Source organism: Blautia sp. HA9023, from assembly GCF_056504095.1.
This window is the reverse complement of sequence record NZ_JBWLUR010000001.1, coordinates 233,186-290,856: the sequence shown is the minus strand read 5'-3', so window position 1 is coordinate 290,856 and position 57,671 is coordinate 233,186. Positions and strand designations below refer to the sequence as shown.

General features: G+C 44.5%; 58 protein-coding genes and 3 pseudogenes (2 of these 61 running past the window's edge). 4 read left to right on the top strand and 57 right to left on the bottom strand.

The genetic code is table 11. The features are described 5' to 3' along the window. The 23 genes and pseudogenes from AC04Q6_RS01340 to AC04Q6_RS01230 form a co-directional block, all read right to left on the bottom strand. On the bottom strand, nt 1–33 hold the 5' end (the start) of the coding sequence (locus AC04Q6_RS01340) for a biotin/lipoyl-containing protein (RefSeq protein ID WP_118071451.1). The gene continues 345 nt to the left of window position 1, outside the view; only the first 33 of its 378 coding nucleotides appear in the window; its start codon is at nt 31–33; its stop codon lies off the left edge, out of view. Nucleotides 34–56: 23 nt separating this feature from the next. After that, complete coding sequence (locus AC04Q6_RS01335; RefSeq protein WP_021977783.1) at nt 57–821, bottom strand: OadG family transporter subunit; 765 nt, start codon at nt 819–821, stop codon at nt 57–59. Nucleotides 822–834: 13 nt separating this feature from the next. Beyond that, complete coding sequence (locus AC04Q6_RS01330; protein ID WP_118071452.1) at nt 835–2,271, bottom strand: acyl-CoA carboxylase subunit beta; 1,437 nt, start codon at nt 2,269–2,271, stop codon at nt 835–837. 141 nt (nt 2,272–2,412) lie between these two features. Further along, nucleotides 2,413–3,636, bottom strand: a complete 1,224-nt coding sequence (locus AC04Q6_RS01325) for a D-alanyl-D-alanine carboxypeptidase family protein (RefSeq protein WP_021977781.1) — start codon at nt 3,634–3,636, stop codon at nt 2,413–2,415. 110 nt (nt 3,637–3,746) lie between these two features. Next, complete coding sequence (locus AC04Q6_RS01320; protein WP_476389482.1) at nt 3,747–4,544, bottom strand: zinc dependent phospholipase C family protein; 798 nt, start codon at nt 4,542–4,544, stop codon at nt 3,747–3,749. 87 nt (nt 4,545–4,631) lie between these two features. Next, nucleotides 4,632–5,201, bottom strand: a complete 570-nt coding sequence (scpB, locus tag AC04Q6_RS01315) for an SMC-Scp complex subunit ScpB (protein ID WP_021977779.1) — start codon at nt 5,199–5,201, stop codon at nt 4,632–4,634. Nucleotides 5,202–5,224: 23 nt separating this feature from the next. Then, a pseudogene (locus tag AC04Q6_RS01310) lies at nt 5,225–6,011 on the bottom strand (segregation and condensation protein A). A gap of 18 nt (nt 6,012–6,029) precedes the next feature. Next, nucleotides 6,030–6,350 carry a hypothetical protein gene (locus tag AC04Q6_RS01305; protein WP_476389481.1) on the bottom strand — a complete coding sequence of 107 codons (321 nt, stop codon included), beginning with the start codon at nt 6,348–6,350 and terminating at the stop codon, nt 6,030–6,032. Between the two features lie 43 nt (nt 6,351–6,393). Further along, complete coding sequence (locus AC04Q6_RS01300) at nt 6,394–6,828, bottom strand: metallophosphoesterase (protein ID WP_476389480.1); 435 nt, start codon at nt 6,826–6,828, stop codon at nt 6,394–6,396. Between the two features lies 1 nt (nt 6,829). Then, nucleotides 6,830–7,864, bottom strand: coding sequence for a molybdopterin-binding protein (locus tag AC04Q6_RS01295; RefSeq protein WP_021977776.1), 1,035 nt, complete (start codon nt 7,862–7,864; stop codon nt 6,830–6,832). A gap of 100 nt (nt 7,865–7,964) precedes the next feature. Beyond that, nucleotides 7,965–8,165: pseudogene (locus AC04Q6_RS01290) on the bottom strand (D-alanyl-D-alanine carboxypeptidase family protein); the annotation flags it as partial. Between the two features lie 205 nt (nt 8,166–8,370). Beyond that, nucleotides 8,371–8,646, bottom strand: a complete 276-nt coding sequence (locus tag AC04Q6_RS01285; protein WP_476389479.1) for a hypothetical protein — start codon at nt 8,644–8,646, stop codon at nt 8,371–8,373. Further along, complete coding sequence (locus tag AC04Q6_RS01280) at nt 8,643–8,951, bottom strand: hypothetical protein (RefSeq protein ID WP_476389478.1); 309 nt, start codon at nt 8,949–8,951, stop codon at nt 8,643–8,645. The genes AC04Q6_RS01285 and AC04Q6_RS01280 overlap by 4 nt, the downstream gene beginning before the upstream one ends. Nucleotides 8,952–9,384: 433 nt before the next feature. Next, nucleotides 9,385–10,095 (bottom strand): hypothetical protein, encoded by a 711-nt coding sequence (locus tag AC04Q6_RS01275; protein WP_476389477.1) that lies wholly within the window; start codon nt 10,093–10,095, stop codon nt 9,385–9,387. After that, entirely contained in the window at nt 10,019–11,068 is a 1,050-nt protein-coding gene (locus AC04Q6_RS01270) for a SpaA isopeptide-forming pilin-related protein (protein ID WP_476389476.1), read from the bottom strand. The genes AC04Q6_RS01275 and AC04Q6_RS01270 overlap by 77 nt, the downstream gene beginning before the upstream one ends. Next, nucleotides 11,028–11,621 (bottom strand): hypothetical protein, encoded by a 594-nt coding sequence (locus tag AC04Q6_RS01265; RefSeq protein WP_476389475.1) that lies wholly within the window; start codon nt 11,619–11,621, stop codon nt 11,028–11,030. Before AC04Q6_RS01265 ends, AC04Q6_RS01270 begins: the two co-directional genes overlap by 41 nt. Beyond that, complete coding sequence (locus AC04Q6_RS01260; RefSeq protein WP_476389474.1) at nt 11,596–12,570, bottom strand: thioester domain-containing protein; 975 nt, start codon at nt 12,568–12,570, stop codon at nt 11,596–11,598. Before AC04Q6_RS01260 ends, AC04Q6_RS01265 begins: the two co-directional genes overlap by 26 nt. Next, nucleotides 12,567–13,799: a hypothetical protein gene (locus AC04Q6_RS01255; RefSeq protein ID WP_294419172.1), complete on the bottom strand. Its 1,233-nt coding sequence runs from the start codon at nt 13,797–13,799 to the stop codon at nt 12,567–12,569. Before AC04Q6_RS01255 ends, AC04Q6_RS01260 begins: the two co-directional genes overlap by 4 nt. Further along, nucleotides 13,783–14,379 (bottom strand): hypothetical protein, encoded by a 597-nt coding sequence (locus AC04Q6_RS01250; RefSeq protein ID WP_118062953.1) that lies wholly within the window; start codon nt 14,377–14,379, stop codon nt 13,783–13,785. Before AC04Q6_RS01250 ends, AC04Q6_RS01255 begins: the two co-directional genes overlap by 17 nt. After that, entirely contained in the window at nt 14,376–15,023 is a 648-nt protein-coding gene (locus AC04Q6_RS01245) for a TasA family protein (RefSeq protein ID WP_021977771.1), read from the bottom strand. Before AC04Q6_RS01245 ends, AC04Q6_RS01250 begins: the two co-directional genes overlap by 4 nt. Nucleotides 15,024–15,027: 4 nt before the next feature. Then, on the bottom strand, nt 15,028–15,510 hold the full coding sequence (locus tag AC04Q6_RS01240; protein ID WP_118062955.1) for a signal peptidase I: 483 nt from the start codon (nt 15,508–15,510) through the stop codon (nt 15,028–15,030). 369 nt (nt 15,511–15,879) lie between these two features. Next, nucleotides 15,880–16,773, bottom strand: coding sequence for a M14 family zinc carboxypeptidase (locus AC04Q6_RS01235; protein ID WP_021977768.1), 894 nt, complete (start codon nt 16,771–16,773; stop codon nt 15,880–15,882). 74 nt (nt 16,774–16,847) lie between these two features. Then, entirely contained in the window at nt 16,848–17,381 is a 534-nt protein-coding gene (locus tag AC04Q6_RS01230) for a hypothetical protein (protein WP_021977767.1), read from the bottom strand. Nucleotides 17,382–17,528: 147 nt separating this feature from the next. Between AC04Q6_RS01230 and AC04Q6_RS01225 the strand changes: the two genes are divergently transcribed. Both AC04Q6_RS01225 and AC04Q6_RS01220 read left to right on the top strand, forming a co-directional pair. Further along, nucleotides 17,529–18,371 (top strand): ABC transporter ATP-binding protein, encoded by an 843-nt coding sequence (locus tag AC04Q6_RS01225; RefSeq protein WP_021977766.1) that lies wholly within the window; start codon nt 17,529–17,531, stop codon nt 18,369–18,371. Nucleotides 18,372–18,419: 48 nt separating this feature from the next. Next, a complete protein-coding gene (locus AC04Q6_RS01220; protein WP_021977765.1) occupies nt 18,420–19,151 on the top strand; it encodes an ABC transporter permease in 732 nt (243 codons plus the stop codon). A gap of 183 nt (nt 19,152–19,334) precedes the next feature. Here AC04Q6_RS01220 and AC04Q6_RS01215 read toward each other — a convergent pair whose 3' ends face one another. The 20 genes from AC04Q6_RS01215 to AC04Q6_RS01120 all read right to left on the bottom strand — a co-directional run bounded on the left by AC04Q6_RS01215 (nt 19,335) and on the right by AC04Q6_RS01120 (nt 39,190). Continuing rightward, nucleotides 19,335–22,088, bottom strand: a complete 2,754-nt coding sequence (locus AC04Q6_RS01215) for a hypothetical protein (protein ID WP_476389473.1) — start codon at nt 22,086–22,088, stop codon at nt 19,335–19,337. A 117-nt stretch (nt 22,089–22,205) separates the two neighbouring features. Next, nucleotides 22,206–23,456, bottom strand: a complete 1,251-nt coding sequence (locus tag AC04Q6_RS01210) for a glutamate-5-semialdehyde dehydrogenase (RefSeq protein ID WP_476389472.1) — start codon at nt 23,454–23,456, stop codon at nt 22,206–22,208. 49 nt (nt 23,457–23,505) lie between these two features. Next, the gene (locus AC04Q6_RS01205; RefSeq protein WP_021977762.1) at nt 23,506–24,066 is read right to left on the bottom strand and encodes a 5-formyltetrahydrofolate cyclo-ligase; all 561 of its coding nucleotides are present in this window, start codon (nt 24,064–24,066) and stop codon (nt 23,506–23,508) included. Beyond that, nucleotides 24,044–24,265: a DUF896 domain-containing protein gene (locus AC04Q6_RS01200; protein ID WP_118064326.1), complete on the bottom strand. Its 222-nt coding sequence runs from the start codon at nt 24,263–24,265 to the stop codon at nt 24,044–24,046. Before AC04Q6_RS01200 ends, AC04Q6_RS01205 begins: the two co-directional genes overlap by 23 nt. A 17-nt stretch (nt 24,266–24,282) precedes the next feature. Continuing rightward, complete coding sequence (gene proB / locus AC04Q6_RS01195; RefSeq protein ID WP_021977760.1) at nt 24,283–25,146, bottom strand: glutamate 5-kinase; 864 nt, start codon at nt 25,144–25,146, stop codon at nt 24,283–24,285. 122 nt (nt 25,147–25,268) lie between these two features. Then, nucleotides 25,269–26,321: a DUF3048 domain-containing protein gene (locus tag AC04Q6_RS01190; protein ID WP_118064257.1), complete on the bottom strand. Its 1,053-nt coding sequence runs from the start codon at nt 26,319–26,321 to the stop codon at nt 25,269–25,271. A 76-nt stretch (nt 26,322–26,397) separates the two neighbouring features. Then, on the bottom strand, nt 26,398–26,892 hold the full coding sequence (gene ybeY, locus AC04Q6_RS01185; protein ID WP_021977758.1) for an rRNA maturation RNase YbeY: 495 nt from the start codon (nt 26,890–26,892) through the stop codon (nt 26,398–26,400). Continuing rightward, the gene (locus AC04Q6_RS01180) at nt 26,889–27,914 is read right to left on the bottom strand and encodes a PhoH family protein (protein WP_021977757.1); all 1,026 of its coding nucleotides are present in this window, start codon (nt 27,912–27,914) and stop codon (nt 26,889–26,891) included. The genes ybeY and AC04Q6_RS01180 overlap by 4 nt, the downstream gene beginning before the upstream one ends. Beyond that, entirely contained in the window at nt 27,907–29,112 is a 1,206-nt protein-coding gene (locus AC04Q6_RS01175) for a sporulation protein YqfD (RefSeq protein ID WP_476389471.1), read from the bottom strand. Before AC04Q6_RS01175 ends, AC04Q6_RS01180 begins: the two co-directional genes overlap by 8 nt. Beyond that, nucleotides 29,109–29,375 (bottom strand): YabP/YqfC family sporulation protein, encoded by a 267-nt coding sequence (locus tag AC04Q6_RS01170; protein ID WP_021977755.1) that lies wholly within the window; start codon nt 29,373–29,375, stop codon nt 29,109–29,111. Before AC04Q6_RS01170 ends, AC04Q6_RS01175 begins: the two co-directional genes overlap by 4 nt. Before the next feature lie 56 nt (nt 29,376–29,431). Further along, a complete protein-coding gene (locus AC04Q6_RS01165) occupies nt 29,432–29,974 on the bottom strand; it encodes a DUF2284 domain-containing protein (RefSeq protein WP_021977754.1) in 543 nt (180 codons plus the stop codon). A 2-nt stretch (nt 29,975–29,976) separates the two neighbouring features. After that, a complete protein-coding gene (locus AC04Q6_RS01160) occupies nt 29,977–30,939 on the bottom strand; it encodes a tRNA dihydrouridine synthase (RefSeq protein WP_215706966.1) in 963 nt (320 codons plus the stop codon). After that, on the bottom strand, nt 30,939–31,730 hold the full coding sequence (locus AC04Q6_RS01155; RefSeq protein WP_215706967.1) for an NYN domain-containing protein: 792 nt from the start codon (nt 31,728–31,730) through the stop codon (nt 30,939–30,941). Before AC04Q6_RS01155 ends, AC04Q6_RS01160 begins: the two co-directional genes overlap by 1 nt. Before the next feature lie 104 nt (nt 31,731–31,834). Continuing rightward, on the bottom strand, nt 31,835–33,124 hold the full coding sequence (locus tag AC04Q6_RS01150; RefSeq protein WP_476389470.1) for an L-serine ammonia-lyase, iron-sulfur-dependent, subunit alpha: 1,290 nt from the start codon (nt 33,122–33,124) through the stop codon (nt 31,835–31,837). Between the two features lie 20 nt (nt 33,125–33,144). Continuing rightward, the gene (locus AC04Q6_RS01145; protein WP_476389469.1) at nt 33,145–34,110 is read right to left on the bottom strand and encodes an oligopeptide/dipeptide ABC transporter ATP-binding protein; all 966 of its coding nucleotides are present in this window, start codon (nt 34,108–34,110) and stop codon (nt 33,145–33,147) included. After that, nucleotides 34,107–35,066 carry an ABC transporter ATP-binding protein gene (locus tag AC04Q6_RS01140; RefSeq protein ID WP_118071464.1) on the bottom strand — a complete coding sequence of 320 codons (960 nt, stop codon included), beginning with the start codon at nt 35,064–35,066 and terminating at the stop codon, nt 34,107–34,109. Before AC04Q6_RS01140 ends, AC04Q6_RS01145 begins: the two co-directional genes overlap by 4 nt. A 15-nt stretch (nt 35,067–35,081) precedes the next feature. After that, nucleotides 35,082–35,915, bottom strand: coding sequence for an ABC transporter permease (locus AC04Q6_RS01135; protein WP_294419126.1), 834 nt, complete (start codon nt 35,913–35,915; stop codon nt 35,082–35,084). Between the two features lie 13 nt (nt 35,916–35,928). Next, nucleotides 35,929–36,879, bottom strand: a complete 951-nt coding sequence (locus AC04Q6_RS01130; protein WP_021977747.1) for an ABC transporter permease — start codon at nt 36,877–36,879, stop codon at nt 35,929–35,931. Nucleotides 36,880–36,978: 99 nt separating this feature from the next. Continuing rightward, nucleotides 36,979–38,553, bottom strand: coding sequence for an ABC transporter substrate-binding protein (locus tag AC04Q6_RS01125; protein ID WP_118071467.1), 1,575 nt, complete (start codon nt 38,551–38,553; stop codon nt 36,979–36,981). A gap of 178 nt (nt 38,554–38,731) precedes the next feature. Next, nucleotides 38,732–39,190, bottom strand: coding sequence for an MATE family efflux transporter (locus AC04Q6_RS01120; protein WP_021977746.1), 459 nt, complete (start codon nt 39,188–39,190; stop codon nt 38,732–38,734). Here AC04Q6_RS01120 and AC04Q6_RS01115 point away from each other — a divergent pair. Beyond that, nucleotides 39,189–39,590 (top strand): hypothetical protein, encoded by a 402-nt coding sequence (locus AC04Q6_RS01115; RefSeq protein ID WP_330636864.1) that lies wholly within the window; start codon nt 39,189–39,191, stop codon nt 39,588–39,590. The genes AC04Q6_RS01120 and AC04Q6_RS01115 overlap by 2 nt on opposite strands. A 119-nt stretch (nt 39,591–39,709) precedes the next feature. Here AC04Q6_RS01115 and groES read toward each other — a convergent pair whose 3' ends face one another. The 14 genes from groES to AC04Q6_RS01045 form a co-directional block, all read right to left on the bottom strand. Then, nucleotides 39,710–39,997, bottom strand: a complete 288-nt coding sequence (groES, locus tag AC04Q6_RS01110) for a co-chaperone GroES (RefSeq protein ID WP_021977745.1) — start codon at nt 39,995–39,997, stop codon at nt 39,710–39,712. Between the two features lie 134 nt (nt 39,998–40,131). Next, on the bottom strand, nt 40,132–43,134 hold the full coding sequence (locus tag AC04Q6_RS01105) for a YhgE/Pip domain-containing protein (protein ID WP_118071468.1): 3,003 nt from the start codon (nt 43,132–43,134) through the stop codon (nt 40,132–40,134). Nucleotides 43,135–43,299: 165 nt separating this feature from the next. Beyond that, on the bottom strand, nt 43,300–43,779 hold the full coding sequence (gene rlmH / locus AC04Q6_RS01100; RefSeq protein WP_021977742.1) for a 23S rRNA (pseudouridine(1915)-N(3))-methyltransferase RlmH: 480 nt from the start codon (nt 43,777–43,779) through the stop codon (nt 43,300–43,302). Next, nucleotides 43,776–46,526 carry an FtsK/SpoIIIE family DNA translocase gene (locus tag AC04Q6_RS01095; RefSeq protein WP_118071469.1) on the bottom strand — a complete coding sequence of 917 codons (2,751 nt, stop codon included), beginning with the start codon at nt 46,524–46,526 and terminating at the stop codon, nt 43,776–43,778. Before AC04Q6_RS01095 ends, rlmH begins: the two co-directional genes overlap by 4 nt. Nucleotides 46,527–46,553: 27 nt before the next feature. Beyond that, a complete protein-coding gene (locus AC04Q6_RS01090; protein ID WP_118071470.1) occupies nt 46,554–47,429 on the bottom strand; it encodes an undecaprenyl-diphosphate phosphatase in 876 nt (291 codons plus the stop codon). 187 nt (nt 47,430–47,616) lie between these two features. After that, nucleotides 47,617–49,011: an NADPH-dependent glutamate synthase gene (gltA, locus tag AC04Q6_RS01085; protein WP_021977739.1), complete on the bottom strand. Its 1,395-nt coding sequence runs from the start codon at nt 49,009–49,011 to the stop codon at nt 47,617–47,619. Then, nucleotides 49,011–49,898, bottom strand: coding sequence for a sulfide/dihydroorotate dehydrogenase-like FAD/NAD-binding protein (locus AC04Q6_RS01080; protein WP_021977738.1), 888 nt, complete (start codon nt 49,896–49,898; stop codon nt 49,011–49,013). The genes gltA and AC04Q6_RS01080 overlap by 1 nt, the downstream gene beginning before the upstream one ends. A 165-nt stretch (nt 49,899–50,063) precedes the next feature. Then, the gene (locus AC04Q6_RS01075) at nt 50,064–50,777 is read right to left on the bottom strand and encodes a ClpP family protease (protein ID WP_021977737.1); all 714 of its coding nucleotides are present in this window, start codon (nt 50,775–50,777) and stop codon (nt 50,064–50,066) included. Between the two features lie 67 nt (nt 50,778–50,844). Then, nucleotides 50,845–51,588, bottom strand: coding sequence for a YebC/PmpR family DNA-binding transcriptional regulator (locus tag AC04Q6_RS01070; protein ID WP_476389468.1), 744 nt, complete (start codon nt 51,586–51,588; stop codon nt 50,845–50,847). A 156-nt stretch (nt 51,589–51,744) separates the two neighbouring features. Then, complete coding sequence (locus AC04Q6_RS01065; RefSeq protein ID WP_021977735.1) at nt 51,745–52,092, bottom strand: type II toxin-antitoxin system PemK/MazF family toxin; 348 nt, start codon at nt 52,090–52,092, stop codon at nt 51,745–51,747. 156 nt (nt 52,093–52,248) lie between these two features. Further along, nucleotides 52,249–53,418, bottom strand: a complete 1,170-nt coding sequence (gene alr, locus AC04Q6_RS01060) for an alanine racemase (protein WP_118064287.1) — start codon at nt 53,416–53,418, stop codon at nt 52,249–52,251. After that, nucleotides 53,415–54,569, bottom strand: coding sequence for an NAD(P)H-hydrate dehydratase (locus AC04Q6_RS01055; RefSeq protein ID WP_476389467.1), 1,155 nt, complete (start codon nt 54,567–54,569; stop codon nt 53,415–53,417). Before AC04Q6_RS01055 ends, alr begins: the two co-directional genes overlap by 4 nt. Beyond that, nucleotides 54,523–54,933 (bottom strand): NAD(P)H-hydrate epimerase, encoded by a 411-nt coding sequence (locus AC04Q6_RS01050; RefSeq protein ID WP_476389466.1) that lies wholly within the window; start codon nt 54,931–54,933, stop codon nt 54,523–54,525. The genes AC04Q6_RS01055 and AC04Q6_RS01050 overlap by 47 nt, the downstream gene beginning before the upstream one ends. A gap of 61 nt (nt 54,934–54,994) precedes the next feature. Continuing rightward, nucleotides 54,995–55,642 carry a redox-sensing transcriptional repressor Rex gene (locus tag AC04Q6_RS01045; RefSeq protein ID WP_021977732.1) on the bottom strand — a complete coding sequence of 216 codons (648 nt, stop codon included), beginning with the start codon at nt 55,640–55,642 and terminating at the stop codon, nt 54,995–54,997. A 214-nt stretch (nt 55,643–55,856) separates the two neighbouring features. Here AC04Q6_RS01045 and AC04Q6_RS01040 point away from each other — a divergent pair. Next, nucleotides 55,857–57,671 (top strand): annotated as a pseudogene (locus AC04Q6_RS01040) (ABC-F family ATP-binding cassette domain-containing protein) (it continues 103 nt past the right edge of the window).

The following is a 57,671-nucleotide window of genomic DNA, read 5'->3' as shown; positions in this document are numbered from 1 at the left end:
TGTTCCGTTAACAGTAATTGTATAACTCTTCATTTTAAAATCCTCCTAAATAATGATTATCTTTTTCTGCGGTTGATCTTACGGATGGAGCGGACTACAAATCCGTCTGTGCTTGTCTTTCCTTCAGAAGCAGCAATCGCTGCTGCAATCACGGCAACAAGCTCACCATCATCTGTAACATCCTCTACGACTGGCTCAGCAACTGGTGCTGCAGCGGCTGGTGCCGGTGCTGCGGCTGCCGGTGCCGGTGCGCTCTCTTTTTTCTTTCCTTCCACAAGGCCAGGAATATATTTGAAAAGAGAGATCACAAAGATCAGGAATGCCAGGATCACAAATACGGTACCAAGACCCATCAGTGTGTTCAGGGCTGCCTTCTCCATATTCTGTGCCAGTGTATAATTCACATCAACAGTAAGAGAAGTCGGTGTTCCTGATTTATCAAATACATAAGTGAAATTCGCTTTGTTTTTCTCGAAGGATACCGGAACAACAACGGTGTACTGGTCATCGGAATACTCTACTGTGATATCTTTTTCATCGATATCACCTTTTTTCTCACCAAGTTCTTCTCTGGAACCGTCCCAGGCGCTTGCTGCGCTCTGTGTGAAAGCATCCTCTGATTCCAGATAGCCCTGGATATCATCCTCGGACATTGCGATGATCGCATCTGTCAGGCCTTTTGTTGTTGTAACAAGCTGACTCTTTACAGAATCATCAACCTCATCAGCAGCCCATGCAGTAGCTGTGCATCCGATCAGAAGTGCGGCTACGCAAAGGAATGCCATGCAGACAGAAGAGATCTTTTTATAAAACTGTCTCATACGCTCACCTCACTTAGACTGTTCCATGCTTTTTGGATGGACGGTCTTCCCTTTTTGTGAACAGCATCTCAAAAGCGCCGATTACATATTTTCTTGTATCTTCTGCTTTGATCACAGTATCCACATACCCTCTTGCTGCTGCAGATGCGATACCGTTCTGGAGCTCCTTATACTCTGCTGCTTTCTCGTTCAGTGTAGTAGCGTCAGCTCCCTCATACATGATCTTGGCTGCAAGGGAAGCATCCATCATACCGATCTCTGCGCTATCCCATGCATAAACCATATCTGCTCCGACAGATTTGCTGTTCATGGCAACGTATGCAGTTCCATATGCTTTACCGATCACAACATTTACCTTCGGTACCGTTGCAGATGCAAAAGCATGTACCATCTCACCTACGGATTTAGCCATCATCTTCTCGTTGCAGAGAGTGGCTTTAAATCCGGTTACGTTGGTAAGAGTAAGTACCGGAACCTCGAAAGCGTCACAGAATTTTACGAACTCTGCTACTTTTCTTGCGCCTCTGGAAGAAAGAGTTCCATCAGAAACCTCTGTCTTATTACCATCAGCGTCATAAGACTCACTTCTGTTTGCAACTGCACCAACAGTAGCTCCGTTCAGGCGGAGAAAACCTGTTACGATATCCTGTCCGTAAGCTGCCTTTGTCTCAAAGAATTCACCATTATCAGCGATTCTTGAAAGAGCGATTGCTGTGTCGCCTGTGCAGCCCGCGATATCATCACATACTCTGTTCAGGTCGTCTGTGCATTCTTTAAAACTGTCATTGTCTTCATTATTCTCAGGAAGCATGCTGACCAGTGTGCGGATCTGTCCAAGAATCTCATCCTCTGTTCCGATACCATCAACAAGTCCTGTCTCCTCACTCTGGAACTGGGCGGAAGCTGAATCGCATTTTTCCACTCTGTTTCCTTCCAGCGCATTTGGAGTGTTTACAAACAGTCTGCCCTTCTTCTCCTCTACAAATGTAAAGTCTGTAAGAGCCGGTACAACTGCCATTCCACCGCCGCATGTTCCGAAAACAGCAGTGATCTGTGGAATAACACCGGATGCCAGTGTCTGTTTCAGATAGATCTCACCAAATGCCTCAAGTGCATCGGTAGCCTCCTGAAGACGAAGTCCCGCACAGTCTACAAGACCGATAACAGGTGCTCCAACTTTCAGAGCAAGATCATAAATTTTGGCGATCTTTTTGGCATGCATCTCACCAACTGTTCCGTTCAGTACAGATGCATCCTGGCTGTATACATATACCAGGCTGCCGTCAATCACACCATATCCGGTGATCACACCGTCTGAAGGTGCCTTTTTTTCAGTCATGTTGAAATCTGTAGTTCTGGCTGTGACAGCCTGTCCGATCTCAACAAAACTGTTGGCGTCAAGCAGGGAATTGATCCTTGCAGCCGCTACGCTTTGTGTCGCATTACTCATTATACTATGCCCTCCATTTTTTTATTAATATAACCAAAAATTCAGCCGAGTATAATTGTACCTTTTTTTAAGCGAAAATTCAATACTTTTCGTCATGAATGTTAAAAAATTAACCCCTGACAGATGTCAGGGGTCGACCGATCAGTGAAAATAATCCTGAAAAATCTTATTTACATACCATTTATAGGTGATTCTGCCGATTTTTTCATTCGATGTCACAGAACAGGAGACTATTTCTTTTCCATTCAGCATTGCATGAAGTGTACCGATCTTCTGATTTTCACGTACAGGTGCTGCTATTTTATCCGGAAGTTCTGTTTCCCATATAATTGTTTCTGTTTTTTTCAGAAGATATCTTTTCGTCTGCTCTTTCTCCGGCAGAGACGCATGTACTTTTAATCTCCTCTGCAATTGTTCCGGATATGCTGAATCTTTATCTTTCTCCGGGTATGGACTGTTTTCCTCCGGCACAGCATCTGTCACTGTGATTTCCGGAAGGTCCGGAAGATCCGGGAGAAGCACATAACTGTAATTTTCCCTGCCATAAGACAGCAGTTTTTTCGTATCGGACCATTTGTAATTTTTGTTTCCGGGCCAGCCACATCCAAGCAGTGCCACAATAAACAGTTTTTCATCCTGTCGTACAGCACAGACATAACAGTATCCGGCATTGCCGGTGAAACCGGTTTTTCCGGAAATCACACCAGTCTCCATATCCAGAAATGCATTGGTATTATGAACCGAATAATGTTCCTTTCCGGAAATATCTGAGAATGTATAATCCCTGGTCTGTGTGATATGGACAAATGTCGCATTTTTTATGGCATATGCCATGATCAGTGCCAGATCTCTGGCAGTTGTATGATGAACTCCTCCTTCATCTTCTGCATCCAGCCCATTTGGCGTTACAAAATGTGTGTCTGTACATCCCAGTGATTTTGCTTTTTCATTCATCAGGAGCGCAAACTTTTCCACAGAGCCGCCAATATGTTCTGCAATGGCTACTGCCGTATCATTATGGCTTTTCAGCATCAGCGAATATAACAGATCTTCCAAATAAAACTGCTGGCCTTCCCGCATTCCCAGGTGTGTCTGTGGCTGTGATGCGGCATTTCTGGAAACCTGTACATAATCGTCTCCGGAAGCCATTTCCAGCGCCAGAATGCAGGTCATGACTTTTGTAGTACTGGCATTGGGCCGTCCTTTATAAGCTTCTTTTCCATACAGCACCCGTCCGGTTTCTCCGTCCATAAGAACCGCTGAGAGTGCATAAAGCTGCTCCTCTTTTGCCCACACAGGAAAAATCTGCAGAATAATAAGGACCGCTGTCATCAGCACGACAGCGGCCATACGCCTGTTTTTCATACGATCACCCCACACACATTTCTATAATTGTTTGCAGTAACCATTATATTTTTAATTTTATGCAGAAGTGTCTCCGTGATATAACTTTCTCTTTTTATCTGTCAAACTTGTTATCCATTAAAAGTCAGATTCCATCGTTCGGAAAGATGTCCCGGACGAACTGCCAGCGCAGAGAGTTCTTCAAGCATATCCGGTGCTTTTTCCAGAGCTTCTTCCATAAGGCTGTCCAGTTTCAGAAGTTCTTTTCTGCAATCAACCTCCAGTTCCGGGCTCATAAAAAACTCTGTGATAAAAGCAGCTCGTTTCTTTCCTGCCGGAGAAAGAGCATGTTCTGAAAGTCTTTTCTTTCTTCCTCCATCATCGCATACCAGAATACAGGTAAAAATCTTCATCATCTTCAGTGACAGGTAAATATTCCAGGTACGAATAGCCGGCAGTACCTGATGAATCGTCCAAGCACTGAAAAAATTTGCGCGGATACCGTGGGACGGATAAAAATGCAGAGGATTCTTTCCAGTCTCATACATCAGCATACGGTCAAATTCTTTTTCCAGAAGTGTATGGGAAATCTTGCCCTCTTTTGCTACCTGGTTTACATAGGGGTGACAGGTAGAATCCAGAATATAGTGGCATCCAAATCCCAGCATATATGCCATCAGTGCCGGATTTTTTTCTTTCCTGACCCTGGCCATACCTTTTTCAAAAAATTCCCTTGCTTTTTCTCCATGCATCTTTACTCCATACTGTGTCACCGGATTTTTTGATATAAAATAATAAAAGAGAATATCCGGGCCATGCTGTCCGATCCGATACAGATTTCCATTGCTGCGGATCAGATGCTGCAATTTTTCAGGAAGTTTTCGGCAAACCCTTTTTCCAAAAAGATCATGTGTGTAAGTTGTGGGCATTTTCTGTTCCTCCTCTTTTGCTTATAAAGTAGACATAATCCTCCCCCTGTACAGCAGATTCTGGTATCTGTTAATGTCTTCTGCTTTCTATACATCCAGTTTCAACTGAATTTCTTCCTCAGCCTCCGCCTTAAAATCTTCCAGCTGAACAGGATCCATTTCCGGAAGTTCATCAAGGCCCTGAACACCAAAGCAGCGCAAAAATTCCTCCGTTGTTCCAAGAAGGATCGGACGTCCCGGTGCATCCAGACGGCCAAGTTCTCTCACCAGATCATAATCCATCAATTTATTAATGGCATGATCACATTTCACACCACGGATTTTTTCAATTTCTGCTTTTGTGACAGGCTGTTTGTAGGCAATGATCGAAAGTGTCTCAAGCATAACATCTGTCAACGTTGGTTTTTTCGGCTGTGCAGCAATCCTTATAAGGGAATCGTAATATTCTTTTTTTGTGCAAAGCTGAAAGGAATTCTCTAATTCAATAATCTGAATTCCCCGTTCTTCCTCCTGATAATGAATCATCATATTGCGGATGATATTCTCTGTTGTTGTAACATCCTGCTGGATTGCTTTGGCAATACGGCTTAATTCTACTGCTTCGCCCATTGCAAAAAGAATCGCTTCAATTTCCCCTTCAATTCGTTTGATTTCCACTTATCGTCCTCATTCCTGCTGTGTTATTCTTCCGCAAACTCTGTCAGATTCTTCCATGTTTCCGGATCCGTGATAACTTCTATGTGAATATCATCAAAAAGATCTGCCTGTTCTGCATGAACATTGTCCCATTTTCATCAGCTCCAAAATCGAAAGAAACGTAACGATCAGCTGTACTCTGGAATGCTGATCTTCCATCAGCTGCCGAAAACTGAATTTACGATGTTCTTTTGCATAGTCCCGCATCTCCAGGAGTTTGTCTGACAATGAAATTTCTTCTTTTTCGATCCGGCCAAATTTGCTTCGGATAGGATCAATTTTATTTTCCTGCCTGCGGATCAAGCTCTGATAAATCGCACTCATCTTTTCCAGTGTCAGCCCCCGCAGGAGTTCCTGTGGATCAGATGGTGGTGCATATTGCAGCACTTCCTCCGGAAGATCCTGTTTCCGGTAATAAACTCCTGCCGCGTCCCCGAGTCTGTCCCTTAATTCATAGGACATATATTTGTACATCTTATATTCCAGAAGTTTCTGCACCAGTTCTGCTCTCGGATCTTCCTCTTCACCTTCTTCGTTGATTTCTTTAGGAAGGAGCATTTTGCATTTGATATCCAGAAGAGTAGCTGCCATGACCAGAAACTCGCTCATAACGCCAAGATCTTCCTTCTCCATGGAATGCAGATATTCCATATACTGGTCTGTGATCTCCACAATAGGAATATCATAGATATCAATCTTGTTTTTGTCAATCAGATGCAGCAGCAGATCCAACGGACCCTCAAACACATTTAATTTAACAGATATTGCCATAACATTTCCTCATTTCATTTATTCGGAAGGTTTTACATCAATCACCAGCAATTCTCTTGGGTTGCGTATCCTCAGAGGAAGCGTATGCTCTCCAAGTCCTGCACTGACAAACATGTGCTGGTTTCCCTTATGAAAATCTCCGCAGCAGAAAGGCGGCAATACCAGATACTGAGGAGAAGAAAGCCCATGATGCTCACTGAATCGTACAACACCTCCATGATAATGTCCGGACAAGATCATATCTGCACCCCATTCATAATATGTTTTTCCGTATTTGGGGTTATGTGCCAGGAGAACCTGCATTCCATTTCTTCCCGGTTTTCCTATCAGTTTTTCCATGACTTCTTTTTTTAGTTTGGGAGATCTTGGCTTATGATAATATTCAATAGGCAGTTCCAGCCCCCAGAAACAGATGCTGTTTCCTTTCAGGATCGCATGTGTCATGTTCATTTCTCAGAATATGCACCCCCGCCTTTTTCAGCGTTTTTTCATATATCCTGTATTGTTTTCCGTTTTCTTCTGAAAGAGACATTTTATATTCATGATTTCCCAGGGCATAATATACCGGAAAATACTGTGCAAGCTCTTTCAGCAATTTGCATGCAGTCACCAGCGTATCCGGACAGGTACGTACCGCCATATCTCCGGCTGACAGTACAGCATCCGGTTTTTCCCTGCGTATCGCTTCAATAAGTCCGGCATTATCTCTTCCGTAAGAAAATCCATGAAGATCTGCAAGTAAAACAAATCGTATCCCTTCCAGATTCCGGATTTTATTCGTATAAATCTGGTATTTTTTTATTCTGAATTTTTTCATTTTATTTTCCAAAACCACAATTCGGGAATGTACAGACCGGACAGTTCAGACAGAGTCCACCTTCTCCAAGTGCGTTAATTTCTTCCGCTTTTATTTTATCATCTGCCATTATTCTCGGAAGGATCAGGTCAAATACTGTCCTTTTTGCATACATGACACATCCCGGAAGGCCGAGTACCGGAATCTGTCTTCCATTCCGTTTCAGATATGCCACCAGAAGCATTGCTCCCGGAAGTACCGGTGCGCCATAAGTTATGATCTCCGCTCCCGTATCACGGATTCCTCCGGGGGTTCGGTCATCAGGATCCACACTCATTCCTCCGGTACAGATGATCAGATCCGCCCCCTCATCTGCAAAAGAAAGAACTTCTTCTGTGATCAGTGCTTTGTCATCACCCGGCATTACCTGCCCGATGATTTCAGTTGGAAATTCAGAAAGTTTTTCTTTCAGCACAGGAGTAAATGTATCCCGGATCAGGCCTTTTCTGATCTCACTTCCGGTTGTGACAATACCGACTTTTTTTTGATGATAGGGCAGGATATCAAAAACAGGATACTCTCCTGCAGCTTCTTTGGCAGCGTCCATTTTCTCTTTTTCGATCACAAGAGGAATAATTCTGGTCCCTGCGATCTTATTTCCTCTTTTTACCGGAAAGTCCCCATGTCTGGATGCGATCATCATCTCTCCAAGAGAATTGACTGCCACAAGTGCTTCTCGTCGGATCTTCAGAACACCATCTATTTCTGATACCACTTCTATCTTACCTTCTTTGATATCTGTTCCATGCATTTTCAAGGAATCGCCCGCACAGATTCTGTAAAGAATTTCTGCCGCCTCATTTTCATGAAGGATTCCTTCTTTTTTTTCCCAGACAAAAAGGTGTTCTTTTCCTACTGAGAGCAAAAGCGGTATATCGTCTTCTTTTACCACATGCCCCTTTTTGAAAAGAACGCCTTTTTTTTCATCTTTTATAATCTGTGTGATATCATGGCACAGAATGTGTCCTACTGCATCTTCTGTTCTGATCTCTTTCATGCAAAATCCCTTCTCTGTTCTGTTATTTCTCCAATCCGCTTTATTATACATCCTGTCAGGCATTTTTGTCAAAAACATGTTTGCATTTACAAAATGCTGCCTATAAAAGATATTCCCATGCCGCACGTTTCAGCCAGTCGTGATAATCCGCTTTTTGTACTGTCTCTCCATACAGGATATCAATACTTCCTATTTTCTTTCCATTCTGATAGTATTCCTGTTTTCCGGCTTTTTCTCCTTTTTTCACCGGAGCAGTCTGTTCTTCTGGAAGAACCACTTTCTTTTTCACATGATCCGGTTTTGTTCCATCTGTACTGAGATATCGGAATTTTCCTTTATAGACAAGACTGGCTTCCTGCTTTACTCCTCTTTCGCATCTTCAGAGGTTTCAATTTTTCCGGTACATCATCTGTATATAATATACATTTTGAAAAGCCATAATTTACAAGGTGCAGCCGCATCACGAAATCTTGTTTTGGGGTCCGGCGCTGCCATCACAGAAGCGATCAGCGTAATCCCGTTCTCTTTGTGCCACTGCCACTCAGACAATATTTGGCAATACTGGTACTTCCTGTTTTCAGTCCCATACATCCTTCATAACTCCGAAGCAGTTTATTTGTATTCGTCAGAGTAAATTTGGAGGAACCTTTTCTGGTTACATGGGTAATATCTTCCATCCATACCGACGAATATGTAAGAACTTCCGGATACCGACTGATCAGTTCCCGGCTCATAAGTGCAATATCATAAGGAGTGGTATAATGATCTTTTGATTCTGTCAACCCACAACAATCCACAGAAAATGTGTGTTCTTCATGCCAAGTTTCTCTGCCCTCTGATTCATCTGTTCCACGAAGGCCTGCTCAGTCCCTGCAAGATGTTCTGCCATTGCCACGCTGGCATCATTTCCGGATGCGATCACAATACATTTGATCATGGTTTCTGCTTTTTGGTAGTCTGCTCCCCTTCTTCCAGATATACCTGGGAACCGCCCATGGATCTCGCATAAGCGCTTGCTCCGCGATCGTATCATCCAAATGCAGCTCGCGCCATCCCGAATGGCATCAGAGATCAGGATCAGCGTCATAATTTTTGAAAATGTTCTCTCGCAGGGCTTCTCTTCGATATCCGTCGATCTCCGGAATAGATCACTGTGCCTGTCTCTTTCTCCATCAGTACCGCACCTGGTGCTTCGACAAGGTTCTCATTTGAATTTTCCAGCGTTTCTGTCTAGGTTCTCCCCGGACACCAAGAGGGCTGAAAATAAAATTCAGTGCTATGCTCCATACCACTATACTCTTTTTGATCCTGCTGTATTTCGATAAACTCACTCCTATAAAATTCTCTCTGTTCTATTTTAAAAAGGCTTCTGTCCTGAAATATGCCAGAAATCCCAAAACAGACCGCAGAGAACAACAGCTCTTTGCTTCCATTCTCCCGGTCTCTTTCTTATGAAAACAGTAGAGGGAATCGTATTTTTTATACAGTCATTGTGAGAATACCTGTCATCTCTGGCTTTTTCATTCACAAAAAGTAAGAGATGCCTCTCTGTTTTCCATTGTTAAGGCAGCAACACCTGTGGCAATTTCTTTTGGATCTTTTCCATAGGCTGCCTCTGCTTCTTTCACGATCCGGACATTTTCTGTATTTGCCAGGATTTCTTTCAGGAATCGCACCGGTAAAACAGGTTTTTCCCAGACTGTATACTGACCCAGGGGAATATTCTGAAATGTAACTGCGGCAACGGCATAGCCATTTTCATCCACTTCGTAACTGTCTGGCACAAAAGTCACATAATCTTCATAATGATGAGAAACGCCCGCCAGATCTGTTCCTTCTACAGAAAAGAAAAATGTTGGATTTCCATGCGCCCAGATAATATCCGCTTCTTTTATTTTCTTCATTACAGTAATCGTTCCAAAAGGCAGGATCACAGGTGTATTTTCGGCCTGCAGAAAAATCTCACTCGTCAACGCACCTTCTTTTTTCTCAAAAACAACGGTTTTGTCATAATTGCCTTTGTAGTTCTCCGGATTTTTTGTTTCCACGATCCGGAACTTCCCACCGTTTTCCTCTGTGATCAGAAGTTCTTCCGTATAGTACGATTCTCTGTCGCTGTCATATCTTAAAATTCTCTTTTCGCCCAGATCATCTTCATAGGCTTTCTTTTCCTGGTTCCACTGATAAACTGTAAATTCCGCTCCGGTAAGCGGCTCTCCAGGTATATACATCTGTTTTTTTCAGGCGGATAACTCCCTTATATTCTGGTACTTTTTTATTCTGTACTTCCAGAAAAAGACTTACGCTTTCATCTGATATATCTACTTCCTGTTCCCATTTTCCTTCATATCCTTTCGGATTCCTGGTTTCTGTTATTTTAAATTTTCCGGTATTATCAGCTGTCTGCAAAAGTTCTTCACTGACATAAAGCTGCTGTTCACTGTCATATTGCAGAACTGTTCCTGTTGTCTTATACGCTTTCCTGGCAGCACTGTATTCATACAGCCTAAACTCTGCATCTTCCAGAATATCTCCGGTTTCTTCATCCGTTTTCCGGATTTCAATTTTCCTTTTATTTTTCTGATAATTCAGGGCTTCAAAGGTAAAGGTTTTAGCTGTTCCTGGCTCTGTCAGCCTGATATCTTTCTGCCAGTTTCCAGTATAATTTACAGGTGCTTTTGTCTCACGGATGCGGAATTTTCCCTGATTATCCTCCGTATAAGAAAATTTTTCCGAATTATAGGTTCGCTTCTGTTTGTCATAAGTCAGTGCTTTTCCGGTTTTTCCATAACTTCCTGTCTTCTTGCTCCATTCATATAAAGTAAATGCCGCACCGGCAAGCGGATCTCCGGTATCACCATCTTTTTTTGTAATAACAACTGTTCCACTGATATCCATAATATCTGTCACACTTACAGCCGTTGTTTTTCCGGATAAAACAGTAAAACTTTTAATCGCTGTGCTTAAGAGATAGCCTGTTGGTGCCTTTATTTCTTTCACATAATATTTACCCGGAATCAATTTGGAAAATGTGTAAACTCCCGTTTTATCTGTGGTTCCGATCTCTATCCTCTGATCTTTTTTATATCTGGTACGGTAACCGGACTTCAATGCTTCTGCCGCATAGATCGCATACTGTGCACCTGCAATCTTTTTTCCGGTATTAGCCTCTGTCTTGGTAATTTTTACATTTTCCGTAACCAAATGGTTTCATTGAAAACGTGAGCTGTCCTCTTGTTCCCTGATATACGTATGCTCCAAAATCCTGCACTCCATCTTTTCCTGTCTGTGATTTTCCATCTACCAGAATATAAGAAACCGGCTGTAACAGCATTTTACAGGAATACTTTTGTGATGCTGACGTCTCCAGTGGAAAGATCAGGTAAAAGCGGGCCCCATCTTTCAGAGTCAGACTTGTACCACTCATCATATTCGGACTTGTCAGATGTGCTTCCCGGTCTGCTGCACTTTCCCAATAGGCAAGCTGCCAGGTTGCTGTGGCCGGCCTGGTTATTATAATCCCATTTCCCGCTTTTCCTCCATCTGTTATTTTCAAAAGCGGGCTCATCTGAAATCCGTTTTTCATACTATTCGGTATATACGGCAGATTGTCCGGCCTCGATCGAAATACACTAAGTGGAATTGTCTGACCAGTTGCAGATATCCAGCCGTTTTCTCCATAAACAGACAAAGCAGCTTTATTTCTGGGTGGAATCGTTAATGTCCTGATCTTATTCAGGAAACGGTTGATTCCCACGATGCTCCACCTCAGTTTCTGTCGCATAGCCACAATCATTAAAATATGCTTTAGAAAGAGCAATGTGTGTAAAAACATATCGATTCTGCCATTTCGACCAGTTTATGTGACCGCAGGATGGATCATAACTGGTTCCCAGATCTCCCGGACCGCCATATCCAAAATACAGCAGTTTCTGAACTGTAGAATTTTTCAGCACTTTGACTGCATCATTTTTCAGTGTAGTGCTGTCCACGCCATCTTTTGTGGCTTTCAGACAATATAAGGGAGAAACTTTTTCTGCTCCCGTATCATCTACATAGTGTACGGATCGATAAGTGCAGCCCATGCGGGTCTGGTTTCCGGATCCCCAGAAATCATTTGCAGCTGTCCAGATTTCATCACAGTAAACTCTTGTCCAGACATCCAGGTAGTACTGAGAAGCACCCAACGCAGTAACCGCAAGAGTCTCATTGTCGTCTGCCGTTACCTGTGCACTTTCCGTCTGCGTAAAACTCTCCGCAAGAGCCGGTGAAAACGCAATCATTTCTCCATTTTCAATATCCTGGATCAGTTCCTGTGCTTCTTCGCTGTTTCCGGTCAGAAGATCTGCATTTTCCTCCGAAAAGACCGCAAAATCCGCTTCCTCACCGGACTGCTGCTCTTCTTCTGAAAAAATTTCTGCTGTTTTCTTATCATTTTCAGAAAAATTTCCAGACTGTTTATTTTCCGAAATCTCTGTTTCGGAATCACCCTGTGCCAGTGTTTCTTCTGTATCAGAAACTACATTTTGTTCCTGCTGTATACTTTCTGTTTCTGATCCACCATCTTCTGGATCTTCATTTTCCACAGCTTCCTCTATCTCTGGCAGATATTCTGAAGAGATTCCCATAACCGTACTGGCAGAAGCAGCTATGGAGGAACCAGAGATCAGCAGTGCCAGCAATGTACCGGTTATTTTTCTTTTCAATTTTTTCTTCCTCCTTTCCTGAGTACCAGAATTCCGGCAAGAAGGGACACTCCTTCCAAAATCAGGAAAAATCGGATTCCTGTATCATCTCCTGTTTTTACCGGAGCTGTTTTCCCGGAGGGAGCTCCTGTTTTCCTGGAATATCCATCAGAATTTTCTTCTTTTTCGGACTGCCCGGCAAGAGTTTGAGATGGCTGTATTTTTTCTTTTTGATCTTCTTCTACGGAAAATATCCATTTTACATCCCCGTTACGAAGTGCAAAATCATTATTAAGCTCTGACGGAACTGTAATCTGGAACTTCATTTCTCCGGATTTTCCCGGTTGGAATATTCCCAGCGAAACAGCTTTATTCAGAGAAACAGCCAAAAGATCTCCGGAATACAGTTTCTTTCCATCCATTGATATCACAAGCTTTAACTTTTTCAGAAATTCCTGATCTTTCACAGACTTACATTCCGCTGAAGTGCGGAAAAAAATCTCCGCCGTATTTTCCGTTGCATTTTTGATCTTAACAGAATCCTCAAGAACATCTCCCGGCATTGCCGCAGAAAATCCTGCAAAGAAATCTTCCGGAGCCGCGATCAGTTTATGTGCGTCTCTCTCAAATACTACCCTGAGCTTAACCTGACTCTTCCGTTTTACAACCCGGCCGTTGGTATCATGTATGCATCGCAGGATCTCCTGATTTCCCCAGGGCGACATAGCATTAAAATCCGGTGAAAAATTTGCAGCCTGAATGGCATCTGCCACGATCGTGATCCCCAGTTTTTTCTCCTGATAAGGTTCTGTCCATTCTTCCGGTATTGTCACTCCGGTAAAGATATCTGCGCTTTCTCCCTGCTCCAGCTTTCTGGTACAGTAAAAATACGCACCTTTTTTTACCCAGTATTTCGGCATTCCCGTCAGATTGGTGTCATTTAATCCTTTTCGGTTTTCCAGGTTATCTGCATACGTGATCTTCACTCTTACCCAACACGGTTCCGAACGATTTGTGATCCTTGGGATTTTGGATATCCTGTCACCAGGAAGGACCATTTTCTGATTCTGATACAAAATTTCTTTTCCATTCTTTTTTTCCAGTTCTTTCATCGAAATATTGATATCACCGGTAGAAATATGGTTCGTCACAGTTACTGAATCCGAAAATTTTCCATACGCAGATACACACATTGCAATACTGCCAGCTGTCAGAATTCCCGCCAGTATCCATTTAAGAAATTTCTTCAAGCTTTTCACTCCTCTCTGTATCTGCAGATATCGGGTTTTTAAAATAGTTCCAGGCACTTTCAAAATCAGAAAATCCTTCTGCCTGAACCGATTCTTCATACACATTGATCTCAAAGTCAGTAATACTGTCCTTATATGTATCATCGATCTTAGACGAATCAATGCGGAATCCGCTGCATAAAGGTGTGGTTTTCTCTCCTTCCGTGACAACATTTCGATAGTAATAATACCCGTCTTCATTGTTATACAGCCAGTTTACTGTATCCAGTCCAAGAAGTTCCACCCCTTTTCCAACATCATAATTGGAGTAGGAAAGAGCCATTCTCACATAACAATCCGCATGAAATCCTCTTTCACCACCGGAAAAGTTTCCTGCCCAGATTTCTTTAATATAGGAGGGATTCTCTTCCACTGGTGTCGGAGTCGGATCCGGAAAATTTTCTTCTATTTCTGTTGTCACATGTCCTACTGCCAGTGTATTTACTTTCTGATCAGAAGCGGAAAGATATGCAGCTGTTCCTGCTGTCAAAAGAAAACCGGCAGTAAGAAAAAAACATACAGAAATTTTCAGATTTTTCATCTGGTGACACCACCAGCCTGTCCTTTATTCTGATTTACATATTTCTGATATGCAGCCTTGGCCTGTTCCAGAACAGTTGTACTGTCATCCCCGGTATTCATGGACTGAATCGCATAAGCACGCACCGGCATATCCAGCTGCTGTGTATCCAGCTGTCCTTCAATGATATTGGCAAAAGTTACTGTGTCAAACAGTGTTGTTGTTTTTTCTCCCGGATTTAAAATATGGTTGTAAGCGTAGGTATACACCATATTCTGTCCGATTTCCTTTTTTTCCAGCTGTGTCCAGTCATTGTTCTTTGCATAACTGAAAAGTTCTGTTTTTGCCAGGGCATTTCTGGTCCCGTCCTGAGCCGCGGTAATTACTTCACTGACAGGCACCGACACCTCCAGATACACAAACGCTTCGTTTACGCCAACATTCTTTACATATGGATCTTTTTTGATCACCTGAGTAGGAACAATCTTTGTATTCTCTTCCGGTTTCCACCCTGGTTCATCCAGTTCAATATCTACTTTACCCACTGTAAAACTGTTGGTAGTTGTTTCAAAATCTGTAAGATATGCCGCAGTTCCTCCAGCTGCCAGTGCTGCGATCATTGCTCCAAGTGCGATTCCTTTTACCATTTTTCTGTTTTTCATCATAAATTCATTCCTCCATGCAATTTTTTTTATTCTTTTTTGGGGTATATGCCAGATCAGAGATCACTGACAGACCTGCCATAATACATACGGCAGTAAATGGGATCCGGGCTTTCAGAAAATATATGATATAGCCCAGATAAGGCAGGCAAAAGACCACCCGCCCGATGATCTGCGACTTTGCCACAGGAATCGGATCTGCGTTCTTGTTGGCGTCGCCTTTTGTAATAAAGGTACCTTCTTCTTTCTTCACAACTCTGTGTGTAACAACGGTATCTTCATTATGAAATGTGATAATATCTCCCGTTTCAGGGGAATACGCTCCTTCTTTTGTAAAAACAACGGCTCCTGTTGGAATCTTCGGTTCCATGGATCCGGAATAAACCACATATGGGCGTATCCCGAAAAGACCCGGAAGGAGAAGTACCATAGCAACTATGAGCATCAAAAACAAAGCTGCATTAAATATACATCGAAACAATATTTTCATTTCTATATTCTGTTTTATATACTATTTTGACAAAGATTTCCTGCTGTGGGAAAAGAAGTTTTTTATCCCGATCGTCCGAAAGATCTGGCGGCGACCGGCCCCAAATATACTGGTCCATAAAAACCTGCTTTCTGTCTGTTTCGCAATAAAAATTGTGGATATCATATGGAACGGAACCGTTCCGAAAAGTTCGTCTTATAAAGACGCTTATAGATAAAAATAAGATCTGTTTCAGATGTTGTTATTATAAAACCGGACTGCTGATAAGTCAACGAAATTCGTCCGACAAAATTCGACCATAAATTCCGACTTTCCAGAGAATTCCAGAAAGGAACTGCCACAGTCTTTTACTCCGGCAGTTCCCGGCAATTACTGTTGCGTAAGAGAATAAATGCACTCCAGCGGAATCATCATGATCTCCTGTATTTCTTTTTTCTCCTCTTCTCTGTTTTTTCCTGTAACCGGAATTTCGATTCGAAAAGCCGGCTGATGTATTGTTTCGCCATAAAACTGTTCAGGCCTTCCCATATTTCTGCGGTCCGACTGTTTCTCATAATCCATAGAATATCGTTCCAGTTTTCCTCTTGTACATTTTTTCAGATGACGCGCCAGGCGATAGCCTTTCTGACCAGCAGAAAATCCCTGTTCCTGCCTGTAATAGATGATCTTTTTTCCTGAACTGCAAAAAACCAGGAGCCCCCTGCTTGCATATTCCTGAAAGATGCGTATCAGTGCTTTTGTCTCATTTTCACTTGCCGGCTGCTGGTGTATCTTTTTTCTGTTGCAAAAACTGGTCGGAAAATTTAAAGCCGGATCCATTCCCCTGGCATTGCACACAAATTCATCACAGGGAACATCCTGCATTTTCAGCATCTGCCGAAAGATTGGATTACGCACAGTTCCATAGCCTTTTCGGCAGATCTCATATCCATCCGGATTCACTACCGGAATAATACAAAGTCTTGTCTGATCCAGAAGTTTTCTCACCTCATAAAATTCCTGAACAGTCCATCCACACTCATAATTCCGGCAAAGTTCCACTGCTGTTTCCGCAAGCCTGTCCGACATCTGCCCATCTGTTCCGGAAAAACCAGCTATACAGAAAATACATAGATCTCCGGTCCCTATTTCAAGCATGGGGATCATCCGGTCATCGTGGCTTTTTCCGATCACACGGAACTGTGTGAATTTCTGATATCTCTGAGCCGCTTCCCAGAGCAGATAATAAATATTTTCATAGGTTTTTTCCTGTACTGTTTCCATCTTTTCTTTCCCCCGATCTTTCCGTCATTTTATTATCTATGTATGCGGGAAAGCATAAAAAAAGAACCGGTATCTTAACACCGATTCCTTTTATTCACAAAATAATTCAGGATTCCGCCACCTACAATGATCACCATGGCAACCGCAACCACTCTCTTGGCGGCTTCCTGGGGCAGCTGCCCCTTTGATCCAATGGAAGCCTCATAAAAAGTCAGCGTATAATCAATTTCATGAGGTGCCCCCATGGCCAGTGTATCTGCGATCACTTCCATCTTATCATCCAACGCAGTAACTGGTATGGTAAATACAGAATTTCTGCCCTCTTCGCTTTCGTTCTGGAACTTCTCCCCGTCAACGATCATATAATCATAATTGGAACTGCTCCACTGAAGTTCTGCATACATTCTGCCATTCTTCACCAGCATCAGTGTTGGAGAAGATACACTGGCTTTTCCACTGCCACCTTCCAGATCTACCTGTATGGAATATTCCCCATCCTCCAGATCTGTTTCTATTCCATTTTCCTTCTGCGCCGCAGCCACAGATACCGGCCCTGCCAGCATCAGTGCGAGAAACAGTACCGGCATTATCTTTATCATGTATTTCATTTCTTTTCTCTCCATTTTCCCATTCTTTTTGTATCACTATAGCACAATGCATGTTTTCTGTAAAGAACCCTTCCGCCTGTTGAAATGTTCCCTGCTTTCAAGTATAATAGAGAGAAATTTGTGTACAAACGAAAGGAATGAACAGAGATGATCGAAACTAAAAATCTCACCAAAACCTTCGACAGTTTTACTGCTGTGGATTCTCTGGATCTTCGCATAGAAACCGGCGAATTTTTTGGACTTCTTGGTCCCAATGGTGCCGGCAAAACTACTACGATCAGTCTGCTTTCCACTTTGCTTCTGCCCACTGCCGGAGAGATCCTGATCAATGGACAGACACTGGGACGCAACCGACCGGATCTGAAACGTAAGATCAGTGTGATCACACAGGAATATTCCATGCGTCAGGATATGAATATGGATGAGATCATGGAATATCAGGGACGTCTTTATTTCATGCCCAGGAAAGAAATCAAAGAAAAAACAGAAGAACTTCTGGATTTCTGCGGACTTCTTCCTTTTCGAAAACGTACGGTACGTAAGCTTTCAGGAGGAATGAAACGAAAACTCATGGTATGCCGCGCTCTTCTCACAAGTCCCGAAATTCTTCTTCTGGATGAACCTACTGCAGGAATGGATGCGCTCTCCAGGCGGCAGATGTGGAATCTTCTCCGTCAGCTCAACGGAAAAAATCTTACCATTCTTTTAACCACTCATTATATGGAGGAAGCTCAGTCTCTCTGCAACCGGGTAGCGCTTATGGATCACGGCAAACTGGAAGAGATCAACACGCCCTCCGGTCTGATCGAAAGTCTGGGTAAATATACCGTTGACCAGGAAACTCCCGAAGGTCCCAAAAGCCACTATTTTCACAGCAGAGCTGATGCTATTGCTTTTCTGTCCTCTCTGGACGGGCAGTGTACCCTTCGTGAAACAACTCTGGAAGATGTTTTTGTAGAACGTGCAGGCAGACACCTGATGCAGCGATGATCTGCCATATATCATATTACTAATTTAATAGAATGGACGATGAATATCATGGGAATACTTACTATTTTATGGGAAAAATGGGTAGAATTTCGAAGAGATTTTTATAAGATCACACTGGCTGCCATGATCGCACCTTTAATGTATCTTATTGTTTTCGGAATGGGAATACAGACCTCTTCCCACGGGGAACCTTATCTGAACTTCCTGATCCCCGGAGTCGTTTCACTGACTACTATGAACGGAAGTTTTAATGCAATTGCCCAAAACTTAAACGTACAGCGTCTTTACGAGAAGGCATTTGACCAGGTCATGATCTCGCCAACTCCTCTGTGGCAGTTTATTGCAGGTCAGATCATCGGTGGCAGTCTCCGCGGTCTTTATGCAGGCGGAATCATTCTTCTGCTAACTATGCCCATTGGAACGGGACTGGTCTTCAATGGATGGTCTTTGCTGGTAATGTTTTTAAATGGTGCTGTATTTTCCGCAATTGGAGTTGTCGTTTCTTTCCTTGCGAAAAATCATGCGGATGTGCCCCGTTTTTCCAACTATATCATTATGCCAATGGCTTTTCTGTGTAACACATTCTTCTCTACAGAAAAGATTCCGGGATTTCTCGGCAATTTCGTGGCTGCACTTCCTTTGTCGCAGACCAGCCATCTGATCCGTACCATTGCTTCCGGCGGTGCGGTAAACTACATCAGTATTCTGATCCTGGCAGCTTATCTTGTTGCATTCAGCATTGCCGCTTCCTGGTTTATCTATAAGAAGAAAAATCTGTAACCATGCTCTGCAACTGATGGTTTCTGCTCATTGAACAAAACTTGTCAAGCAGATATTCGCAAGCCATATTCGCTACTTGCTCATAACCGAATAACAATTATATATCTGACAAAAAATCACCGGCTTCTCTGAAGATTGAGAAACCGGTGATTTTTGTTATATCTTTGTTATCCTATTCCGTGATCAGATATCTTTTTTTCTTCTTCTCACAATTACATATCCGCCTGCAAGAAGTGATGCCACGGCAAGTGCTGACATTGTTCCGATCGGTGAATTATCGGCTGTAGATACCGCACTTCTGGAAGTACTTCCATTACCTCCATTGGAGGAAGTTGCTGATGCCTCTCCTGTTACCGTTGCATCCGGATCTGTACCTGTCTGACCGTCTGTACCATCCGCACCAGGAGTTCCCGACGGAGTTAACTCTGCAGATTTGAACTGATATACCGCAGACTCGATGGTATCAAGCGGCTGCCAGTTACCATTGGTGTAAACATATTTCTGGAAGAATACATACAGATTGTAAGTATCTGCTTTTTTAATTCCTTTGGTAGAGCCGATCTTCCATGCTGTATGCTGCTGTTTGGCAGTTGGATTGGCAGCAGTGCTCCAGTAAAGCGGAACCCACTTCACATCACCCTCATTTGGATTCGGATTTGTCGTTCCTGCACCGATAACCGTAAAATCATAGAAGGTATTCGGATAGAACTGAAGTGCATCATCCAGTCCCTGCACAATACTGTCTGTTACAGGCGGAATATTTGCTCCCGGTACATTAGTCGGAGATGGTGTCGGAGTTGCCGGTCTTGAAGACTGAGACAGTGTAATCTTAAAGGATTTTGCTGTTTTTACAACACCATTGATCGTTGGCTGTAAATCAATATCTTTTCCCTTGGAATCTTTCGCTGTGAGGTATACTTCAATTTCTTTATCCGGAAGATTATTAAGTTCGATATTAAAGGATTTATCCGCTTTGATATTTATGCTTCCGCTTCCACCGTCTTTATCGGATCCTTTTACTTTCCAGGTGTAGTTACATACACCATCTGCACCGATGATACAGGTAACCGTAGCGGAAGAATGATCACGCCAGCTTAATCCGGTCCAACGGAGAGACGCTTTCGTGGTAGTGGTTTCTTTCGGACGTTTGGATTCAAGCAGTTTGATCCTCTTGGAGACTTCCTGTTTGTCTTTATCCTCGAACCATACCAGAAGATCAATCTTGTTCTTGGAATCAAGCTTATCCAGCGGGATTGAGAAATTACCTGCTTTGGAAACATCAACTTTGTTCTTTTTATCATTTTTTGCAGTTTTACCACGTACTACCCATTTATAATAACAGGTTCCTGCTTTGGTAGTATTCAGGGTTATGGATACCTTTGTACGGCTTGACCACTTGGAGCCAACGGCTTTTATAACTGGTTTGGTAACCGGAGCCGCAGTCTGTGTAATGGTCTTTTTTGCAGGCTCTGCATTTACAGATCCATCCGTTGCTTTTACCCATACATAGAGATCAACTGCGCCGCCTGTAAGGTTCTTAAGAGAAACGCTTGCTGTTTCTCCAGCTGCGATCGCTACGCCCTCAGTGGCGTCATCTATGGATGGAGCTGCTGCACCTTTCGCAACCCATTTATAGTAGTATGTACCGTCTTTATCTGAGGTGATCGTTGCTGTTGCGGTAGTTGATCCGTTCTTCCATGTAGAGTCTGTGATCTTAACGGTCGGTCTGTTGGAGACGAGTGCTCCTGTAGTGGTATCTACTTTAAAATTCTTATCTCCCTCATACTGTGGAGCCAGAACGCCAAGCGCTGCTTTAAAAGCTTCATCTGTGACATCTTCAGATTTTGCGATAGCAACATAATTCTCTGCCGCATTTTCTACAGAAAAACCGATCTTTGGAGACGTGATCTCTCCATTGACAACAATTTTTCCGTCTGTACCTGCAAGCACTACATTGGCTGCTGTCTGGCCGTCTGTTTTTGTATTTCCGGTGATCGTTGGCTCAGTATCTGCTGCTCCGTCACCTTTCTTTACAAGGATCATACCTGTACTGTAGACAGCTCCACCATCAGAATGATTGTTACTGATCTGACCGCCTGTGATCTGAACAGTTCCACCTTCATTAAAAATAGCTGCTCCTCTTGCAGTTGTCGTATTATTGGTAAGAGTAATGCCTGTTGTCATGGCAAATTTCGCACCGGATGCTACATGGACCAGAGAACCTGTCACCTGTGTTTCACCTTCAACGGAACCATCAACAGAGAGTGTTCCGGCTCCTTCCGCAACATCTCTCTTTGCCATGTAAAGGATACCGTTTACCTCGAAAAGATTGCCGGCATAGCTGTCCGCACGCTCAATTTTGGCATTCTCATCTTCTCCGACAATTGCAATTCCTTTATTTGCCGGAATTGTAACAGTGTTTGTAAGGGAAATCGTTCCACTGATAATAATCTTTGTAAGATCTGACTCCTGTACATTCGTCGTATCACTCAGTTCCGGAGCTTCATTGATAACTTTCTGAAGTTCTTCTTCACTTTTTACCACAGTTCCCTGCTCCGCTGTCTCCGCAGCAGCCGCCGCCTGTTCCTGTTCCAGCTGCTGCTGGGCAGCCTCGGCCTGAGCCTGTGCTTCTGCTTCTGCCTGAGCCTGCGCTTCTGCTGCTGCCTGGGCCTCAGCATCTACTGCAGCCTGTGCCCCGGCATCTGTATCAGTCTGAGCATCCGCCTGTCCATCTGTATCTTCCTGCTGGCTGTCCGCTCCGTCTACATTTGTCTGGGCATCAAACTCTGTGCCATCTGCAGCTCCTGTATTCTCCTCTGCAGCCTGGGCCTCGGCAGCTGCTGCGCCTGTATCTTCAGCAGCAAATGCTGCGGCAGGTGCCATTCCCACTGTCATGGAACCGGCAAGCAGGACTGCAAAAAGTTGCTTTTTTTTCATTTATAAGTCCTCCTGTTCGAGTTGATCTGTCTATTCAATTCAATAATCAGAAAAAGTATAGCACACCGTCCAAAAAAAGTAAAGCGGATGCAACACTCCGCTTTACCGGGCATCCGCTTACGGACGGACCTGTCCGTTTCCGTAAATGATATATTTGGATGTCGTCAGTGCAAGAAGTCCCATTGGTCCTCGTGCATGAAGTTTCTGAGTGCTGATTCCAATCTCTGCACCAAACCCAAATTCATTTCCATCGGTAAACCGCGTGGATGCGTTCACATAAACGGCCGCCGCATCTACCTCATCCAGGAATTTCTGAGCATGGCTGTAATCATTGGTAATGATCGCCTCTGAATGTTTTGTATTATATTTATTAATATGTGCAATGGCTTCCTCTACAGAATCCACTACTTTTACAGAAAGAATATAATCCAGATATTCTGTTCCCCAGTCTTCTTCTGTCGCAGGAACAGATTCCGGCATCAGTGCACCGGCATCTTTATCCGCACGCACTTCCACATGCTTCTCTTTCAGGCGCTCTGCCAGAACCGGAAGAAAAGCGTCCTTTACCTTGCGGTTTACAAGAAGAGATTCGCAGGCATTGCACACACCTACACGCTGTGTTTTGGCATTGATCACAATATCAGCAGCCATCTGAAGATCTGCGGTTTCATCCACATAAATATGGCAGTTGCCGGTTCCTGTCTCGATCACCGGAATCGTGCTCTGGTTTACGACCGCTTTGATCAGGCCTCGTCCTCCCCGTGGTATGAGAACGTCTACATATGCGTTCATCTTCATAAATTCTGCTGCTGTCTCCCTGGAAGTATCTTCGATCAGCTGGATCGCATTCTCAGTAATCCCGCAGGATCTCACGGCTTCACGGATACATTCCACAATCGCGGTATTGGAATGAATGGCATCACTTCCACCTTTCAGGATGACAACATTTCCGGTTTTAAAGCAAAGTCCGAACGCATCAGAAGTTACATTTGGGCGTGCCTCATAAATGATTCCGATCACGCCTAGTGGTACCCGTTTCTGTCCGATCATAAGTCCGTTGGGACGTTTTTTCATGCCGGTAACTTCTCCTATCGGATCTTCAAGACCTGTAAGCTGGCGAAGTCCGTCTGCCATTCCCTCAATACGCTCCGGTGTCAGCATCAGACGGTCAATGAGGCCCTCTGACATCTGATTTTTTCTTCCGTTTTCCACATCCAGGGCATTGGCTTTCAGAATTTCTTCTGTGTGCTCCACAAGAGCTGCTGCTGCAGCTTCAAGGGTTTTGTTTTTATCATTTGTAGAAAGATTTCGAAGAACGGTCTCTGCATCTTTTGCATTCTGTCCCAGTTTTTCAAGCATTTCATTCATTTCAAATACTCCTGCCTTTCTTTCTGTCTCTTTATTGCATTTCAGCATTTTACTGCATATCGCGATAGATCTTTTCTTCGGTAACAACAACCTGTGGCCGGATATCTGTCGGTTCTGTGGGAACTTCCGGAAGGATCTGGAAGGAAAAACCTACCGCAACTCTGCAGATTCCCGGATGTTTCTCCAGAAATCGATCATAAAAACCGCCGCCATAGCCTACACGGTCACATTTCTCATCAAATGCAACTCCCGGCATGATCATCATGGCATCTTCCCATGAAACAGTTTCTCCGTCTTCCCTTGGCTCCGGAATTCCAAAATAACCGGATTCCAGCTGTGAAAAATCCGTCAGTTTATAAAATATCATATCTTTCCCGAATACCTTCGGTACAGCCACTTCTTTGCCATCTTTCCATGCCTGCTCGATCATATAACGGGTGATCACTTCATGATTGTAATCTGCATATGCCATGATCCGCTCTGCGTTTCTGTATTCCGGAAGTTTCGTCAGTGTCTCTGTGATCACATGGCTTTTTTCCTGAATCCAGGCATCATCATGTTCTTTTCTGGCTTTAAAGATTCTTTTTCTAATTTCCTTTTTTTCTTCCATATTTTTCTCCCAGGTTGGTGATACTGCCATCCTTTTCTTTGATATCGATATTATTCAGATGTGCACGAAGGCTTCCCTTTACCGCATCCAGATACTCTTTGCGCAGCTTCGCCTGTTCTACTTTTTCCTCTTCCGTGAGGCCTACACTTTTCTGTTTATGTGCCAGTGCGTTGATTCTGTCGATCTTGATATTGTCCATCATAATAATTATTCTCCTTACAGCAGTTTCTCAATATAATCAATGAGGAAGAATTCTTCCTTCTTGTTTCCAACAAACAAAGTTCCGCAGTTCTTACCCTCCACGATCCTGTGGATATTATGGAAATCATTTCCATTGGCAATAACCATGTCCGCTCCGGCTGCTGTTGCAATGATCGCAGCGGTAAGTTTGGTTGCCATTCCACCGGTTCCCACATTGCTTCCTGTGGAAGATTTTCCAAGTTTTCTCATATTGTCATCCATATTTTCTACAATGTCAATAAACCGGGCATCAGGATTGGAATTGGGATCGTCCGTGAAAAGTCCGTCAATGTCAGACATCAGGATCAGAAGATCCGCGCCGATCAGAGCCGCAACTACAGAAGAAAGTGTATCATTATCTCCGAATTTTACCAGATTCTGGAATTCATAGGAAGAGACAGAGTCATTCTCATTTACAATAGGGATCACGCCCTCTGCCAGAAGCTGATTAAAGGTATTCTGAGCATTCCTGCGGTTGGTATTATTGACCATAGTATTCTTGGTCATCAGGATCTGCGCCACCATCTGATTGTATTCTCCAAAAAGTTTCTGATAGATAGTCATCAGTCTGGCCTGGCCAACTGCCGCACATGCCTGTTTCTTTTCAAGCTCAGCAGGTTTTCCCTTCATTCCCAGAGCTGCTGCTCCCACAGCAATGGCTCCGGAAGATACCAGAACCACATCTTTCCCCTGGTTGTGAAGATCACTGAGTTCTCTTGCAAGGATCTCCAGTTTACGAAAATCCAGTCTTCCTGTTTCTGAATGGATCAAAGATGAAGATCCGATCTTGATTACGATACGTTTCTTGTCTTTCAGACGTTCTCTGTAATTTGCATTCATGTTTCCAATTCTCCTGATACCTGTATATTCACTGCATGATCCGGCCAACCATATTATTGTCCGGATCTGCTTTTTTCTTTATATGATACGGGCTCTGATTCGCTGTATACGCTTCCCGCTTTCTATTGATATGTGACAGAATCAATCCTGTCGTTCTGTACGATCTCAACCCAGGTAGTTCCCTGATTTAAACGGATCTCCTGTTCATTTCCATCATAATAATGAGTTATTCCCCAGGGTGAATCTTTCTCCCAGCGGATATCGATGGCTTTTCCTCTGGTAATAAACTTACCTTCTCCTCCGGAAATGGCATCAATGTTCAGATATCCGTTTCCGTCGTAAGCCGGGCATGAGGAATACTGCAGGATAATATTATCGCAGGTTATCTGCTGGTTATCCAGCTGATCTACATGTTCCTTTCCGAACTGGAACCGTTTGTATTCCCCGGATGTCTCATCGTATTCATACCATGGATGGTTATCTGTGAAATTATCCAGTTTCACTGTATTAGCGGTGATCCCATCCTCCGGTACGATTTCCACCCCATCTTCCGCAAAAAGATAATGTCCCTCGTAGTCTTCTTTATATTCCTGGCTGTATCCCATGGCATCAATACCAGCCTGAAGGTGTGCAGCATCTGTATAGGCATTGTGAGGTGCCTTCCTGTCACTGGTCCGGAAAAATGCCAGTTTTCCCATCTGGATCCCGTTGAGATTGTCGATCACATGCTGTTCCAGATAAGGCAGGGCATAAGCCGCCTGTCCATAATGCGCGTAAATCGCATTGAATTCATTGGCATAAAAGAGATAATAATCGCGGCAGCTGCGTACAGACCCGATCCGTTCCAGCTGATCGTAATCTTCAAGAATTCCCATAAGACGGGTAATGTTTCCCTCTACCGGAGCTTCATACACAACTCCGGCATGATTGATCCCACTCTGCGGCGCACCGGAACTGTTGTTGCCCATCATAACGGCAACCGGCCGCCGGCGTCCGATGCTCTCGGGAACATTCTCACCGGTAAGATAGCTCTTTACCTGTGTTTCTGCCTGACTGCCTGTATTCGGCTCAAAGCCTACCAGATCCTGCTGTGCTCCGAATGCAGGGACGCTCTGAGCGACACAGATGCATGCTGTCATAATACCTGCCAGAATACCTGTCTTTTTCGTTCTCATATATTACCTCCTTTTCTTCCGGCGGAAAGATCTTCCGCTTAACTTTTTTCGCGGTTACGCTGTCTTCCGATCTGTCTTATCGATTGATACCCAGCTCTTTAAGTGCATTCGCCTGCTTGGCTTCCATGACTTTCGCCTCATCCTCTGTCATATGATCATACCCAAGAAGATGGAGCATGCTGTGGGCAACCAGAAAGCAGAATTCTCTTGTAACACTATGTCCGTACTCCTCTGCCTGGGCAAAAACTTTCGGCACTGAGATCATGATATCTCCCAGCAGGAGTTCATCACTGTCCAGATCAAAATAAGATTCATCCTCTTCCACTACAGAATAGTCTGCCGGGGTTTCGAAAGGGATCATCGGAAAAGACAATACATCGGTAGGGGCCTGGATATTCCGGAATTCTGTGTTTACTCTCTTGATCTCCTCATTATCGGTAAGAACCAGATTGACCTGTCCATCATAAGGACATTTCTCCATTTCCAGAACCTTATCCGCAACCTGGGATGCAAGGGCAGCATAATCGATCCCGAGCTCCTGGTCTGTTTCATATTCGATATTTATGGTCATCTTCTGTACTCCTTATTCTTCACAGCATACCTGTCATCTTTCCGGGATTTGGCAGGTTTCTGCTTTTTCTCATAATCATCATAGGCCTGCACAATCTGCTGTACAAGAGGATGACGCACAACATCCTTGCTGGTCAGCTGGCAGAACCCGATATCATCAATCTTCTTCAGAACCTTCATGGCCACATCAAGGCCTGACACCGCATCTTTCGGAAGGTCTTTCTGGGAAGCATCGCCTGTGATGATAACCTTGGACCCAAAACCGATTCGTGTCAGGAACATCTTCATCTGTGCGGGGGTGGTATTCTGTGCTTCATCCAGAATGATAAATGCATTATCCAGAGTACGACCTCGCATATAGGCAAGAGGAGCAACCTCGATCAGGCCTTTTTCCATATTTTTTGCAAAGCTGTCTGCCCCCATGATCTGATAAAGTGCATCATACAGGGGACGAAGATACGGATCGACCTTACTCTGGAGATCTCCCGGAAGAAATCCCAGTTTCTCGCCGGCTTCAATGGCAGGTCTGGTAAGAATAATCCTGGAAACTTCTTCATTGCGGAATGCGGTTACTGCCATAGCCATGGCAAGATATGTCTTACCGGTTCCTGCAGGCCCCACTCCAAATACGATCATCTTCTTACGGATCTGTTCCACATAATCCTTCTGTCCAAGTGTCTTGGGTTTAATGGGTCTTCCCTGTATGGTATTACAGATAAAGTCCTTGTCGATTTCCTCCATCACGGAACCGATCTTCTCCATGGCAAGAGAAAGTGCATAATTCACATTCTGCTGTGTGATGGTATTGCCTCTGCCCGCAAGGGTATTCAGTTCCTCCACGATCGCCTTCGCCTGTGTAGCTCCCTCCTGGCTTCCCAGGATTTTAAGAGAACCATCCCGGAAGATCATGGTTACGTTCAGAGTTCTTTCGATCAGCTTCAGATGCTCGTCAAACTGTCCGAAAATATTCGCCTGGCGGTCTGCCGGCACATCCACATATAATTCGATAATGCTGCTAGCCATCCTCTGGTGTCCTTTCTTTCGGCTGCGTCTTTCTTTCTGTAGGGCCTTCCTTTCCTGTCTTTTCTATGACAGTAAGAGAACCTCTGCTGACGCAATCCTGATGTTTTATTTCTATTTTAACATTATTTTCAGATATTTGAACCCCTTTTTCTATTAATTTTTCTTCATAAATATAAAGCCTCTGAATGGCCTGTTTTTTTGCGGCCTTTTCTGTCAGTTTTTCTTTTCTGATCTCATATTTTCTGGTGGTGATGATTCCCGCGGAAATGGGGAGTCGAAAATTTTCAGAAGGTACAAACGGATATTCACAGATCAGACGATCCTCATTCTTCTTCGCAGCAGGAGACAGATCCAGGATCCAGTTTTTATTTCGGATAAAAAAACTCCATTTTCCTTTTTCCCTGTAAATTTTTTTCTCTATAGTAAGTGGAAATGTATCATAATAATCAATGGTATAGCGTACATAAACATCTGCATCTGCCTGAACATACTCATAACGGACTACCTCCTGACTGTCATCTGTAATGTTGACAATACCGGAAATCAGTTCCTGTCCCTTTTTTACTTCTTCACCACTCTTGATCAGGGGAGTGCCCTGTCGTGTGACCACAGACTCTACAATTCCATCCACAGTTGAAAAAAGGCTGCAGGCAGCTTTTGATGTTTCTTCAGATAATTTCGTATCGCCTTCCCGGATTTCAAAACCCAGCCTGGTCCCGGAAAGTTTTGCCGATACCCAGGTAATTTCCGGAAACTCCCGCCGCATCTCTTCTGCCAGTGCATTGCAGTGGATCTTCTTTTTGGATACTCCACAACAGATGCCTTTCTCTTCCAGAAAGTCTACCAGCTGTGGCGTAGGATTTAAAATATTCCCCTCTATATGAATGTTCCAGACCCTTCCGGACAGAAAAAAAAGGACTCCGATCACCGTCAGAACTCCTGCCGGCAGGAGTTTATTCCGTCTGCACGCCAGCAGAAAAAAAACAGGTCCTCTTTTTTTCAGGATATGAATATGTACACCCGTTTTCCTCCGAAGAGGACCGATCAGAAAAAAATCTTTCACCCGCATTGTCAGCAGAAGTTCTTTTTCTCCTGTCTGAACGATTCTCCTGAACATTATCCCACGGCTTTTGCACAGATTCAGGAACCGTTCACGCTGTTCGCCTGTAACGGACAGTCTTACAAAACCAGGAATCATTTTTTCTTTCCCTCCTCAAGCAGAATGCTTTCGATCCGTCCGCAGACACACATTTCAAATGCTGTATAACAGGAAATTTCCAGGCGTTTTCCATGGATCACAAGTCTGCCGGACGGAGTCAGAATTATGATCTCCTCTCTTGTATAGCGCTGAAGATTCCTGTAATTTTCAACGATCGCCCGGCGTTTTCCGGTAAGGATCACCTGTGTTTCACGAAACGCCGGTTCCACCGGCAGATCCAGAAACTCCGACATTTTTTTCATAAAAAAATCCTCCGGCATTTATCATTAATCTATGCCAGAGGATTTCTTCATATGTATTATTTGCGGATCAGAACCATGGAAAACCAGAGAATGGTATTTCCCCCCAGATTATATTCCATCTGTTCCCGTTCCACGATCTCATTTACCACGACACCATAGCTTTCCAGACAGGGATGCATATGTTCCGGAAAACGGCAGGGTTTTCCATCCAGATACGCACATCGTTTACAGTAATCACAGGATTCCGTGGAAAGAGTAAAGGTCTCATATCCTTCTCCCTCCAGAAAATCCCGGACTTTTTCTGTAAGATCTTCGTGTGCCATTCGTGTGGAAAGCATCTCTTCCATATTCATCATGTCCGATACTTCCGCCACACTGGAAAAAAAGATCGCCTGTGGAAAACTGTGGATCTTTTTCTCACATTCCGGAAGTTCTCCTACTGCCGGGGGACAGGCCCAGGTGCTGCCATAGCGCTCACATTCCTGTTTGCAGATTGTCCGTACACGTTCCTGCACTTTGATATCAGCTGTGTCCAGCAGACGATACTCAAAAATCGGATACTGGGCAATAAAATCTTCAAATTTTTCTTTTATATCCATACTTACAAAATCTCCTGTTCTCCAAAAAGGCTCATAACTGCCGCCTCATAGTCACCCAAATGCTGGGATTTTTTGATCTTTTTGAGGTATTTTGCGTAATTGGTAAATCCCGGTGCCATATAGCTCCACAGTTCTTTCATACGAAAAAGCACATTTCGTTCTCCGGAAAGGTACTCCTGATACTCCCGATAAAGACAGTCATGGAACTGGCGCATTTTCTGCTTATACTGAGACTGACGGTCTTCTTTTTTCATTCTGGTTCCGCACATAATTTCATCCAGAAGGTAAGGCCTTGCAATGATCCCCCGTCCGTACATGAAGCTGTCCGCATCCGGAAATTTTTCCTGGATTTCCTGATAAGCTTCCACGGAAAAAATATCTCCGTTGTAGCCCAGCGGAACTTTGATTTTTTTCCGCGCCTCTTCGTATAATCCATACCGCGGAGTTCCCTTATAATGGTCCTTCAGAAGGCGTGGATGGATGATCAGCTCCTTTATTGGATATTTGCTGTAAATTTCAAGAAGTCTTTCCCAGTCTTCCTCGTAATCGGTGCCCACGCGCGTCTTAATGGAAATCTCCATCCCTGTGTTAGCAAAGATCTCGTCCAGAAAACGGTCAAGCTTTTCCGGTTCTCCCAAAAATCCGGCCCCTTTTCCCTTGGCTGTTACGGTTCCTGAAGGACATCCAAGATTCAGATTCACTTCTTTATGGCCATATTCATCCCGAAAAATATGTGCGGTTTTGACAAAGTCTTCCGCATTATTGGTCAGGATCTGGGGAACCACCGGAAGCTTTCCGTTTGTGTCAGGGGACACTTCTTTAATTTCCTTGCTGCTGAGTCTCTTGTTTGGCTTGGCGGTAATAAAGGGGGTAAAATATTTATCCATGGGATAAAAGCATTCATTATATGCATTGCGGTAAACCCAGTTGGTAACACCTTCCATGGGTGCCATATAATTCTTCATTACCGTTCCTCCTTCATACGGAAATAAATCTGTTTCCTTCCGCCACTGCCGGTAGGAATCCTTCCGGTTTCATAACTGCCCAGGGATTTGATAAACGGAGTCAGCTTGGAATACCCGTAATTACGCACATCAAAATCCGGAAGACGTTTTCCCAGCTGATCGCCCAGCTGTCCGGAAGACAGCCAGCCTTCCTCGTCAGAAAATTTCTCGATAATGGCATTAATTGCTTTCCGTACTCTTTTCAGGTCTTTATTCTTCTTCGAGCCGGAACTGTTCTGTTTATTATTCCCATTTCCTGCTTTCTTCGCCTCTGCTGCAGTTTCCAGATCTTCTTTTTTCTCTTCTTCCTGCTGATTGCGGTAAAGGAGATCCAGATATTTGAACTGATTACATGCGGAAATAAAAGGTTTGGGCGTCTTTTCCTCACCCATGCCCAGAACCAGCATTCCGGATTCCCGGAGTCTTGCTGCCAGTCTGGTAAAGTCACTGTCCGAAGAAACAATACAATATCCATCCACATTTCCGGAATAGAGAATATCCATGGCATCAATGATCATGGCCGAATCCGTGGCATTTTTTCCCGTAGTATAGCTGTACTGCTGAATGGGAATAATAGAATCCTCCAGAAGAACATTTTTCCAGGAAGAAAGCCTGGCACTGGTCCAGTCTCCATAGATCCGTTTATAGGTAGCGATGCCAATGTTCGCCACCTCGTCCACAATGATCTTGATATATTTGTCTGATACATTATCAGCGTCGATCAGTATTGCAATTCTTAATTCATTGTCCATAAATCCAACCTTTTCTTTGTCAAGCGGATAAAAGCATCCGCAGTCGGTTAATCTGTGCCGTCTCCGCCCCGGCGTCTTTTAAGAACAGTATAACTGAAATTTTCTCAGTGTTCCAGCATGATCTTAAGGATTTCTCGGTCTGTTTCTTTCATTCCATCTTTTCCGATCTGCCCCACACAGCTGATGGTTTCTGCTGTTTCTTCCTGAAGAATTCCCGTGTAAGGAGCATAGGACTGACCGTTCATGGCAAGATGATGAGCAAGAAACGCCGCATCCAGACTGGCCGCGATCTTGGCAGCACAGGAGATCTTTGCTCCATCGCAGATGATTCCCGGAATGTTCGCCAGAGTATTTTCGATAGTCTTTTTGATCTGGGAAATACTTCCCCCTACCATATAGGTGATGGCTGCTCCTGCCGCACAGGATGCAGACACCGCACCACAGAATGCCGATAGTTTGCCAATATAATATTTCTGATACACAGTAAGAAGATTGGAAAATACAAGCGCCCGGTACAGACTATAGTCCGGCAGCTCCATTTCCCTCGCATAAACGATCAGAGGGACGGAACAGGCGATTCCCTGATTTCCGCTTCCGGAGTTAATGACAACCGGCATGTCACATCCGCCCATACGCGCCTCGGAAGCCGCAGCGGTAAGGCTTCGCATTCTGGTAAGCATATCATGGGAATAATTTTCACGGATCACACGTCCGATCCCAAGTCCGTATTTTCCGGTCATTCCCTCATGGGCAATGGCCATGTTGCTTTTGATCTGGGTATCCAGAAGAGTTTTTACATCAGAAAGTTCTACGATATCTGCAAACTCCCGGATATCCTCCAGATTTAAAAGACTGCGGTCTGCCGCTTCTTTTTCTTCCAGTGCCTGATCCGCATCCAGCAGGATTTCTCCGTTTTTTTCAATTCTGGTCACATTAATGTGATCGTATTTGATCTCCAGACAGACAGTATCTTCTCCTGCACACATTTCAATTACAATATGAAGTACAACCGGGGTGTCCAGAAGTTCCACTTTACAGATATCCGCATCCAGAAGTTCCCGGCAACGTTTTCTTCCCTCGTCTGTTACTTTTGAGAGAACCTCCATATCAAGCGATGCATCGCCTGCCACCGCACCAAGAACCACTCCTGCGGGAATCCCCTTTAATCCTCCGGAGTTTGGAATGATGACACAGCGCACATTCTTTATAATATTTCCGGAGCATTTTGCCACAATATGCTCCGGTTCTCTTCCAAGAACTTCTCTTGCCCTTGCCGCACCGTAAGCCAGAGCAATCGGCTCCGTGCAGCCCATGGCAGGAACCATTTCTTCCCTCAGAATGGCCAGATAATTATCATATATATTTTTTTCCACCTTTTTCTTTTCCCTTCTCATATTGTCCGAAATTCCTGATATCAGTATTTATGGCAGGCCACCAGATGTCCTGGCTCTGCTTCCCGAAACAGTGGAACTTCCTGTCTGCATCGCTCTTCGCACCATGGACAGCGGTTATGAAACCTGCATCCGCCAATGGAACGTGACTGCACGCCGTTATCTGTTACGATCTGATCCAGTGTTTTTACTCTCGGGTCCGGTACCGGAATGGAAGAAATCAGCATTTTTGTATAGGGATGCAGCGGATTGGAATAGAGTTTGTCTGCATCTGCGATTTCCATAAGATTTCCCAGATAAAGAACTCCGATCTCATCACAGATCTTCTGTACCACCTGCAGCTGATGGCTGATAAACAGGTAAGTAAGTCCGTATTTTTCCTGAAGATCCTGAAGCATCTGAACGATCTGTGCCTGGAGAGAAACATCCAGCGCGGAAATGGGCTCATCGCAGACTACAAACTCCGGCTGTACGGAAAGTGCCCTGGCAATGGAAATTCTCTGTCTCTGTCCTCCGGAGAATTCATGTGGATATTTCAAAAGATCCTGTTCTTTAAGGCCAACAACCCGGATCAGTTCTTTTGCACGTTCTTTCCGCTCTTTTGGAGTATACAGCTTATGGATTTCCATAGGCTCGCAGATAATATCCTGCACGGTATGGCTTGGATCTAGGGATGAATACGGGTCCTGAAAAACAGACTGCATTTTTTTGCGGTATGGAAGAAGCTCTTTTTCTCCCATAGCTCCAATCTCCGTTCCTCCGTAAAAGATCTCCCCGCCTGTTGGCTTATGATAGCGGAGGATCGCTTTTCCAATGGTAGACTTTCCACTTCCGGACTCTCCTACCAGCCCGAAAGTTTTTCCCTTTTCAATGGAAAAGCTCACCTGATCTACAGCTTTCAGGATACCCGGCTTGAAAGACAGAAGTTTCGGAGATTTCTGTTTAAAATATACTTTCAGATCTTTTACTTCAATTAAAGAATTACTCATTTTTCCTCCTCCCTTCTGTGACAGAGAATCTTATGATTTTCCGAAGATTCATAATATTTCGGAAGACAGGCCTCGCAGGTTTTATCTGCATACTTGCAGCGGTTCAGAAACGGACATAAATTTCCGCTTCCGTCAGAAAGATCTCTTTCCAGAAACTGTTCAAAGGTTCCTCCCACACGTGGCATACTTGCGATCAGTGCCTGGGTATACGGGTGACCCGGATTAAGAAAAATCTCCTCTACGGTTCCCTCCTCTACCACGTAACCACCGCACATAACAGCCACCCGCTTACATGTCTGCGCCACAACACCCAGATCATGAGTGATCAGAATGATACTCATATTGTTTTTTTTCTGAAGTTCCAGAAGAAGATGAAGGATCTGTGCCTGAATGGTTACATCCAGAGCTGTTGTCGGTTCATCGGCAATGAGAACTTTCGGATTGCTACTCATAGCCATGGCGATCATTACACGCTGGCGCATACCTCCCGAAAGCTCATGAGGATAACTACGCATGGCTTTTTCAGGATCTGTGATCCCTACTGCTGTCAGCAGCTCAAGCACCCGGGCCTTTGCCTCTTTTTTTGTCATGGAAGTATGGCGGCGGATCAGCTCCACCATCTTGTTTCCTACGGTATAGACCGGATTCAGTGCAGAAAGAGAATCCTGAAAAATCATGGCAATCTCACCACCACGGATTTCCCGGAGCTCTGCCTCACTTTTTTTCAGAATATCCTCACCCTGAAAAAGGATTTCTCCTCCCATAATCCTGCAGTTGGACGGGCCAAGACGGAGAATGGATTTCGTTGTTACACTTTTTCCGCTTCCGGATTCACCTACAATTCCGAAAAAATCTCCCTCTTCAATGGCAAACCCGGCGTCTTTCACTGCCTGTGTTTCTCCAAGATCCGTAAAGAAAGACACTTTCAGATCTTTTACTTCCAGTAATTTTTCCATTTGTGCATGTCCTCCTTACTTGGGCTCAAATACTTTTCGCAACACTTCTCCCAGATAGTTGAAACTGATAACCGTGATCAGGATCAGAACACCCGGGAAAATGGCAAGGTACGGGGCCTGCTGGATATAGCGCTGTGCATTGCTGAGCATACTTCCCCAGGAAGCTGTCGGCGGCTGGATGCCCAGTCCGAAAAAGCTCAGTGCGGACTCCATCAGGATCGCGTTTGCAATATTCATAGTTGCGGCAACAATAATGATCGGCATGATATTCGGAAGAATATGATGCACAATTGTAGAAAGCTTTTTCTGTCCGGAAATCTTTGCATAGATAACATATTCTCTCTCATTCAGGGAAATCGTCTCACCGCGGACGATCCTGGCAATGTTCATCCAGGTCAGAAATCCAATGATCAGGACAATATTCTGTAAGCCCGGTTTCAGAAAAGCGTTCATAACGATCATGATCAGAAAAGTAGGAAGGCTCATCAGTGCATCTACCAGACGCATCAGTACCGCATCCACCGTTCCTCCTACAAATCCACTGATAGATCCCACGATCACTCCAAGAGCTGTAGAAAGGATCATAGACAGAAATCCAACCAGAAGAGAAGCTCTTCCGCCATAAATACAACGTGCCAAATAATCCCTTCCCATATCGTCGGTTCCAAAGAGATGTGACATAGAAGGGGCGTTCAGTCTCTCTGTAGCGCTGATGGCATTGGGGTCCACCGGATACAGAAAGGCAAAAATAGAGATCAGTGCCAGAAGAAGGATAGCCACAGCTCCTGCAACTGCCAATTTATTTGTCTTAAAACCAAGTTTAATGTTTTTCCAGATATTTTCTCTCATGACCCTTCACCTCCTAACATCCGGCCTTGCGGATTCTCGGATCAAAGACAGCGTACAGAACATCTGCCAAAAGATTTCCGAGCACCACAAGAAGTGCTGTAAACATGGTAATGCCCATGATCAGGGGATAGTCATACTGCATAACGGCAGTAACCGCCAGCTGTCCGATTCCCGGCCATGCAAAAACCTGCTCTGTAATAATGGCTCCGGAAACCAGTGACTGCAGACTCATTCCAAGAACTGTGATCATGGGAAGCATGGCATTTTTCAGTACATGGCGGAACAGAATCCCGGACTCTTTCATTCCATAGGCTTTCTGCACCATAACATAATCTGAGGACATCTCCGTAATGGTACTGCTTCTCAGATACCGGATATACTGGGATGCATTGGCAAAAGTCAGCACCGCACAGGGCATCACCATGTGAAGCACCAGATCTCCAAAAGAGCGGTCTCCGTCTGAGTGCATGCCAATACTTGGAAGAATATGAAGATGCACGCTGAACAGGTAGATCAGCATGATACCGAACCAGAAAGTAGGGATGGAAATTCCCACATAGCAGAAAAGGCTGGTGATTTTATCCAGAATTCCGTTTTTATTTTTGCCGGAATACAGTCCCAGCACAATAGCAATAAGAAATCCCAGCAGCATACTGGTTCCCATAAGGATCACTGTCGCCGGAAGACGTTCCAGCATCTGTGTCAGTACCGGACGGTTATTCATCAGAGAATTCCCGAAATTTCCGTGAAAAATCCTTCCCAGCCACAGGAAATACTGTTCATAAAGAGGCTTGGTAAGACCCAGGCTTTCTCTTAAGTTCTGAATGTATTCTTCACTCATATTCGGCTCCACATAAGTCAGGACCGGATCTCCTGGCGCTGCTTTTGTCAGTGCAAAACAGAGAACGGAGACAATAAACAGTGTCAGAATACACTGTACCAGACGGTTTGCGATTTTCTTCAAAATGTACCTCCTTTATTTTCCCCGAAAACAGGAAATCGGCTGGCGCGAAAAACGCGTCAGCCACTTCCTTTCCGTGATTATCTTTTATAAATTTGTGTTTTATTTCTCCAGTGTGTAGATCTTCGAATAATCATAATAAATCGTCTTTAACAGACATTCATCAAATCCGCCGAAATCTTTATTTACCGCATAGAATCCATTGGAATACGCAATCGGATAAATATACATATTATCGTTGATAGTATTCTGAATTTCTTTATATATGTCGCTGCGCTCTGTCTCATCCGCTATACTGTTTCCTTTTTCCCACAGTGCATCCAGATCCGTATCTTTGATTCTGGAGTAGTTGGAACGGCTGTCGGAAGAGCACATATCCGCATAAAGACTCGGTTCCTCACCTAAAGTATAAAAGCTTAATACCAGGTCATAATCTGTACATTCCGGATCCTTGGTTTTATTCTTGAATGTTGATTCGTCTGTCGGAACAAGATTTACCGTGATTCCCACATTTGCAAGTGCAGACTGTACATACAGGGCCTCACTCTCCATAGTCTTGTCTGTGGAGATATACATCAGATTCAGAGAAAGAGATGTCTTTCCTGCTTCGGAAAGAAGCTGCTGTGCCTTGGCCGGATCATTGTCATAGGTATTGTCCGGTTTTGCATAATAAAGAGTATCCGGTGTAAACAGGGAATCCGCCGGTTCTGCATAATCTTCGGAAATGAATGCAAACTGACAGAATTCCTCTTTATTCAGTGCGTATGCAATAGCCTGACGTACCTTTACATCCTGAAGATCTTCATTCAGCTCATTCATGAACATGGCATTAACACGTCCGGAATTGTAGGTATTGATATTTACGTTGTCGTATGCACTGACTGTATCGTAATCATCCGCGCTGATCAGACGTGCATCCAGATCACCGCTTGCAAGTGCCGCATTGGCGGAACTGGAATCTTTAACGATCTTGAAAGTGATGGAATCCAGATTTACATCTTCATAATAATCATCGAATTTTGTTACTTTAAGGTACTCACCGGATTTGTACTCTTCGAACTTAAACGGTCCGTTTCCTACCGGCTCATTGTTCAGATCGCTCTCTCCGATATTCTCCACACCTTCATAAATGTGTTTCGGAATACAGTAAACCTGGCTTAAACCGCCAAGAAATCCTGCGGAAGAAGATCCAAGGGAAAGTTTTACAGTAAGATCATCAATTTTTTCTGCCTCTACCGCCTTATCATTCACATATCCGTAAGAAGAATATGGCACATTCTGTTTCTCATCTACCAGAACCTGCATGGTAAATACCACATCATCAGCAGTAAGCGGCTCACCGTCATGCCATTTCAGTCCGTCCTTCAGCTTCAGAGTAAACTCGCTGGCATCCTCATTGGCTGTCACGCTCTCACAAAGTCCGTTTCCGTAATACATCTCTCCGTTCACGATCTCAAAAAACGGGCTGTACAGTGCCTGCATCATATCAAAACTTGTCTGATCCACAACATACAGTGGATTGATATTCTGAGGATCTGTGGTTTCTGCAATTGTAATATTACCGCCGGCAGCCTTGGCTCCTTCGGTGTTCTCTGCCGCAAATACTGCTGTTCCTGCCATAACAGTCGTTCCTGCTACTGCAGCTGCCAGAAGCGCTGCCAGTACTTTTTTTCTCATCTCTTTGTTCCTCCTCTGGCTCAGCGGGTATTCCCGTTTTCCCACTGAGTTACTATGATATATGTACGATGGTACTATATCCTCATATTTTTGTCAAGCCTATCCTGAAATTCTATCCGGAATTTCCCTTTCGCACATAAAACCTTATCTTTTATTCTACCTACAGGCAAGACAGGCGTCAAGAAATATTTGTCATGGTTTTGATCCAGTGCCCGTAATTGCATTTCAGAAATGCAGGTACACACTTAAAGATCTGATCTGCATTGAGGCAGCACACAACGATGGCCGGTGATGCTTTGACCACAAATGCCATGAACATGGATAACGGGATCACAATCGCCCAGGTACTGATCAGATCCACCTTCATGGAATAGGCAATACTGCCACTTCCCCGAATAATGCCTCCATTGGTAGGCATCTGATAAGACATTCCCACCATCACCACGCTTAAGATAATAAGAAATGTATTCGCCATTTCTCTGGTTTCCGGAGAAAGCTGGTAAAGGCTTAAGACCGGAATACGGATAAAGAAAAGCAGCACGCCGCAGATAATTCCCATGAATACAAAAAGTTTCTGAAGTTTCTTGGAATAGAGTTTTGCAAGCTTCAGATCTCCGGAACCTATCGTTTTTCCCATGGTGACCGATGCTGCAGTTAATTATCAGAGTCATGACAGAAAGCCCGAAAGCGATCCCCGCGATTTCCACACAGCGCAGCGTAGCCAACAAAATCTGTGTCACTGCAAAAAAAAAGTAGGTAAAACGGATGATCGCAAGATAGGAAAGACCGGCTTCAATAATTGTCTGGTCTGTTGTAAAAAGCCCCAGCAGCTGACGTGGAAAAAAGCTTGCCAGAAAAAACAGGATGAGAGCAATAAAAATGCCTGTGCGCATGGCCCAGGCACTGATCTTTCTCACCGGTTCTGTCTCTTTCTTTCCCCAGTACTGACTTCCGAATATGACAAGTCCGTCTCCCAGCGCCATGAGCAGCTGCTGAAAGACGAACTGTACCTGATTTACAGTGGTTACTCCGGATAATGCAGTCTCGCTGAATGCACCAAGCATAATGTTGTCAGCAAGGTTGACACTTAAAGTTACTACATTCTGCAAAACCAGCATGGAGCATAATTTCAGAAAATTACGGTAAAAATTCTTCATCAGTCTTTTACAATGGCAATAATATCATCGGCATTGATGACCAGATATTTCTCACCTTCGTATTTGATCTCAGTTCCTGTGTATTTTCCGTAGATTACACGGTCGCCGGGTTTTACCTGTATCGGAACTTCTTTCCCGTCTACGATCTTACCGGAACCAACAGCAATAACTTCTGCCTGCTGTGTCTTCTCTTTGGAGCTGTCCGGAAGAACAATACCGGATGCTGTCTTATCCTCTGTCTCAAAATATTTCACGATTACTCTGTCTGCAACTGGTTTTAATGCCATGTTTATTTCCTTCTTTCTGTATTTATTAGCACTCTTTTAATACGAGTGCTACTCTTTTCTTATCATACTACAAATCCGGAAATTGTCAAGATATTTACCGCAATCCACACAGTTTCATCAGGATCCTATCGTTTTTATTCTTTGTCGCTGATTTCTATAGGTTCTGTCTCATAAATAAATTTCACACTGCCCTCCATATCGTCTGAACGCTGTGTAAAACTGTCATAGGAAACATCTTCCGCCTTCAGAGCTTTAAAACGGTCAATAACATTCTTCAGATCTTTGTTCACACCGTCATCCAGTTTTTTCACACCTTCTTTATAGAACTTTGTCTGTCCGTCACTTAAAGTCTTTGCACCTTCACTCAGCTTGCTGATTCCTTCCTGCACCTGACCGCTTGCATCTTTCAGCTTATCCGCGCCGTCAGACAAAGTTCCCACTCCAGATGACAGTGTCTGCATTCCGCTCTTCAAAGCCTGAGTTCCGGACGCAAGACTTCCGGCACCAGATGCAAGCTGGCTGGCACCATCGTTCAGTTGTTTTCCTGACGAAACAAGCTGATCCGCTCCCGATGTCAGAGTACTGCTGTTTGAAGAAAGTGCCAGAACGCCGCTCTGAAGCTGTGCAAGGGCTTCTTCAATCTGTTTACTTCCTGCTGTCAGTGTTTTTCCTGTCTTTTCCAGAGAGGAAGCTCCATTTATCAGCGAATCTGCGGTTTTATTTTTTTTGCCCTGCAGATCGGTAATTCCTGAATTCACAGCATTTCCCAGTGTATCCAGCGTATCTGCGTTCTTTTCGAACTGCTCTCCTGCTGCCGAAAGATTACTCTGATAGCCAGACTGAATTTTCTTATTTTTCTGAGACAGTGTATCTGCCGTATCTTTTAATGTACTGATCTCTGTCTGAATTCCCGGAAGCTGCTTTCCAAGATCCGAAAGGGCATTATCCATAGTTTTTACCGTATCAGAAAGCTGTTTTCCAAGATCATCCAGTGAACTTCCGGTATTTTTAAGCTTCTGGCCATCTCCTGCCAGATCCTGCACCTCCTGTTCAAGTTTATTGACCGCATCATGAAGCTCTGTGATCGCCCCTCCTGTTGAATCCACGGTATCTGCCAGTGCATTCAGACTCTGAACAGCACCCTGCGTTTTCTGTGCGGCAGTACTTGTGGAAGATGCAGTACTTTTCAATGTATCTGCTGCATTTTTTAATGGTGAAGTATCTGACGGCTGTCCTTTCAGAGAGGAAGTATCAATTCCGTCCGCACTGCTTCTGGCGGCCTGGACTGCTTCAAGTGCAGCCTGCACCGCCGCCCTGGTTCCCTCATCCATGGTACTGTAATCAATCCCGGAAAGCGAAGACTCCGCTGCGAAAAGGTTATTCCTTACATCAGAAATCCCCTGATCCACGGTTGTTGTGTCTATTGTCGTTTCTCCTGCGCTGCTGATCCAGTTTTCTATTGTCTCTGCCTGGGTATTCATTATATCTGCGTTATCTTTCAGGGTATCCGCAGCCTCCTGAACATCCGGTGTTATCTGAGAAATATTTTTCCCGTCAGAGATCTTTGATATGTTTTCCTGAAGCGCTGATATTTTCTGTCCAAGTTGTTCTACGCTTTCAACATATCTCTCCACCTGACTGTTATACGCAGAAATTTTTTCTGCATATCCGGAAGTATTTTCCGAAAGATCCGCTATCGCATCTGCATCCAGAGAAGTACTGAGTGACTGCATTTTATCTGCCGCCGCTTTCGTATCCTTCAATGTCTCATCCATTCCCGGGATCAGAATATCCATGCTGGAAAGCAACGTCTTTATCTCTTCCAGATACCGGACCATACTGTCAGAAAGTGCAGAGCTTCCTTTTATGTACTTTTTCATATAATCCGTTAATGAAGAAGTTCCTTTCACATAGGCAACAGTTCCCTCTGCAAGCTTGCTGCCACCGGATACATAACTGTCCACCCCCTCTGTATAAGACTGGACGCCTTCTTTCATTTCAGACATACTGCCACTTAACGTATCTACTCCGCCTGTATACTGTTTCAGACCTGAAGCAAGAGTTCCTGTTCCCTCTGTATAGGCAGAAACTCCCTGAGCAAGTGTGGCTGCCCCACTACTTAAAGCGGCAGCTCCGCCATTTAACGTTCCTGCTCCGTCATCCAGCTTCTGTGCTCCGGATTCCAAAGCAGAAACACCGGTACTTAATGCATCTATCCCCTGATCAAATTCTTTATATTTTTCATTCAGGGTATCGACACCTTCTGAAAGTGATTTTGTTCCTTTCATCAGTTTGGACGCAGCCTTTGTCATTTTTTTGATAGAATCCTGGAGATCATCAATACTGTCCAGATCATTCAGATCGATCTCATCCAGCACATCTGTCATGGCTACCGTAAACGAAGAACTCATTTCACATTCTGTGACATCGGCCTCCACTGTAAATTCTTCCGGAATACTGATATCCTTCGCCATATCTTCGCTCAGATCCAGGCTTTCTTTCAGCCCAGGCATGGCTATACCAAGCACAATGTTTCTGGAATCATCCTCCACTACCTTGCCATTATCTACAGTTACATTGGAAAAATGATCTGTAGAAAGGATCATTCCTGTAAGCATCATGAACGGTGAGTATAACTTTACACTTTTTCCACTGATTTTTTTTGTTGTAACTGCATGGTTTTCATAAGCAACATGTATTTTCAGATGGCCGGTTTTTCCGGCAAGGTCTTCCGTTTTAATCTTTCTTCCATCAAGTTCATAGGAAAAAGTCACTGTCACTGGAAGATCTTTCTCTGTTTTTCCTTCATAATGAATATCTCTTCCATCTGTTTCCCAGGTAAGCGTTTTTCCATCCTGGGTAAAACCTTCATCACCTTTTGTATTTTTGATATCACTTAAATCTGAAATATCCGTGATTGTCGAATCAGATAATGTCTTTGCGTTTTTAAGCCATTCTGACACGGTAATCTCTTTTATTGTCCCGTCTGCCTCTGTATTAACATAAACAGTTTCTTCCTTGCGGATACTGTTATCTGCATCTGTCTGCTCCGTGGCACCTGCGATCGTACCTGCTCCCAGTAATACAGACATACCCGCGGCCAATACTGCAGCTGATCTTCGTTTTCTGTTTTTCATACCGAATAACTCCCTCTGCCATGATATTAGTTAATTATCTATAACTTTGTTATACAATAACGAGTTAGTTTCGTCAATCTTTTTTGTCAATTTTTACTTTTTCTGTAGAAATTCAGATATAAAACAGCCTTCCACAGATAGCTGTGAAAGGCCGCTCTCTCATTCTTATTTATGATATGGCTCTCCGTTGATGATCCGGTAACTGCGGTAGATCTGTTCCAGAAGGATCACACGCATCAGCTGATGTGGAAAAGTCATCTTCGAAAAACTCAGCGCATAATCTGATCTCGCAAGAACTTCTTTTCCAAGGCCGATGGAACCTCCGATCACAAACTGGATATGGCTGACTCCACGGATGCCGAGGGTATTGATCTTTTTTGCAAACTTCTCCGAAGTAAGCTGTTCCCCGGCAATCTCCAATGTGATCACAAAAGCATCATCACGGATATATTTCAGAAGGCGTTCTCCTTCTTTTTTACGGATAGCCTCCTCCACTGTTTCACTTGCATTATCCGGTGTCTTCTCATCGGATACTTCTATGATCTCCAACTTACAGTAACGGCCAAGGCGCTTGGAATACTCTGCGATCGCATCTCTTAAATATTTCTCTTTTATCTTTCCTACTGTCAGGATACTGATCTTCATCCGCCGTTCTCCTCCAGATAATTTTCAAATTCTTCTGCTGACATAAGAACCTTTCTGGGTTTCGTTCCTTCTTCCGGTCCCACGACACCGGCATCGCAAAGCTGATCCATGATTCTTGCCGCACGATTAAAGCCGATCTTAAACATACGCTGGAGCATACCGATAGAAGCTTTTTCTTTCTCAATAATAAACTTGCCTGCTTCTGTAAAATACACATCCCGGTCGCCGCCGCCTGCTCCTCCGGGAGCACTGGCTGTGTTCACCTGTTTTTCAATTGCAGTATCATAAACTGCACCCTGATTTTTGTCAGAGACATATTCCACAACAGCGCTGACTTCTTCGTCGGAAACAAAAGCGCCCTGCAGTCTGGCCGGCTTCTGATATCCCTGAGGATAAAACAGCATATCGCCCTTTCCAAGAAGTTTTTCTGCACCATTCATATCCAGAATGGTTCTGGAATCCACACCGGAAGATACCGAAAATGCGATCCTTGACGGCATATTAGCCTTGATAAGTCCTGTAATAACATTAACAGACGGTCTCTGAGTCGCAATGATCAGATGGATTCCCGCCGCACGTGCAAGCTGAGCCAGACGGCAGATCGCATCCTCAACCTCTCCGGGTGCAACCATCATAAGATCTGCAAGCTCGTCCACGATGATCACGATCTGTGGCATTTTTTCCGGAGCTTTCTCGCCTTCCGGCACTCGCATATTGGCAACTTTCTTGTTATATTCACCCAGATTACGTACTCCATATTCCGCAAAAGCATTGTAACGGCTGGTCATCTCGGAAACGGCCCAGTTCAATGCGCCTGCAGCTTTCTTCGGATCTGTGACAACCGGAATGAACAGATGTGGGATTCCATTGTATACACTCAGCTCTACCACCTTCGGATCGATCATGATCAAACGCACTTCATCCGGCGTTGCCTTGTAAAGAATGCTGATGATCAGGGTATTGATACATACCGATTTACCGGAACCCGTAGCTCCCGCGATCAGAAGATGCGGCATCTTGGCAATATCCGCTACAACCGGTTTACCGGCAATATCCTTACCTGCTGCAAAGGAAAGTTTGGATTTTGCATTTTTGAATTCGTCGGACTGCAGAAGATCCCGAAGCATAACCGGACTGTTTTCTTTATTTGGGACTTCGATTCCCACAGCCGCTTTTCCCGGAATCGGCGCTTCAATACGGATATCCGGCGTTGCCAGGTTCAGTTTAATATCATCGGAAAGTCCGACGATCTTGCTGACTTTCACACCCATTTCCGGCTGAAGTTCATAGCGGGTTACCGTAGGTCCGCAGCTGACATTGGTAATTGTTACATTTACTCCGAAATTATGAAGTGTCTCCTGAAGTTTCTGGGCTGTTTTTCTTAAATGCGCATCAGAATCCCCCTGGGCTTTTCCATCTCCACGTTTCAGCAGTTTCAGAGGCGGATACTGATATGGTTTTTTCTCCGGTATTTCCGTGCTGCTGATCTCATGCTGGATATTTTTAATTCCATGCTCAATCTCCGCCTGGGAAGATTTCGGATTTCTGGTGGACGAATGAGAAATCCTCTCTGTTTCTTCCGGCTGCGCTGCTGTCTCATCGTCGATATCCGGAACGGATGTCTTTTCTGTTTTTGCTGACGATTTTCCGGTCCTGGATTTCTGCTTCTGGGATGATATCTGACTCATCTGAGGAATATCCGCATCCTCGTATCCATCATAGTCATCCTCTTGCGCTTCCTGCATATCCCGTTCAAAATCCGGCTCTTCTGTTTCTTCCCGTGGTGTCTGCGGCTGCGAACGATGGATCTGAAATTCCAGAGGTTTCTGCTTGGGAGGTTTTATTTCTCCTTCTTCCGCCTCCTCCGTCAGATCTGTATCTTCAGTTGGAAGTGCAGCTTTTTCTTCATCAAGAAAAGAAGGAAGATTGAACTCACCTTTACGGTTGGCTCTTACTGCCTCCTGTCTCTCTTTCTCAGCTTTTTGGGATTTTGTTTTACGCTTTCCGGATTTTTTTGCCGGATTTTCTTCCGAAAGAGCCAGTTCCTCCTCTTCCAGTTCTTCCTCCAGCTGTCGGATCTTCTCTGCCCTTTTCTCCGCCCGGATCTTTCTGCGGAGTTCTTTCTGTTTCTCTCTGTCCGGCTGTGCCTCCAGATATGCCTCACGTCCCTCTCTTGCAGCATCCGCGAACAGATCCAGAATTTTATTCATAAATCCAAAAAAGGATCTCTGCGTAATGATGATCATAGACACCAGCAATACCAGAACAATGATCACTACACCCCCAACTGTGCCAAATGCAGATGCTGTTGAAATGCAGACAGCACCTCCCAGCACTCCGCCACCAGTGTGGTATTCTGAACTGAGCGCATAATAATCCGCAAAGGTCGTACTCGGTGTATATCTTTCTGTAAGCAGCTGTAAAAGTCCGCACAGAAAAATAAAAAATACAATTCCTGCAAAAATCTTTTTATATGCAAGACAATTCTTATTATTAACGATCAGAAAAGTAACGCCTCCAAACAGAACGATGGGGAAAAGGTACGCACACAACCCCATAATCCCAAAGCAGACACTGCTGATCGCATTTCCCACAATACCGCCCATACCAAACGCACTGATCATCAGGATCAGACAGGCCGCAAACATAACAAGAATTAAAATTTCCGTCTGAAACCGATTACCGGTATCCTGCTGTCTGGACGCAGTTTTACTTTTTCTTTTTTTAGTTGTTTTTGAAGCTGCCATTGTCAGACTCCTCCCGGTTGATTAAAATCAAATATAATTGGCTGCCAGAATAAGGATCCCGGCTGCAAAGGAATAAAACGCAAAATAACGCAGTCTGACCTGATTCGAAAGCTTAAGCATAAAACGGATCACCAGATAACCGGTAACCCCAGCCACGATCATTCCAAGAATATATGTAAAACCCTTTCCAACTGTCATGCTGACAGCAGTAAATTCTCCCGCTTCTACAAAAAAAGCTCCGATCACTGCAGGTATGCTCATCAGCAGAGAATACTTCACCGCAAATTTCCGGCTGAGGCCGCAAAAAAGACCTGCACTGATCGTAAGACCAAATCTGGAAAGACCTGGAAGCACAGAAATTCCCTGGCATATTCCCATCCACATGGCATCTCCGAAATTCGCTTCCCGCGTGCCCTTATTACCGTTTATATTGCTGTAATCCACAACCAGCAGGATCACGCCGGTAAGAAGGATCCCGATCCCGGAAAACATATGAGAAGATGCACTGCGTACTACCAGACGTTTACACTGATATCCGATCAGAATGGTGGGGATCGTTGATACAAAGATCAGCGCGGTAAGTTTCCGATACGTTCCGCTCACAATCTTTGCATAGGTTAAATTCTTTCCTGTTCTCCTGTTATAAAGAAAAATATTGGCATTTCCGATCAGATCCAGAAACATTCCGATCAGTTCTATTCCGATCTTCTTAATATCTTTCCGGAAAACAAAGATCAGCGCTATCATGGTGCCCAGATGTAACATCACTTCAAAAAGTACGCCGGAACCCCGGCTTCCACCAAGAAGATCCTGTACTGCGCAGAGATGCCCAAAACTGCTTACAGGCAGAAATTCGGTGATTCCCTGGATAATTCCTAATATAATCGCATGTATCACTGACATAATGATATTTCCTTTTCTAAAAATTTTTCCAACATATTATAGCATAACTGAGTAAAACTTACAATCCACACTTGGCAAAACTTTCAAACATGTGTTCTTTTTTGTGTTGAGGCAAAAAAATCCCCCGACCGCAACAAAAAGCAACAGTCGGAGGACCTATTCATCTGCTTATGAACAGAATTTTTACTTATTTATTTTTCAGATATTCATCGATACCTCTTGCACCAGCTTTACCTGCACCCATAGCAAGGATTACAGTAGCTGCACCTGTAACGGCATCTCCGCCGGCATATACACCGTCTTTGGATGTCTTACCAGTCTCTTCTTCGGCAACGATACATCTTCTCTTGTTGATGTCAAGGCCTTTGGTTGTGGAAGAGATCAGAGGGTTCGGTGAAGTACCAAGGGACATGATAACGGTATCTACATCCATGTCATACTCGGAACCAGGAATCTCTACCGGACGTCTTCTTCCGGAAGCATCCGGCTCGCCAAGCTCCATCTTTACAACCTTCATACCATTTACATGGCCGTTCTCATCTACAAGGATCTCCTTCGGATTGGTAAGAAGATCAAAGATGATACCCTCTTCCTTAGCGTGGTGAACTTCCTCTGCTCGTGCAGGAAGCTCTGCCTCACTTCTTCTGTATACGATATGTACCTCAGCACCAAGTCTCAGAGCTGTTCTTGCAGCATCCATGGCAACGTTACCACCACCGACAACTGCAACTTTCTTGCCTGCCGCGATCGGTGTATCGTAAGAATCATCGAATGCTTTCATGAGGTTGCTTCTTGTCAGGTACTCGTTTGCAGAGAATACGCCGCTTGCATTCTCACCCGGGATACCCATGAACATCGGAAGACCTGCACCGGAACCGATGAATACAGCCTCAAATCCCTCATCTTCGATCAGCTGATCGATCGTTGTGGATTTACCGATAACAACGTTTGTCTCGAATTTAACGCCAAGCTCTTTAACTTTCTCGATCTCTTTCTTAACGACTTTCTGTTTCGGAAGACGGAACTCCGGAATACCGTAAACAAGAACACCGCCCAGTTCATGAAGAGCCTCGAATACAGTCACATCGTAACCAGCTTTTGCAAGGTCACCTGCACAGGTAAGTCCTGAAGGGCCGGAACCGATGACTGCAACTTTATGTCCGTTCTTAACCTCTGCTCCTGCAGGTTTGATATCATGCTCCAGAGCATAGTCAGCAACAAATCTCTCAAGCTTGCCGATGGAAACAGCCTCGCCTTTTTTGCCACGGATACACTGTCCCTCACACTGGGATTCCTGTGGGCAGACACGACCACAGATAGCCGGAAGTGCGGAAGATAATCCGATCACTTTGTAAGCTTCTTCCATGTTGCCCTCTTTGATGTGTTCGATAAATCCAGGAATATTGATGGATACCGGACATCCCTCTACACATTTCGGTTTCTTACATCCGAGACATCTCTGTGCCTCTTCCATTGCCTCTTCCTGATTATATCCAAGACATACTTCCTCGAAGTTTGTCGCACGTACCTTCGGATCCTGCTCTCTTACAGGAACTTTTTTTAACATTTTTGCATCTGCCATTACTTGTCACCTCCGCACTGTCCGCATCCACCGTGGTGGGTATCGCCTTCCTGAAGTTTCAGTAATGCACGTCCCTCCTGGGTCTTATACATCTGACTTCTCTTCATAGCCTGATCAAAGTCAACGAGATGTCCGTCGAACTCCGGTCCGTCTACACAGGCAAATTTAATCTCATCGCCGACCTGAAGACGACAGGCACCGCACATACCGGTTCCGTCAACCATGATCGGGTTCATGCTGACAATTGTGTGGATACCAAGTTTCTTGGTAAGAAGACAGACGAATTTCATCATGATCATCGGTCCGATCGCTACACAGACATCATAATGTTTGCCTTCGTTTGTTACAAGATCCTCAAGAGTCTTGGTTACCATACCGGAACGGCCATAGGAACCATCATCTGTTGTAACGTAGAGATTGGAAACAGATGCAAGCTCTTTCTCAAGGATAACCATATCCTTTGTCTTGGAACCAAGGATAACATCTGCTGTGATACCGTGCTCATGAAGCCATTTAACCTGCGGATAAACAGGTGCAGTACCAACACCACCGGCTACGAATACCATTTTCTTTTTCTTAAGTTCTTCGATATCCTCGTGTACGAACTCAGATGGACATCCAAGAGGTCCTACGAAATCACGGAAAGAGTCTCCCTCTTTCAGAGCAGACATCTTGATCGTAGATGCTCCGATCTCCTGGAATACGATAGTGATCGTACCAGCCTCGCGATCGTAATCACAGATTGTGAGCGGGATTCTCTCGCCCTTCTCATCAAGTTTCGCAATGATAAATTGTCCTGGCAGACAGTGGCTTGCCACACGTGGTGCATGCACAACCATAAGATGGATCTTAGCTGCCAGCGTTTCAGCTTTTAAAACCTTATACATGGTCTTCCTCCTCGCGCAAATTATAAACCTTTATTAATAATACGCTAAAAATCCGCATATGGCAAGGGGAGATTTACAATTTCCGTCGATTTTCTTTACCACGGCACAGCGCAACCACGTTAGTCATGTTTAATCAATATAACCAAAAATCGCATAAAAAAACGATCATTTCTGTAATTTTCGCTCTTCGATCAGGGCATACAGTTTATCCAGCGCCTCCCGGATCCCGCCAACTTCATCAATCACCCCTTCCTTCACTGCCTGTTCTCCTTCCAGCATGGTCCCCACGTCTTTTACCAGCTGAGAAGTATCCAGCATCAGTTCCTCCATCCGTTCTCTGGTAATCCCTGAATGTTTCGATACAAAGGCCGTGATGCGATCCTGGATCTTTTCCATATTGCGGTACGTCTGCGCCACACCGATGAACATTCCGTTCTGGCGCACCGGATGGATGACCATGGTAGCACTTGGCACGATAAAAGAATAGTCCGCGGAAACCGCCATGGGAACGCCTATGGAATGTCCGCCGCCCAGCACAAGGGAAACCGTGGGAATACTTAAAGACGCAATCATTTCCGCAATCGCCAACCCCGCTTCCACATCGCCGCCCACTGTGTTTAAAAGGATCAGAAGTCCCTCGATTTCCTCATCGTCCTCGATCAGGGCCAGTTTTGGCAATACATGTTCATACTTGGTAGTTTTGCTGTGTGACGGCGCAGATTCATGGCCTTCGATCTCCCCGATCACTGTCAGAAGTTCCACCTTATGTTTCCGGGAATTTCCATCCAGCACGACCTGTCCGGTTTCCTGGATCTGCTTATCCTGGCTTTCTTCACGGTCCAGTTCCTTCTGTTTTCCCTCTTCTTTATTTTTTTCCATAAAAAATACCTCCGGAATCTGAAATTCTGGAGGTATTATATGCAAAATATTACTTTCTATTCAGAGATCACTCGTCCCAGTTTGTCCATACATCAGTAACATCATCATCCTCATCAAGAAGATCCAGTGTTCTGTGGAGATCCTTGATCGCCTGGTCATCGTTGAGCTCTACGTAGGTCTGCGGGATCATGGCGATCTGCGCCTCCATAAGCGGAATTCCGGCTTTCTCAAGAGCCTCACGTACAGCGCTGAAATCATCCGGATCTGTGAGAATCTCGAAGCTGTCTTCCTCCTCACTGAAGTCCTCTGCACCTGCGTCCAGAGCTGTCATCATCAGCTCGTCCGCATCCATCTCACCGCACTCATCTTCAAGCTCTTCTTTGTCGATGATGATCTGGCCTTTCTGATCGAACATAAAGGATACGCATCCCTGGGTTCCGATGCTTCCGTTACCCTTGGTAAAAGCGTTACGTACATTACCGGCAGTACGGTTCTTATTATCTGTAAGAGTCTCCACGATAATGGCAACACCGTTCGGGCCATATCCTTCGTATACAGCTTTCTCATAGCTATCTGCAGAATCAGCACCTGCTGCCTTCTTGATTCCACGGTCGATGGTATCGTTCGGCATATTGTTTGCTTTTGCTTTTGCGATGACATCACGAAGTTTGCTGTTGTTTGCAGGATCCGAACCGCCGGCCTTTACGGCCATAACGATCTCACGGCCGATGACTGTGAAGATCTTACCCTTCTTGGCATCATTTTTCTCTTTCTTATGTTTGATGTTGGCAAATTTTGAATGTCCTGACATGTTATCTTCCTCTCCTTGTTACCGTATATTTTCTTTCGTGCCCTTGCTTGTTCCGGGTACCGTTTTACATAATTGCAACTCGGTTTAATATAGCACTTATGGAAGATTTCGTCAAGAATCAGAATCCAAACCTGTCAAAAATCCCATGAAATCGCCCTAAAATGTAAGTTCCAGGCTGATCTCAAGTGCATGATTCACCTTATCAAGCATAACACTGTCCAGATGACACACCTTATCTTTCAGCCGCCGTTTATCAATGGTGCGAAGCTGTTCCAGAAGGATCACGGAATCCTTCTCGATCCCATAAGCAGATGCATCGATCTCAATATGTGTCGGCAGTTTTGCCTTGTTCATTTTGGATGTAATCGCCGCACAGATCACTGTGGGGCTGTGTCGGTTGCCCACATCGTTCTGAATGATCAGCACCGGCCGTATTCCCCCCTGTTCACTGCCTACAACAGGCCTTAAGTCCGCGTAAAAAATATCCCCTCTTTTTATAACCACACAATTCACACTCCGATTCTGGTCCGACTTTTTTATAAGCCGTATTCCTTTTTACAGATAAGTATTTCCACAATTCCTCTGTGTATACCATGCGTGATACTTTTTTACCGGACTTCTGCCTGGTTCGAAGTCTTAATAAATCTGAAATCTATAAATTTACTGGAAAAAGCTCTCTTCTTCTCCGCATTCCTTTCCGTCTTTGATATAAATCCTTGGAACTCGTTTGCTGATCTCACAGACAAACTCATAGGAAAATCTTCCGGAAAGATCACCCAGAGTTTCCACACTGATGAATTCATCTCCATCTCTTCCCATCAGTGTCACCTCATCACCGGCTTTTACCTCCGGGATATCTGTAACATCCACCATAAACTGGTCCATACAGACACGACCAAGGATCGGAGCTTTTTTGCCATGGATCAGGACCCAGCCTTTATTGGAAAGCTGTCTGGGATATCCGTCCGCATAACCTACCGGAATCGTTGCCATTCTGGTAAAACGCTCCGTAACAAAAGTTCCGCCATAACTTACCGCAGTCCCACGCTCCACATTTTTTACATAGGATACATGGCTTTTTAATTCCATGGCAGGAGTCAGCTTCACAATATCCCGCTCCACTTCTTCGGATGGATAGATACCGTAGATCGTGATACCGGCGCGGACTACATTAAGATTTGCCTCCGGCACACGGATGATACCCGCACTGTTGGAACAATGGCGTACCGGAATATGAACGCCTCTCTTCTCCAGAAGATCCGCAAAACGGAGATAACGGTCAAGCTGCACCAGTGCCGGAGACCGGTCAAACTCATCCGCTCTGGCAAAATGGGTAAACATTCCCTCGATCACCAGATTCGGAATTTTTGAGATTTCTTCGATCTTTACCGCGTTTTCCGGAATATCCGCATATCCGATCCTTGTCATTCCCGTATCCAGAGCCAGATGAATATGTACATTTTTTCCAATGCGTGCACCAGCTTTTGCATATTCTACTGCTGTGTTAAGATCCGATATTGTGATCCGGACATCATTCGCAGCAAGTTCCTCATAGTATTCCTCAAACACAAGGCCAAGGATCAGGACAGGCTTGGTGATTCCTGCATGTCGAAGTTCCAGCGCTTCTTCTGCGGTAGCCGTGGCAAATCCCCAGATATAGTCATAATCCTGGATCAGACGTGCAATAGCTCTGGCACCATGGCCATAACCGTCCGCTTTGATCACAGCAATGATCTTTGTCCCTTCTTTGACATTTTTATGCATTTCCTCAAAATTGTGAGCAATGGCATCCAGTGATACCAGCGCCTTGACTCTCTCGTATTTTTTCATGATTTTGACTCCTCTTCACATATCGCTAAAGCCCGGGGCAGATATGCGATGATATCTCCCGCCAGCATACTGCGTTTTCCTTTTTCTGCAGCTGCAAGATCACCGCAAAGTCCGTGAAGATAAACACCTAACGCGGCCTTTAAAACCATGGAGGGCTGTTCCTCCGTTTTCAGATACATACATAAGATCCCGGCAAGAAGTCCGGCAAGTACATCCCCGCTTCCTGCAGTTGCCATTCCGGAATTACCGGAAAGATTCAGATAAATATCATCTTTGCCGTCTGTAACAACCGTACATGCATCTTTCTGAACACATACCGTTCCTGTTTCCTTTGCATAATCCACAGCTGTCTGTGCGATTGTTTCCTGAATTTCTCCAATGGATCTGCCGCAGAGCCGGCTCATCTCTCCAATATGAGGAGTCAGGACTACATTCCCGCCCAAAAATTCCTTCCACTGCGGATGCATAGCCAGAAGATTCAGTCCATCCGCATCCAGGATCAGCGGTTTCTTCTCTCTGGCAGCTGCCGTAAGAAACCACTGTGCTCTCTCACGGCTTGCCACCGATGTTCCAAGCCCTGGACCGATGACGATCACGTCACACCAGGAAAGAAGCTGTTCGTTGGATTCTTCGTCAAACCTGCTGCATACCATTGCTTCCGGAAGAAGGATCTGCAAAGGAATCCTGTTCTCTTCCACAGTCTGGATCTTTACCATTCCCGCTCCGGTCCGAAGTGCCGCGCTGGCACTCAAATAAGCAGCACCACACATTCCTGCACTTCCGGTAACAAAAAGTATCTTTCCAAAAGTCCCCTTGTTCCCACCGGGATCACGTTCCGGAAACAGTTTCAGATCTTCTTTCTCCAGACATCTCGCCGATGCTTTTACAGCTTCCTGCTCATAGATCCCAATGTCAGCTATAACGATCTTTCCCGCATACAGCCTTCCCGGATAAAAACAAAGACCTCTTTTCCGGTAACCAAAAGTAACGGTAAGATCGGCACTGAAGGCAATTCCCATTTCCAGGCCAGTATCTCCGTTCACTCCTGATGGGATGTCAACAGCAATTTTTTTCGCCCGGGCACTGTTCATCTCGTGGATGATCTCAGCATAATGTCCCTCGATCGGACGCGCCAGGCCTACGCCAAACACGGCATCTGACTATAGTAGTATATTCATCCCAGGCCGGGTTATTCACTTCCGGGACCTGATAACCTGTAGCGATCTTATACTGAAGCAACGTTTCCCTGGTCATTTTTTCTTTGTTTCCGGCCATATAAAATTCAGCCCGAACACCTTTCAGATGAAATAATCTGGCAATGGCAATACCATCTCCTCCGTTATTTCCACTCCCGCATACCACCAGGATCTTCTCGCTCTTCCCAAGATATTTCTCTGTTTCCTCAACTACTTTCAACGCTGCCCGCTCCATCAGAACTTCAGAAGCAACCCCGATCTTGTGGATCGTAGCATTATCCAGCTTCTTCATTTCTTCGCAGGTAACAATTTTTTTCATGCTGCACTTTGCCTCCCCTCTTTAACAGAGAAAGCTGCCGTTTCCGGCAGCCCGCTAAAATTTATTTCTCTACATGTTCCTGCCTGTATTTGCTCAGATTATAAGACAGTGTCATCAGGCTCTCAGAAAGATGCACGTTCTCTACAATCACATCATCCGGTGTCTCAAGATCAAGATGTGCAAAATTCCAGATTGCCTTGATCCCGTTCTCCACCAGAATATCTGCCATTTCCTTGGCCTTATTCTTCGGAAGAGTGAGAATTGCGATCTCTACGTTATTTTCTCTCAGGAAGAATGGAAGTTCGCTGAGCATCTGGATCTCAAGTCCGCGAACCGCAATGCCTTCCAGCACAGGATTTACGTCAAAGATTCCTACCAGCTTAAATCCCCTTTTCTCAAAATCCACATAATTGGCAAGTGCCTGTCCAAGATTACCGGCACCCAGGATGATCATTGGGTGGGCGATATCCAGTCCCAGGATCTTACCGATCTCTGTATAAAGATAATGTACATTATAGCCATACCCCTGCTGCCCGAAACCGCCGAAATTATTAAGATCCTGACGGATCTGAGAAGCTGTGGTATGCATCTTCTTACTTAATTCATTGGAAGAAATACGCTCTACATTGTCTTCCATCAGCTCTCCTAAGTAGCGGTAATAGCGTGGCAGACGCTTAATCACCGCTTTCGAGATTTGTTTTGTCTCCACGATAGTTTCCCTCCTTACTTTACACTAGGTTAATTATACCGAATTGACATTTTCCTGTCAATCAAACTTGTAAGTTATGTACAAATTTCTTCATATTTTTTTTAAAAATTGATTTTTTCTTTGAATTCCTGGCGGTTTCCGTTATAATAAGTGGAGGATTTTCCCTGTTTATTTACTATTCAGGGATAATTCTTTATACAGGAGGACAGTTTTTATGATTTTATCATGTCAGAATATATGCAAAGCTTTTGGCGAAAAAGTAATTTTAAATGATGCATCTTTTCATATTGAAGACCGGGAAAAGGCAGCTCTTATCGGATGTAACGGTGCTGGAAAGACTACTCTTCTTCGTATCATCATGCAGGAGATTTCCGCGGATTCCGGCACGGTAGTACTTGCCCGGGACAAAAATATCGGCTATCTTGCCCAGTACCAGGATATCCACGGACACCATACTATCTACGAAGAGCTTCTTACCACCAAACAGCATATTATCGATATGGAACGCCGTATCCGTAATATGGAGCAGGAAATGAATACCGTAAAAGGCGATGACCTGAACCGCCTGATGGAGACATATACCCGCCTCACCCATCAGTTTGAACTGGAAAACGGCTATGCTTACAAAAGTGAGCTCACCGGTGTCCTGAAGGGTCTTGGTTTCACGGAAGAAGATTACGACAAACAGATCGAGAAACTTTCCGGAGGCCAGAAAACCCGTGTGGCACTTGGAAAGATGCTTCTCTCCAAGCCGGATATCCTTCTTCTGGATGAGCCTACCAACCACCTGGATATGGAAAGCATCTCCTGGCTGGAAACTTATCTTCTGAATTATCCGGGAGCTGTTTTCATCGTTTCCCATGACCGTTATTTTCTGGATAAAGTCGTCACCAAAGTTGTGGAGATCGAAGCCGGACAGACACGTGTCTACAGCGGCAACTACTCCGCCTATGCCCTTAAGAAGGCGCAGCTGCGCGATGCCCAGTACAAGGCGTACTTAAACCAGCAGAGAGATATCAAACATCAGGAAGCAGTCATTGCCAAACTGAAATCTTTTAACCGCGAAAAATCCATCAAGCGTGCAGAAAGCCGCGAGAAGATGCTGGACCGTGTACAGCGTATCGAAAAACCTCTGGAAATCCAGGACCGTATGCGTATTTCCCTGGAACCCCGTGTATTAAGCGGAAATGATGTACTCCATGTGGAGGAACTTTCCAAATCCTTCCCGGGGCAGACCCTGTTTTTCTGATATTTCTTTTGATATCAAGAGAGGGGAACGTGTAGCTCTTATCGGCAATAATGGAACCGGAAAAACAACGATGCTGAAGATCATCAACGGACTTATCGAGGCAGATGCCGGCAAGTTTTCCCTGGGTTCCAAAGTTCAGATCGGATATTATGACCAGGAACATCATGTTCTTCATATGGATAAAACTATTTTTCAGGAAATTTCCGACACGTATCCGACTCTTACCGAAACGGAGATCCGAAATATGCTTGCAGCATTCCTCTTTACCGGGGATGATGTATTTAAAGAAATCTCCGCACTTTCCGGTGGAGAAAGAGGTCGTGTTTCTCTTGCCAAGCTGATGCTTTCCGAAGCCAATTTCCTGATCCTGGATGAGCCTACCAACCATCTGGACATTGCTTCCAAGGAAATCCTCGAGGAAGCGCTGGTAAGCTACACCGGTACCGTCCTTTATGTCTCTCACGACCGTTACTTTATCAACCAGACCGCAACCCGGATCATGGAGCTTACCAACCAGGCCGTAGTAAATTACATCGGTGATTATGACTATTATCTGGAGAAAAAAGAAGAGCTGACCAGTGCTTACGCTCCGGGAAGTGACTCTTTGGAAGCGCCATCAGAAGAAAAGGCCGTTTCCGAAAACAAGCTTTCCTGGCAACAGATGAAAGAAGAACAGGCCAAAAAAAGAAAGCGGGAAGCCGAACTGAAAAAAGTAGAAGCCCGCATTGAAGAACTGGAAACAAGAGACAGCGAAATTGATGAAACCATGGTTCTCCCGGA

Bases quoted from the DNA above. Each gene is read 5' to 3' on its own strand.
- gltA (WP_021977739.1), bottom strand. From the start codon at position 49,011: ATGGCAGATGCAAAAATGTTAAAAAAAGTTCCTGTAAGAGAGCAGGAT.
- groES (WP_021977745.1), bottom strand. From the start codon at position 39,997: ATGGCATTAAAACCAGTTGCAGACAGAGTAATCGTGAAATATTTTGAG.
- AC04Q6_RS01245 (WP_021977771.1), bottom strand. From the start codon at position 15,023: ATGATGAAAAACAGAAAAATGGTAAAAGGAATCGCACTTGGAGCAATG.
- AC04Q6_RS01330 (WP_118071452.1), bottom strand. From the start codon at position 2,271: ATGAGTAATGCGACACAAAGCGTAGCGGCTGCAAGGATCAATTCCCTG.
- AC04Q6_RS01275 (WP_476389477.1), bottom strand. From the start codon at position 10,095: ATGTATATACCTGGAGAGCCGCTTACCGGAGCGGAATTTACAGTTTAT.
- ybeY (WP_021977758.1), bottom strand. From the start codon at position 26,892: ATGACCATAAATATCGAATATGAAACAGACCAGGAGCTCGGGATCGAT.
- AC04Q6_RS01150 (WP_476389470.1), bottom strand. From the start codon at position 33,124: ATGAGAAGGGAAAAGAAAAAGGTGGAAAAAAATATATATGATAATTAT.
- AC04Q6_RS01090 (WP_118071470.1), bottom strand. From the start codon at position 47,429: ATGTCAGTGATACATGCGATTATATTAGGAATTATCCAGGGAATCACC.
- AC04Q6_RS01235 (WP_021977768.1), bottom strand. From the start codon at position 16,773: ATGGAAACAGTACAGGAAAAAACCTATGAAAATATTTATTATCTGCTC.
- AC04Q6_RS01050 (WP_476389466.1), bottom strand. From the start codon at position 54,933: ATGAAAAAAATTGTTACCTGCGAAGAAATGAAGAAGCTGGATAATGCT.
- AC04Q6_RS01300 (WP_476389480.1), bottom strand. From the start codon at position 6,828: ATGAAAAAATTCAGAATAAAAAAATACCAGATTTATACGAATAAAATC.
- AC04Q6_RS01175 (WP_476389471.1), bottom strand. From the start codon at position 29,112: ATGATTCCTGGTTTTGTAAGACTGTCCGTTACAGGCGAACAGCGTGAA.
- AC04Q6_RS01295 (WP_021977776.1), bottom strand. From the start codon at position 7,864: ATGAAAGAGATCAGAACAGAAGATGCAGTAGGACACATTCTGTGCCAT.
- AC04Q6_RS01225 (WP_021977766.1), top strand. From the start codon at position 17,529: ATGATCGAAACTAAAAATCTCACCAAAACCTTCGACAGTTTTACTGCT.
- AC04Q6_RS01095 (WP_118071469.1), bottom strand. From the start codon at position 46,526: ATGGCAGCTTCAAAAACAACTAAAAAAAGAAAAAGTAAAACTGCGTCC.
- AC04Q6_RS01320 (WP_476389482.1), bottom strand. From the start codon at position 4,544: ATGCCCACAACTTACACACATGATCTTTTTGGAAAAAGGGTTTGCCGA.
- AC04Q6_RS01335 (WP_021977783.1), bottom strand. From the start codon at position 821: ATGAGACAGTTTTATAAAAAGATCTCTTCTGTCTGCATGGCATTCCTT.
- AC04Q6_RS01075 (WP_021977737.1), bottom strand. From the start codon at position 50,777: ATGGAAAAAAATAAAGAAGAGGGAAAACAGAAGGAACTGGACCGTGAA.
- AC04Q6_RS01105 (WP_118071468.1), bottom strand. From the start codon at position 43,134: ATGAAAAACAGAAAACGAAGATCAGCTGCAGTATTGGCCGCGGGTATG.
- AC04Q6_RS01145 (WP_476389469.1), bottom strand. From the start codon at position 34,110: ATGAGTAATTCTTTAATTGAAGTAAAAGATCTGAAAGTATATTTTAAA.
- AC04Q6_RS01325 (WP_021977781.1), bottom strand. From the start codon at position 3,636: ATGAAAAACAGGCGTATGGCCGCTGTCGTGCTGATGACAGCGGTCCTT.
- AC04Q6_RS01125 (WP_118071467.1), bottom strand. From the start codon at position 38,553: ATGAGAAAAAAAGTACTGGCAGCGCTTCTGGCAGCTGCAGTAGCAGGA.
- AC04Q6_RS01165 (WP_021977754.1), bottom strand. From the start codon at position 29,974: ATGGATATAAAAGAAAAATTTGAAGATTTTATTGCCCAGTATCCGATT.
- AC04Q6_RS01070 (WP_476389468.1), bottom strand. From the start codon at position 51,588: ATGTCAGGACATTCAAAATTTGCCAACATCAAACATAAGAAAGAGAAA.
- AC04Q6_RS01180 (WP_021977757.1), bottom strand. From the start codon at position 27,914: ATGGCTAGCAGCATTATCGAATTATATGTGGATGTGCCGGCAGACCGC.
- AC04Q6_RS01230 (WP_021977767.1), bottom strand. From the start codon at position 17,381: ATGAAATACATGATAAAGATAATGCCGGTACTGTTTCTCGCACTGATG.
- AC04Q6_RS01140 (WP_118071464.1), bottom strand. From the start codon at position 35,066: ATGGAAAAATTACTGGAAGTAAAAGATCTGAAAGTGTCTTTCTTTACG.
- AC04Q6_RS01080 (WP_021977738.1), bottom strand. From the start codon at position 49,898: ATGTATAAGGTTTTAAAAGCTGAAACGCTGGCAGCTAAGATCCATCTT.
- alr (WP_118064287.1), bottom strand. From the start codon at position 53,418: ATGAAAAAATACGAGAGAGTCAAGGCGCTGGTATCACTGGATGCCATT.
- AC04Q6_RS01120 (WP_021977746.1), bottom strand. From the start codon at position 39,190: ATGGGAAAAACGATAGGTTCCGGAGATCTGAAGCTTGCAAAACTCTAT.
- AC04Q6_RS01135 (WP_294419126.1), bottom strand. From the start codon at position 35,915: ATGAGAGAAAATATCTGGAAAAACATTAAACTTGGTTTTAAGACAAAT.
- AC04Q6_RS01160 (WP_215706966.1), bottom strand. From the start codon at position 30,939: ATGAAGAATTATATGGCACCCATGGAAGGTGTTACCAACTGGGTTTAC.
- proB (WP_021977760.1), bottom strand. From the start codon at position 25,146: ATGAATGCAAATTACAGAGAACGTCTGAAAGACAAGAAACGTATCGTA.
- AC04Q6_RS01205 (WP_021977762.1), bottom strand. From the start codon at position 24,066: ATGGAAGAAAAAAAGGAAATTAGAAAAAGAATCTTTAAAGCCAGAAAA.
- AC04Q6_RS01240 (WP_118062955.1), bottom strand. From the start codon at position 15,510: ATGAAAATATTGTTTCGATGTATATTTAATGCAGCTTTGTTTTTGATG.
- AC04Q6_RS01190 (WP_118064257.1), bottom strand. From the start codon at position 26,321: ATGAGAACGAAAAAGACAGGTATTCTGGCAGGTATTATGACAGCATGC.
- AC04Q6_RS01200 (WP_118064326.1), bottom strand. From the start codon at position 24,265: ATGGACAATATCAAGATCGACAGAATCAACGCACTGGCACATAAACAG.
- rlmH (WP_021977742.1), bottom strand. From the start codon at position 43,779: ATGAAGATCAGTATCCTGACAGTAGGAAAGATAAAAGAGAAATATTTA.
- AC04Q6_RS01215 (WP_476389473.1), bottom strand. From the start codon at position 22,088: ATGAAAAAAAAGCAACTTTTTGCAGTCCTGCTTGCCGGTTCCATGACA.
- AC04Q6_RS01305 (WP_476389481.1), bottom strand. From the start codon at position 6,350: ATGGAAAAACTGATAGGAAAACCGGGAAGAAATGGAATGCAGGTTCTC.
- AC04Q6_RS01155 (WP_215706967.1), bottom strand. From the start codon at position 31,730: ATGGACAATGAATTAAGAATTGCAATACTGATCGACGCTGATAATGTA.
- AC04Q6_RS01210 (WP_476389472.1), bottom strand. From the start codon at position 23,456: ATGAATGAAATGCTTGAAAAACTGGGACAGAATGCAAAAGATGCAGAG.
- AC04Q6_RS01115 (WP_330636864.1), top strand. From the start codon at position 39,189: ATGGTGACCGATGCTGCAGTTAATTATCAGAGTCATGACAGAAAGCCC.
- AC04Q6_RS01250 (WP_118062953.1), bottom strand. From the start codon at position 14,379: ATGAAAAATCTGAAAATTTCTGTATGTTTTTTTCTTACTGCCGGTTTT.
- AC04Q6_RS01280 (WP_476389478.1), bottom strand. From the start codon at position 8,951: ATGACGCTGATCCTGATCTCTGATGCCATTCGGGATGGCGCGAGCTGC.
- AC04Q6_RS01220 (WP_021977765.1), top strand. From the start codon at position 18,420: ATGGGAATACTTACTATTTTATGGGAAAAATGGGTAGAATTTCGAAGA.
- AC04Q6_RS01170 (WP_021977755.1), bottom strand. From the start codon at position 29,375: ATGAAAAAAATGTCGGAGTTTCTGGATCTGCCGGTGGAACCGGCGTTT.